The following is a 57671-nucleotide window of genomic DNA, read 5'->3' on the forward strand; positions in this document are numbered from 1 at the left end:
TTAAAGGGAAAATTGAAAATGAGTCCGGTACAATACCGAACTCATTTTGAACAAGTTGCCTCATGAAATAACTGTGTCTAACTTTTAGGGGTCACTACAAAGTGAGATGGGGTTCTACTTTTCTTAGGGAAAAGCGTTTAGTTTTTAAAGTTTTTAATAAAAAGAAAGGTTAACTAATTAGAATGAGAAATATGAGCTGACGTGCGTGTTGTTGATTAATAAGAAGGGTTTTAGTGGGTAGGTGTAATTGACTTGTATAACTCCTTGATTCAATCATTGTATGTGTTCAATTAAACCTGTTTATCTATTCAAATTTACTAGATGCCCCCAACTATGGACTAATTCTATAACTCATTTATGTAGAAGGAAATTTCATTTAGCTAACCCAAATCCAAATACTAAATACACCTATTGGGAATAGAAGAAAGACAGGGATAAGCCATTTTCGATATTTATAACTAAAAGTATAATCTCCTTTTTTACGGTCAAAGGTGTTTTTAGAGAAGAGTATCCTGTAGGTGAAAAAGACGTAACTGACAACGAAAAGCAGTAGAAATGTAATGAGAAAGAGCCATTTCATATCAACGAAGCCCAAGTTTGTGACACGAAGTATTTCTGCTATAACAAAAAGCCCCGAAAGGCATACAGCACCAACAATTTTAATGACGAAGTCTTTTTCATATGCTTTTTCCTCGTCATTACTGTTTATATAATCTTTAATGGTTTTTAGGGCATAAATAAAAACGGCTAGCCACGCAAATGCAAAAATAAAACCAAACAAAAAATCACCTCGTCTATTTCGCCATATAACAAAAGACGATTTTATATAGAATAAAGTTTCAAAATAAATGAAAAGTTAATTTGTACCTTCATACCCGTTTATTTTAATCCTAACCTTCTTTTCATCTCTTTGTCGAATGGATATCGAATATTTGTTCGCTTTTTTGTGGTTTAGATAAGAGGATTTGTGGTAGAATGAGGATATAGAAAATCGGAATGTAATAATGATTAGACACGCTTTACTTTTTACATAGAGGAGGTTTTTGATTTGGATCAAACATTTGAGTTAGTTTCAAAATATTCCCCACAAGGTGATCAACCTGCAGCTATTAAAGAGCTTGTAAATGGGATTCAAGAGGGGAAAAAGCATCAGACATTACTAGGTGCAACTGGAACCGGGAAAACGTTCACTGTTTCTAACGTCATTAAAGAAGTGAATAAACCAACGTTAGTAATTGCTCATAATAAGACGTTAGCAGGTCAATTATATAGTGAATTTAAAGAGTTCTTTCCCAATAATGCGGTAGAGTATTTTGTTAGTTACTATGACTACTATCAACCAGAAGCATATGTACCATCCACTGACACATTTATTGAGAAAGATGCGAGTATTAATGATGAAATAGATAAGCTCCGCCATTCAGCTACCTCCTCATTATTTGAAAGAAATGATGTTATCATCATCGCCAGTGTTTCTTGCATCTATGGTTTGGGATCTCCTGAGGAATATAGAGAGCTTGTCTTAAGTTTAAGGACGGGAATGGAAATAGAGCGAAATCAATTATTAAGGAAGCTAGTCGACATACAATATGAGCGCAATGATATGAACTTTATACGTGGGACATTTCGTGTACGCGGTGATGTCGTAGAGATATTCCCTGCTTCGAGAGACGAGCATTGTTTACGTGTGGAGTTTTTTGGAGATGAAATAGATCGGATTCGTGAAGTCGATGCTTTGACCGGTGAAATTTTAGGTGATCGTGATCATGTAGCCATTTTCCCGGCATCTCACTTCGTTACCAGAGAAGAGAAAATGCGTGTAGCCATCGAAAATATTGAAAAAGAATTAGAAGAAAGGCTGGCTACCTTACATGAAGAAGGCCATTTATTACAGGCACAACGCCTAGAACAAAGAACGCGATATGATCTAGAAATGATGAGAGAGATGGGTTTTTGTTCAGGGATTGAAAACTACTCCCGTCATTTAACTCTTCGTCCAGCTGGTTCGACTCCTTATACTTTACTTGATTACTTCCCAAAGGACTTCTTACTTGTTATTGATGAATCTCATGTGACATTGCCGCAAATAAGAGGGATGTATAATGGTGACCAAGCCCGTAAGAATGTATTAGTAGAACATGGTTTTCGTCTTCCTTCTGCAATGGATAACCGTCCTCTTACTTTTTCTGAGTTTGAAGATCATATTAGCCAGATTGTTTATGTTTCTGCGACTCCAGGTCCGTATGAATTAGAACAAACACCTGAAATGATTGAACAAATCATTAGACCTACTGGATTGTTAGATCCTATTATTGATGTCCGACCGATAGAGGGACAGATTGATGATTTAATTGGTGAAATTAATGATAGAATTGAGAAAAATGAACGTGTACTCATTACCACTTTAACGAAAAAAATGTCTGAGGATTTAACGGATTATTTAAAGGAAATTGGTATGAAGGTTCAATACCTACATTCCGAAGTGAAAACCCTTGAGAGAATCGAGATTATTAGGGAGCTTCGTATGGGTACCTATGATGTGTTAATAGGTATTAATTTGTTGCGAGAAGGGCTTGATATTCCAGAAGTTTCACTCGTAGCGATTCTTGATGCCGACAAAGAAGGATTTTTACGTTCAGAACGTTCACTTATCCAAACGATTGGGCGTGCTGCTCGTAATGCAAATGGTCAAGTTATAATGTATGCTGACCGAATGACAGACTCCATGACAAAAGCTATAAGTGAAACAAAACGCCGCCGTAGCATTCAAGAAGATTACAACACAGAACACGGTATCACGCCACAGACGATACAAAAAGAAATTCGTGATGTGATTAGAGCGACACAAGCAGCGGAAACGCCAGAGGAGTATAATAGTGCTGATAAATTAAGTCAATTAAATAAAAAAGAACGTCAAAAATTAATAGCAGATATGGAGAAAGAGATGAAGACTGCAGCAAAGGATTTAAATTTCGAACGAGCGGCAGAGCTTCGTGATCTTATTCTTGAACTGAAGGCGGAAGGATGATGAACGGAAATGGCAATGGAGAAATTGATTGTTAAAGGTGCAAGGGCACATAATTTAAAAAATGTCGATGTAACAATCCCAAGGGATAAGCTTGTTGTCTTAACGGGATTATCAGGATCGGGAAAATCGTCCTTAGCGTTTGATACGATTTATGCAGAAGGACAGCGCCGTTATGTTGAATCCCTCTCTGCCTATGCAAGACAGTTCTTAGGACAAATGGATAAGCCGGATGTGGATACGATTGAAGGTTTATCTCCTGCGATTTCTATAGACCAGAAAACAACTAGTAAAAACCCTCGTTCAACGGTAGGAACTGTAACAGAAATCTATGATTATTTGCGTCTATTATTTGCGAGAGTAGGACACCCAACCTGCCCTAATCATAATATAGAAATTTCTTCTCAAACTGTTGAACAAATGGTAGATCGTATTATGGAATATCCGGAAAGAACAAGATTGCAAGTACTGGGACCTGTTGTTTCTGGTAGAAAAGGAACACATGTAAAGGTATTAGAAGAGGTAAAGAAACAAGGGTTTGTTCGTGTTCGGGTTGATGGTGATATGCTCGATTTAGGAGAAGAAATCGAGCTTGAGAAAAATAAAAAACATTCTATTGAAGTGGTTATTGACAGAATTGTTGTGAAGGAAGGCGTGGAGGCCAGATTAGCTGACTCGCTCGAAACAGCACTGAAAATGGGAGAAGGAAAAGTCATAGTTGATGTGATTGGAGAAGAGGAATTATTATTCAGTGAAAATCATGCATGTCCTATTTGTGGTTTTTCAATTGGAGAACTTGAACCGAGAATGTTCTCTTTTAATAGTCCTTTCGGTGCCTGTCCCGATTGTGATGGCTTAGGTGTAAAGTTAGAAGTAGATCCGGATTTAGTCATCCCTAATAAAGATCTCACATTGAAGCAGCATGCGATTGCACCTTGGGAACCGAATAGCTCACAATACTACCCGCAGCTTTTGGAAGCAGTATGTACGCACTATGGCATTGATATGGATATCCCCGTATCAGCTATTCCAGATGAACAAATAGATAAAATCCTTTATGGTTCTGGTAAGGAAAAAATATATTTTAAATATGAAAATGATTATGGCCAAGTGCGTGAATCACATATTGTCTTTGAAGGTGTGATGAATAATATCAAGAGAAGATATAAGGAGACAAGCTCTGATTATATTCGTGAACAGATGGAGAAGTACATGGGGGAACATAAATGTCCTACGTGTAAAGGCTACCGTCTTAAGAAAGAAAGCTTAGCAGTCTTGATTGATGGTCATCATGTTGGGAAGCTTACAGATTTATCTGTTGAAGAAGCTTATGACTTTTTTGGGCAATTACACTTAACAGAAAAAGAAATGAAAATTGCTAATTTGATCATGAGAGAAATTAAAGAACGTCTTGGATTTCTTATTAATGTTGGCTTGGATTATTTAACGCTGAGCCGGGCTGCTGGAACTCTCTCAGGTGGGGAAGCCCAACGAATTCGTTTAGCCACCCAAATTGGTTCACGGTTGACTGGAGTGTTGTATATTCTTGATGAACCTTCTATTGGATTGCATCAAAGGGATAATGACCGATTAATCGAAACGTTAAAGAACATGCGTGATATCGGTAATACGTTAATTGTGGTAGAGCATGATGAAGATACGATGCTTGCAGCGGATTATTTAATTGATGTGGGTCCAGGTGCAGGGGTGCATGGTGGTGAAATTGTTTCCAAAGGTACACCAGAAGAAGTAATGAAAGATGATTACTCTTTAACCGGTCAATATTTATCAGGGAAAAGATTTATCCCACTGCCGATAGAAAGAAGAAAAGGTGACGGTCGTTTTATTGAGATTAAAGGGGCTAAAGAGAATAACTTGAAGAATGTGAACGTCAAGTTCCCTCTTGGTACTTTCACGGCTGTGACTGGTGTCTCAGGCTCAGGGAAGAGTACGTTAATCAATGAGATTCTCCATAAAAGCTTAGCGCAAAAACTACATCGAGCGAAAAGTAAGCCGGGTGCACATAAGGAAGTGAAAGGAATTGATCAATTAGACAAAGTCATAGATATTGATCAATCGCCTATCGGAAGAACGCCACGTTCTAATCCGGCTACCTATACAGGAGTATTCGATGACATTCGTGATGTGTATGCTTCTACAAATGAAGCAAAAGTTAGGGGCTATAAGAAGGGGCGCTTTAGTTTTAACGTCAAAGGTGGCCGTTGTGAGGCCTGTCGTGGAGATGGGATTATTAAAATCGAAATGCATTTTCTTCCTGATGTATATGTGCCATGTGAAGTCTGCCATGGAAAACGTTATAATCGCGAGACGTTAGAAGTAAAATATAAAGGGAAGAGTATTGCTGAAATCTTAGAAATGACAGTGGAAGATGCACTTACCTTCTTTGAAAATATTCCTAAAATTCGTCGTAAGTTGCAAACCATCTATGATGTTGGATTGAGTTATGTCAAATTGGGCCAACCAGCGACAACCTTATCAGGTGGAGAAGCACAAAGGGTAAAACTGGCTTCTGAACTACATCGTCGTTCTAATGGTAAATCATTTTATATATTAGATGAACCAACAACGGGCTTGCATGTGGATGATATCGCTCGTTTACTTAATGTCTTGCAGCGTCTTGTTGAAAATGGGGATACTGTGCTCGTGATAGAACATAATCTAGATGTAATTAAAGCTGCTGACCATTTAATTGATTTAGGTCCTGAAGGTGGACTTAAGGGGGGTACAATCCTAGCTACAGGTACCCCTGAAGTGATTGCAGAAACAGCCGAGTCTTATACAGGAAAATATTTAAAACCGATTCTTGAACGTGATCGCAAAAGAATGAAAGAGCAAATTGAGCATAAAGAAGCAAGTGTAACGAATGCTTAATGGTTTTAATAGAAAATACCACGGGTCTATCGGCTCGTGGTATTTCCTATTAAAAAAGATAAAGATTTGTAACTCTATAGCAAAAGGGATGTAACTATCCTTCGTTATAATCATAGTATTATAAGGGGAGAGGGTGACTATACGATTATGGAAGATTATTTAGCTAAATCATTAGAGGAATGGAAAGAAGATATCTCTGAAGTGCTTAGTCAAATTAATGAGGAATATGATCAAATTAAGCTTGAGCTAAAACTTTACTCCTATAAATATGGAATAACTAAACAAGTCATTCAATCTACTGTCAACGATGAGATTATTGAAAGTATAAGAGAACGTTATCACAGACCGTTTGAAGAGAAGTATAATGATTTGAAAGAGCATGCAAAAGATTTGGAAGAAAAAAGAAAAGTATTTCAAATGTTCGTTAACAAGATTGATGAGGTTAAGCGTAAGGAATCTCCTCGCACAACTGACTTGGCGGCCTATCAATAAATTTTTCAAGGTACATAGCTTAAGCAGGTCCTAGGTCATAAATATCCAGGACCTGTTTGGGTTTTACTAAAATTTAATTAGCAACGATTTACCTTCTTTACTCTTCATTTTCCCCTATACCACAGAAAACGAACCTTCAAATCTAGACCTCATGACATAAATCCCAGTCAGACTTGAGACTGTTTTTTTTATTTAAGTGAAACTTTTGCCCCTGACTATCGTACAATTGAGTAAAGAAAAATTGAAGTATAAGCCTAATTTTCGCTGATTAAGGGTAAAAATGAAATATAACCAACTTTCATTTTTCAATACTAATCATGCTGGAGATTGTCCTAAGCATACTTATTAGATATTGATACTTATTTAGCCTAAGATAAAAAGGATAATAGGGCATAGACAAAATGAACCTTATGGAGGGAATAGAATGAAGGAAGAAAGAAAACGCATTTTAAAAATGGTGGAGGATGGAAAACTATCTGTTGAAGAAGCTTTAACTTTATTAGAGAAATTAGAAAAAGCCGAAGATACGGCTGAGCAAAAGCAAGAAGAAATTATTAAAGAATTATCTACAGCAGTAAAATTTGAAGAAGAGAAAAAAGAAGAGCCTTTTAATTATAAATTTAATTCAGCAAAAGATAAGATCATTGATTTTGTCGACTCTGCATTTAAAAAGATTAAAGATGTCGATTTAGACTTTAACTTCGGACAGTCACATAGTATATCCCATATCTTCCATCAATCTGACGGTACCTTTAATGAAATTGAAGTAGATGTCGCAAACGGAGCTATCAAAGTTGTACCTTGGTCACAGACTGATGTAAGAGCAGAGTGTGAAGTAAAAGTGTATCGTGCGGAGTCTCAAGATGAGGCTCGGAAAAAATTCTTGGAGGATGCTGTATTTACCGTTGTAGATGATAAACTGAAGTTCTCTACTCAACAAAAATGGATAAAGTTAGATGCGGTACTATATGTACCTGAGAAGGAATATAATAAATTAAAACTTCGTACCTTTAATGGACCGATTGAAAGTGAAAAGCTAAAAGCGAAAACCTTTAAGGCAAAAACGGCAAACGGTAAAATTACAGCAAAGCAATTACAAAGTAAACATGCAGAGTTAGAAACCGTTCATGGAAAAATTCATGTTGAAAACGGTACGGTTGATATACTTGAAGCAGAGACGATAAACGGTGCTGTACATGTAGATGGAGATTATGAGAGAGTGAATGCACATTCTTTTAATGGGAATGTAGCTTGTGCTGTTGGGGGTTCCCGTTGTGAATCGATTGAAGCAAAAGCAACAACTGGCAATGTAGAAGTAACGCTTCCCCCATTTGCAGAAGTAAGTGGTGAACTAAAAACGAATTTAGGAAGTTTTGATATTCATATTGAGGGAATTGAGATATTAGAGGAAAAGAGTGATGTTATTCAGAAGGTGCTTCGTTTCCGCTCTATTAAAGATCCTCAAGGTGGTTTAAGGTTAAATGCAGATACAAAAACAGGGTCTGTCACAGTAAAAAAATCTAGCTCAGTTTTCTAATGGAAAGGTGTCATATGTATGAAATGGTTAATTGGTATTGTCATTAATGCCATATTATTTATTGCTTTATCTGGCTTTATAGGAGATTCTTTTTATTTATCAGGCTTCGGGTCTGCCTTGTTAGCTAGTTTTATCCTATCCATTCTTAATATAATTGTTAGACCGATATTGATTTTATTGACATTACCAATTACGGTCATTTCGTTAGGGTTATTTTTATTCGTTATCAATGCAGTAACCTTAATGATTACGAGTGGATTAATGGGAGATACTTTTGAGATTGCCGGTTTTGGCACAGCTATTCTGGTGGCAATTATTATGTCTGTAGCAAATTTAATTATACAAAAGGTTCTCTGGGATTAAGTAAAAACACACCGCCTTTTTTAAATGGGTGGTGTGTTTTTGCTTTTAGTTGCAATTGAAAACTCCTTAGCAAATGAATGTAATATTTGAATTAAGCGGAGACTCATGTCATCAGGGCTGACATCATAACCATTTTCAATCCAGTTGACGAGTAGTCCTGCTGTCCCATGGGCCATATAGAGTTTATGGACCGAGTAGTTAATATCTAGTTGATTAATCGCTGATAAGATAAAGCTCTCTTCCAATACTTCATAAATCGCTTTAGGTAGATCTCGATGCAATCCTGGGATGGTATCGTTTTTTAATAAAAGATTGAAATAAGCTTGCTCAGAGTATATGAAGTGTGTTAGTTCGAATGATTTTGGATCCATCTCGGTAATACTGATGGCTTTGCCTTTTTCATATTTATTCATGCTTTTTTCTTTTACTTGTTCGAACATTTCTCTTTGCAATTCATCCGTTAGACCTTGCTTATCTTGAAAATGAAGATAAAAAGTCGTGCGATTATAATCGGCTCGTTTAATAATATCCGTCACTGTTACATGGCTATAGCCTTTTTCATGAATAAGGTCAATGAAAGCTTTTTTGAAAGAGGATTTCGTCCGCTCACTTTGCTTAGAGATACTACTTTTATACTCAACCAATGTATTTTTCCTCCTAAAATAAACACATTATAGTAATGTGTAGATTCTATCGACAAATTCAAAAGAATTACTGATTGTTGCTAATTATGAATCCGTTTACACTAAAAGAGAAGTTGTGAAAATAGTACCACAACGCATATGAAAGGGGTAGTTTTATATGAATCGTTTTGAAGATAAAGTCGTTATCATTACAGGTGGGGGATCTGGACTTGGTAGAGCGGCAGCAAAACAAGTAGCAGTAGAAGGCGGTAAACTTGTATTAGTAGATTTAAATGCAAAAGGCTTAGAGGAAAGTAAACAAGAAATACTTACAGCAGCACCTCAAGCAGAGATAGAAACAATCGAAGCGAACGTAGCAAATGAAGAAGATGTAAAAAAATACGTGGCTTTTGCTGTTGAGAAATTTGGTAAAATCGATGGCTTCTTTAATAATGCAGGCATCGAAGGGAAACAAAACTTAACAGAAGACTTCGGTATCGAAGAATTCCAACGTGTAGTTGATATTAACTTAAACGGTGTATTTTACGGTATGAAGCATGTATTAAAAGTGATGAAAGAACAAGGTCAAGGTTCAATTGTTAATACCGCTTCCGTTGGTGGAATCCGTGGAGTTGGTAATCAATCAGGATATGCTGCAAGTAAACATGGTGTAGTAGGATTAACAAGAAACTCTGGAATAGAATATGGCCAATTTGGTGTAAGTATTAAAGCAATCGCTCCTGGTGCGATTATGACGCCAATGGTTGAAGGATCATTGAAACAAATGGGCGGAGACAATTGGGAAGAAGCAGGAAAAGAGTTTGTTAGCGTCAATCCAATGAAACGCTTTGGTAAACCAGAAGAAGTCGGCTACCTAGTAGCATTCTTATTATCAAACCAAGCAGACTTCATTAATGCAACGGTTGTACCGATCGATGGTGGACAATCTTATAAATATTAATAATGGTGAATGAAGCAGGGAGACGAGACATCTTCCTGCTTTTTTGAGTTTAAAATGTAATAACACCTTCGATTCAAGTAAAAGCCACGTCGATTACCAAAGAGCCTATAAATCACCGTACAATATAGAATAGTCTTTGAATCCCCGGGCAGAATACCTTAATTACATCCTTTCACCTTTACAAAAGGTATCTATTACATTTAATTCCCTATTTAAAATCACTAAATCAGCTTCCTTGCCACGATCGATACTACCGATGCAATGAAACTGTCCGATTTTCTTTGCTGGGTTGACGGTAGCCATATGGACGGCTTTATGCAAAGCGATACCAGTAAAATGTATCATATTTTTAATCGCATCATTCATCTTTAGTATACTTCCGGCAAGCGTTCCATCGACTAATGTCACTACACCTGATTGCAGATGAACTGTTTGTCCACCTAATTCATATTCTCCATCTTGCATATGCTTTGCCCTTATACTGTCAGTAATTAATATCAGGCTTTGATATCCTTTAACCTTCAACAGCAGTTGAATCATTTCTGGGCTAATATGTAGACCATCAGCGATGATTTCGGCAGTAAAGGAATTAAGCAAAAGTGCGGCACCTGCTGTCCCAATTTCGCGATGATGTATGCCGAGCATACCATTGAATAGGTGAGTCATATGGGATACGCCGTAAGAATGAACGGTTTCGACTTGTTCGTAAGTAGCTTCTGAATGACCAATTGATGGGATGGCTCCGTCTGCAATTATTTGTTGTAATAGCCTTTGGCGTGGGTCCATTTCAGGTGCATATGTAACCAGTTTTATTTGACCTTGAGCGAGTGATTGCCAGTAGGAAAATAAATGGGGATTGGACTCTTGTATATCTGCTTTTGGCTGTGCACCTGCCTGATGTAGATTGATAAAAGGGCCCTCTAGATGTATGCCAAGAACTTTTGCCCCTTTATAAGAATGAAAATGGGCGATGCTTTCAATGGCTTGACTTATTTTTTTTATTGGAGAAGTAATGGTTGTTGCTAAGAAACTTGTTGTTCCTTCTTTAGGTAATATTTGTGAAATGGTCTTTAAGGCAGTGGCTGTCCCATCCATTGCATCGGCACCAGCCACACCATGTATATGGAGATCAATAAAGCCAGGACTTATATAGCTATTGTTTTTTAAATCATAAATGTAATCGTAGCGAGTAGTCTGTGGACATGAAGCCATTTCACCGAAATCTTCAATCAGATGGCCATTTATTATCAGATAACTGTTTGATGAAACATAATGTTGAAAAATAATATCGGCATTAATAAAAAGGGTCTTCTTATTCATTAACTAAATTCCCTCCCTTTTGTTCAATGTGTTGATTAGTCATTCTCTCCATTTATTTCGTTTCAGTGTATAATAAACAACGAGAGTCGACAATGATATGGAACGGGTTTTTTCGTATACAATGACAGTTTCAATTTTAAGCGTTTGGTTCTCGCGTAAAAAGTGCTAAAATAAAAAACGTATCAGATGAGAATGGATGAAAGAAGAATAGATAACTACAGGATAAGGAGGGGTAAGAGTGGCAAAGGTTCGCACAAAGGATGTTATCGAAAAATTCGGGTTAGAATTACTAAGCGGTGAAGAAGGTATCAACCGGCCGATTGTTACGAGTGATATTTCTCGACCAGGTCTTGAATTGGCTGGCTATTTTGATTATTTTCCGGCAGAACGCATACAATTATTAGGGAAAACAGAACTGTCATTTGCTGAAAAATTAAATGATGAAGAGAGAGAAGCAAGACTGGAGATGCTATGCTCTGACATCACTCCAGCAATCATTATTACGAGAGAGCTAGAAGTACCAGAAGAATTACTTGAAGCGGCTGAAAGAGAAGCCGTACCGATTTTAAGAACAAAGCAAAAAACGACGCGTTTTTCTAGCCTTTTGACGAATTTCCTAGAAAGTAAGTTAGCCCCTACGACTGCCATTCATGGGGTGTTAGTCGATATATATGGCGTGGGAGTCCTAATTACAGGAAAGAGTGGTGTCGGTAAGAGTGAGACAGCATTAGAACTTGTCAAAAGAGGACATCGCTTAGTAGCGGACGATTGTGTAGAAATTAGACAAGAAGATGAGGACACATTAGTCGGTAGTGCACCAGAACTCATTGAGCATTTATTAGAAATTCGGGGACTCGGTATTATTAATGTCATGACTTTATTTGGTGCAGGTGCCATTCGCCGATTTAAAAAGATTTCTCTTGTGATGGACTTAGAAATATGGGATGCTCAAAAACAGTATGACCGTTTAGGTTTAGAAGAAGAAAAGATGAAAATTATTGATACGGAGTTAATTAAAATGACCATTCCTGTCCGCCCAGGTCGAAACTTAGCGGTCATTATCGAGGTAGCGGCAATGAATTTTAGATTAAAGCGTATGGGTGTAAATGCAGCAGAGCAATTTACAAATCGTTTAACGGATGTAATTGAAGATGGCGATCATGAAGATCGTTGAGATTTATTAATACATAATTAAAGGAGATATGACTATGTTATTAACAGTGGCGCCAATTGATCCGGTTGCCTTTAGTTTAGGGCCATTGTCTGTTAGATGGTATGGCTTAATCATCGGTATCGGCATTGCACTCGGTCTTATTTTGGCGATGAGAGAGTCAGAGAAAAGGGGACTAGGTAAGGATTTATTTGCTGATTTATTGTTATGGGCTATTCCGATTTCGATTATTTGTGCAAGGATTTATTATGTAATCTTTGAATGGGACTACTATTCTCAGTATCCAGGTGAAATCATTAAAATTTGGAACGGAGGCATCGCCATTCACGGTGCATTAATCGGAGCAGTTGTCACTGCGATTATTTTTGCAAAGAAGCGTGGTGTATCCTTTTGGCAATTAGCGGATATTGCTGCACCTAGTATCATTCTCGGTCAAGCCATTGGACGTTGGGGGAATTTCGTCAACCAAGAGGCGCATGGTAGTGAAGTAAGTCGACAATTCTTAGAAAACATGCATCTACCAGAATTCATTATTAACGGGATGTATATTAATGGGGCTTATTATCATCCGACATTTTTATATGAGTCAGTTTGGAATTTCGCTGGATTTGCACTGCTACTACTACTAAGACGTGCTAATTTAAAAAGAGGGGAATTATTCCTTAGCTACGTGATTTGGTACTCTATCGGTAGATACTTTATCGAGGGAATGAGAACCGATAGCTTAATGGTGACTGAAATGTTAAGAGCAGCGCAAATGCTATCGATCATATTAATAGTTGGAGCTATCGTAATTATTATATATAGAAGAGTAAGTGGGAATGCAAAAGAGAGGTATTTAGATCCTCCACAGAAACAAGCAAAAGCAAAGTAAGGGTCAGCAGAGGGGGAGTACCAGGTGATACATTCTGTTAAAGCAGGATTAAAGGTTGGTTTTAAGACGACTTGGACATTGGGGAAAATTATCTTTCCTGTTACGTTAATTGTGGCGTTATTGCAACATACGCCAGTTTTACCATGGGTGATTGAATTAATCGCACCGATTATGGGAATATTTGGTCTATCGGGGGATGCGGCCATTCCTTTAGTTTTAGGAAACTTCTTGAATGTTTATGCTGGTATTGGTGCGATTCTCACGTTGGATTTAACCGTTAAAGAAGTATTCATATTAGCAGTCATGCTGTCGTTTTCTCATAACTTACTGATTGAAACAAGTGTAGCCATGAAAGTAGGCGTTAAACTATGGATTGTGCTCGCTGTTCGGCTCGGTTTAGCCTTTCTATCGGGGATTATTATTAATCTCGTTTGGAATGGCGGTTCAGAGATGGCAGAGTATGGTTTTGTTGGAGCAAGCGAAGAAACGATTGAAGGCATATGGCCAATTGTATGGAATGCAGTAGAAAAAGCAGGTCTTGGTATTTTTCAATTAGCGATCATTGTAATTCCATTAATGGTAATCGTACAGATTATGAAAGACCGTAAATGGCTTGCAGTATTTTCTAAATGGATGGCTCCATTAACAAGAAAGCTAGGGATGAGAGAAAATACATCGACAACTTTAGCATCAGGATTATTGTTTGGCTTAGCATTTGGAGCCGGTGTGATGATTCAAGCAGTAGAAGAGGATGGCGTTAGTCAAAAAGATGTCACTTTAGCGTTTATTTTCTTAGTAGCTTGTCATGCGGTTGTTGAGGATACTCTTATCTTTATACCTTTAGGAATACCTGTGTTACCCCTTCTTCTTATTCGCGTCGTAGTCGCTGTGATTTTAACAATGATTGTCGGGATGATTTGGAGGAAGCTTGAAGCAACACCGAGAAAGGAAGCGTATTATGGCTAAAATTGATACAATATTATTCGATTTAGATGGAACGTTAATAGATACGAATGAACTAATTATCTCTTCATTTTTGCATACATTAAATCATTATTATCCAGATAGCTATCAGCGTCAGGATGTACTACCTTTTATGGGTCCAACATTAGTCGAGACATTTACATCAATTGATAGTGACCGTGTGGATGAGATGGTTCATATGTATCGTACATTTAATAAAGAAAACCATGATGTATTAGTGAAAGAGTTTTCAGGTGTGTATGAGACGGTCCGCACACTAAAGGAATCGGGTTATAAATTGGGCATCGTAACAACAAAGATGCTAGACGTTGTTGAAAAGGGTTTACGCTTAACAAAGCTGGATGAATTTTTTGAAGTGATTGTTGCCCTTGATCATGTAGAAAAGCCGAAACCGGATGCTGAGCCTGTTTTAAAAGCATTATCACTATTGGACTCAGAACCACATGAAGCCATCATGATTGGTGATAATCATCATGATATTATAGGTGGCAGAAATGCAGGGACGGTGACAGCAGGTGTTGCTTGGTCAAGTAAAGGAAGGGATCATCTTCTTCAATTCGATCCTGACTATATGTTAGAGACAATGCCGGATTTATTAACAATCTTAGAGGAATTGAACAGATGAGGAGAACCGAACGCTATCCTGTTGAAGGAGCGAACTCCCTTTGGCATGTGTATAAAACGGTCCCTTTTTTGAAAGTAGTAAAGAACTTTGTTGTGATTCAGCTGGCACGCTATACCCCGTTCTTAGGGATGAAAAGCTGGCTTTATCGTACCTTTTTACGGATGAAAATCGGTGAACAGACGTCATTTGCGCTTATGGTAATGCTCGATGTCATGTTCCCAGAGAAAATCAGTGTGGGGCGCAATAGTGTGATTGGATACAATACTACTATTTTAGCCCATGAATATTTAATTAAAGAATATCGCCTGGGAACTGTAGAAATCGGTAACGAAGTCATGATTGGTGCCAACTGCACGATACTTCCAGGAATAGTAATCGGAGATGGTGCGATTGTTTCCGCTGGTACACTTGTACATAAAGACGTACCCGCTGGTGCTTTCGTCGGTGGTAACCCAATGCAAATCATATTTACAAAAGAAGAAATGGAACAACGGTCATAAGCATCTGCTAACTTCGCTTTCGAAAAGAAAGTGGGATAGCGGATGTTTTTTTGTTACGGATGATGGTAACAAGAAAAAAAGACTACAGTACGTAAAAAGATTTTTACGGAGAGATTCAGCACCAAGGTGCCATGCTATCACATGACATGAAGATTCACCAGTTTCGTGAGGTCGCTCGAAGCTGAGAGCAACGCAAAAGAGAAATTCCTACTGACCGTTTAGATTATCGTAAATAAGGACCTGATTCTCTCGTCCCCCTTTTTAGCAATGAAACGAGCTTTTGCACTCCTCCTGTTTTATTTTCTCACACCTGCCCCTCTAAAGATAAGGACGTCGAACAAAAGTAGAACCAGAACCCTCCATTATCGTAAACGCCCTGAAGTTGTGATATGCCAACAGGCGGAATCATTACATCCCCCATTAGAATATTTTAGATTACATCCCTTTGTTGTGGATTTCTTTCATTTTTCTCAAAATTAAGTGTTTAGGGTTGACGTTTAAAGGTGAGAAGCGTACACTACTAAGTAACTTCAATTTATTAGCATGGTAGCGAACTAAAGTAAAAATGAGGTGAACGGGTTGAGTCGGTTATTTATGTTTGAAAAGCCTTTAGGCATGAGGGATACATTGCCTAATCTATATATGATGAAAGAAGAAGTACGGGTGACAATGGCCAATGAAATGAAACGCTGGGGCTATCAATTTATTGAAACTCCTACGTTGGAATATTACGAGACAGTTGGTACAGCTTCAGCTATTCTCGATACACAATTGTTTAAACTGCTGGATCATGAGGGACATACACTTGTACTAAGACCAGATATGACAGCCCCTATTGCTCGTGTGGCTGCGTCTAAGTTATTAAAGGAAAAGTTGCCACAGCGTTTAGCTTATTCAGCTAATGTGTTTCGGGCACAACAGCGAGAAGGTGGAAGGCCGGCAGAATTTGAGCAAATCGGTGTCGAATGTATTGGTGATCCAACAGTTAGTGCGGATGGAGAGTGCTTAGGATTAATATCCTCCGCTCTAATGAAAACAGGATTGGAGCAGTTCCAGATTTCCGTTGGTCATATTGCCTTTGTAAGGAGTTTTTTCCAAGAGATACTCGGTACAGATGAAAGAGTGGAGCAATTGATGCGATTCCTCTATGAGAAAAATTATGTTGGTTATCGTGTACATGTAGATCAGCTATCATTGTCATCTATTGATAAACAAAGGTTAAAACAGTTTCTAAAATTAAGAGGCGGACCAGAAGTCATTAAGGAAGCAGAAGACTTATTAGAGTGCAACGCAGGCGTTGAAGCGTTAAATGAATTGAAAACCTTATGGGGAATTATAGCTGACTATCAACAGGATGCCCTCATAAAATTGGACCTAACATTAGTCAGTCATATGAGTTATTACACAGGTATTGTTTATGAAGTGTATGCAGGTAATGTTGGTTTTCCAATTGGCAGCGGTGGGCGGTATGATTTATTACTAGAAAAGTTTGGAAAATCCAAAAGTGCAACTGGCTTTGCCATTCGATTAGATCATTTACTTGAATCGTTAGACAAACCATTTGAACAACCACCTCTTTCCTGTATTGTGTTTAGTTTAGAAAGAAGAAAAGAAGCTTTTATGTTAGCTGAACAGCAACGACTTGAAGGGAAGAAAGTCGTTTTGCAAGATATTAATGGCGTAGAAGATATTGATGCTTGTTCAGCACTTTATGAAGATATCACTTATTTAGTTGGTAAACAGAAGGAGGGATCGCGATGAAGGATTGGTTAACAGTTGCGATGCCAAAAGGAAGAATTTTTACTGAGGCAGTGGAGATGTTGAGAATGGCTGGCTTCGAGTTGCCTCCTGAATTCGATGATTCGCGGAAATTAATTATCGATGTACCTGAAGAGTGTTTCCGCTTTATTTTAGCTAAACCGATGGATGTGCCCACATATGTGGAATATGGTGTTGCCGATCTTGGAATAGCCGGGAAAGATGTCATGCTTGAAGAAGAACGTGATGTATATGAATTGCTTGATCTACAGATTAGTGCTTGCTATTTAGCAGTTGCTGGCTTGCCTCATACGCAAATGAATGATGTCGCACCGAAAATCGCTACGAAATACCCGAATGTAGCAGCAGCGTATTTCCGTGAACAAGGCGAGCAAGTCGAGATTATTAAATTGAACGGTTCGATTGAATTGGCACCGCTTATTGGTTTAGCTGATCGGATTGTTGACATTGTTTCTACAGGAAGAACCTTAAAAGAAAATGGATTAATAGAATATGAAGACATCGTCAATATTACATCAAGGCTCATCGTCAATCCGGTTAGTTACCGCATGAAAGACGCACGTATAAGTGATGTGGTTGAGAGACTGACAGAAGTGATCGAGCAGGAAAAGGTGGTTAAGTAAAGGTGGACATATTAAAAGTAACAAACGACCTTTCTATTAAGCGTTCCATAGACGGTGGTACAGAAGAACAAAGGCAAACAGTAAAGGAAATCATAGCAGCTGTACGTCAAGAAGGTGATCAAGCGGTCATTCGTTATACACAAAAATTTGATGGGATTCTATTAGATGATTATCAAGTGAAAGCAGCAGAAATAGACCAAGCTTATAAAGAATTATCTAAAGAAACCATTTCAATTATAAAAGAAGCAGCAGAAAATATAAGAAACTATCATATGAAGCAATTGCAAAATTCATGGATGACGACTGAAGTCGATGGCACCTTGCTCGGACAAAAAATAACGCCGCTTGATTCTGTTGGTGTATACGTGCCTGGTGGGAAAGCTGCTTATCCATCTTCTGTGTTAATGAATGTTTTGCCGGCAAAAGTAGCAGGAGTAGAAAGAATTGTGATGGTTTCTCCTGTAGAGCGCAAAACAGGAAAAATACCAGCTGCTGTCCTTGTTGCAGCGAATATTGCCGGGGTAACAGATATATATAAAGTAGGTGGAGCTCAAGCGGTAGCTGCACTTGCCTATGGTACAGAGACAATCGCACCAGTGGATAAAATAACAGGCCCAGGTAATATTTACGTCGCATTGGCGAAGAGAGAAGTGTATGGTGAGGTCGATATCGATATGATTGCTGGACCAAGTGAAATTGCTATTCTTGCTGATGACTCAGCAATTCCAACTGAAGTAGCAGCAGACTTATTATCACAAGCAGAACATGATGAAATGGCTTGTAGCATCCTTGTTACGAATAGCGAACAACTCGCTAACGAAGTTGCCATCGAGGTGGAAGAACAGTTAGCTACTCTACCAAAATACGATATTGCCAGCCAATCGATTCAACAATTTGGTCGTATTTATGTGACAGAGACGATAGAAGAATCGATAGCAGTGATTAATACAATTGCTCCTGAACATTTGGAGGTTTTAACAGTCAATCCATTATCACTTTTAGGAGCTATCCGCCATGCGGGTGCAATATTCTTAGGTAGATATAGCCCTGAGCCTGTTGGTGATTATTTTGCTGGTCCTAATCATGTCTTACCAACTAACGGCACAGCAAGATTTTCAAGCCCGTTGAATGTGGATGATTTTCGAAAAAAATCGAGCATTATTTACTACAGTGAAAGTAGATTTACAGCAAATGCGGAAAAAATCGCTTCATTTGCAAGACTAGAAGGTTTAGAAGCTCATGCAAGATCGATTGAAAAAAGACTCCAAAGTGAAAGGAAAGAAGGGAAATGACAAGAACGGCTGAGTTGAAAAGAAAGACTAATGAAACAGAAATTCAACTATCACTCAATATTGATGGAGAAGGAACAAGTGATTTGGAGACAGGTGTTCCTTTTATGACACATATGCTTGATTTATTTGCTAAGCATGGGCAATTCGATTTAACGATTGATGCAAAAGGCGATGTCGAAATTGATGATCACCACACGACAGAGGATATAGGGATTTGTCTCGGGCAGGCATTGCGAGAGAGTCTTGGTGAAAAAAGAGGAATTAAAAGGTACGGCAATGCCTTTGTTCCGATGGATGAAGCGCTAGCACAAGTGGTTGTCGACTTAAGTAATCGACCACATTTGGAAATGCGTGCTATCTTTCCTAATCAAAAGGTAGGTACATTTGATACCGAACTAGTGCATGAATTCTTATGGAAATTCGCACTTGAGGCGAGAATGAATCTTCATGTGATCGTTCACTATGGTCAGAATACCCATCATATGATTGAAGCAGTCTTTAAGGCACTAGGTCGAGCCTTAGATGAAGCAACAACGATTGATCCAAGAATAAAAGGCATTCCTTCCACGAAAGGGATGTTATAAATGATTGCGATCATTGATTATGGAATGGGAAATTTATTCAGTGTCAGTAAAGCACTGGAAAGGTTAGGCGAACCTTATCTTATTACAAATAAAAAGGATGAGATTCTTTTAGCCGATGGTGTGATTGTCCCTGGAGTTGGAGCAATTAGTGATGCCATGCGACTTTTAAATGAGACGGGTATAGCAGATGTTCTCAGAGACTATGCAGCTAGTGGTAAACCAATATTAGGCATTTGCCTAGGGATGCAATTACTGTTTGAAGCAAGTGAAGAAAACGGTGGATGCCGTGGATTGGGATTGCTTCCTGGAACGGTTGTGAAAATACCTGGTGTAACAAATCAAGGTGAAATGTATAAAGTCCCGCATATGGGCTGGAACTTATTACAGTTACGACGACAATCACCGATTTTAAAGGATGTCGAAGAGGGGTTTGCATATTTTGTTCATTCTTATTATGTAACAACAAAGACAGATGAAATTATTTTGGCCGATAGCTTATATGATGTTTGTGTCCCAGCAGTTGTTGGAAAAAATAATGTCTTTGGTACTCAATTTCATCCGGAAAAAAGCAGTATGACTGGCATGAAAATCTTAGAAAACTTTACAGTGCTTGTATCAGAAGGGGTGAGTTTAAAATGAGTCTGACCATCTATCCTGCGATTGATATGCGGGGCGGGAAATGTGTTCGTTTATTACAAGGCGACTACGATAAGGAAACGGTATACGGGGACTCTCCTTTTGATATGGCAAAAACCTTTGTAGAAGATGGGGCTAGCTGGGTGCATATGGTGGACCTCGACGGAGCAAAAGCCGGTAAACCGGAGAACGATCGTTATGTCATTCAAGCAGCAAAGCAGTTAAATGCAAATATCCAAATTGGTGGCGGTATTCGGACCGAGGAAGATATACATTTTTATCTAGATGCTGGGGTCTCAAGAGTAATTATCGGCAGTGTAGCCATTTCAAACCCTAAATTTGCTATTGAAATGATTAAGAAGTATAAAGAGCGTATTGTTATTGGTTTAGATGCTAAAGACGGTTTTGTTGCAACAAATGGCTGGTTGAATACATCACAAGCAACCGCAGTTGAGGTAGGCAAACAATTCGCTGACGTCGGTTGCGAAACGTTTATTTTTACAGATATTGCTACAGATGGTACGTTATCTGGGCCGAATATTATAGCAACTGTCCAATTAGCACAAGCGACAGGAAAAGAGGTCATCGCTTCTGGTGGAGTCAGTTCTCTTGCTGATCTAAAATTAATTAACCAAGCAGGTATTCCTGGAGCTATTGTAGGTAAAGCCATCTATGAGGGGCGTTTTACTGTGAAGGAAGCATTGGAAGGGGGGACTTTTCGTGCTTACTAAACGAATTATTCCTTGTCTCGATGTAAAAGAAGGAAGGGTCGTAAAGGGTATCCAATTTGTTCAATTAAGAGATGCAGGTGACCCGGTGGAATTAGCACGTTTTTATGACGAGCAAGGAGCAGATGAACTTGTATTTCTTGATATCTCTGCTTCACATGAGGGAAGAAAAACAATGGTTGATGTTGTTCAAGCAGTAGCGGCAGAACTAGCCATCCCTTTTACAGTTGGTGGTGGTATTCATACACTTGATGATATGAAGAAGATTCTTCGAGCGGGTGCAGATAAAGTCTCATTAAATACGGCAGCTGTCAATCGGCCAGAGTTAATTACAGAAGGTGCTGATTTTTTTGGGGCACAATGTATGGTTGTCGCTGTCGATGCTAAGTACGATCAAGATTGCGGTACATGGGTTGTTTATACACATGGTGGAAGAGTAAAAACAGAGTGGAAAGTGCTTGATTGGGTTAAGGAAGCTGTGCGAAGAGGTGCTGGTGAAATTCTTCTCACAAGCATGGACTGTGATGGTGAAAAGAAAGGCTTTGATATTGCCTTAACAAAAGCTGTAAGTACGGCAGTAACTGTTCCTGTCATTGCTTCAGGAGGTGCAGGGGGAGCTAGTCATTTTTCTGATATATTCCTTGAAGGTAAGGCAGATGCAGCCCTCGCTGCTTCTATTTTTCATTATAAAGAAACTTCCGTCGCAGAAGTGAAGGCATATATAAAAGATAAGGGAGTGTATGTAAGATGATTGATCAAGTGCAATTTAATGATCAAGGCCTTGTGCCAGCAATTATCCAAGATAGTGAAACGAAAGAAGTCTTAACGCTTGCGTACATGAATAAAGAATCTTTAGCAAAGACGATTGAAACAGGGGAAACTTGGTTTTTCAGCCGTTCACGCAAAGAACTTTGGCATAAAGGTGAAACCAGTGGTCACACGCAAAAGGTCGTAGAAATGAAGTGGGATTGTGATCAGGATGCCATTTTAGTACAGGTCTTACCAAATGGTGTTGCCTGCCATAAAGGAGAAGTTAGCTGCTTTCATGAAACGATTTATACGGGGGAAGAGCAAGCTGAAATTGCAGATTATCAAATTCTAAAACGGTTGGAAGAAGTTATCGCTGAGCGCGAGCATGCACGTCCTGAAGGAGCTTATACGACCTATTTATTCGAGAGTGGTGTCGACAAAATATTGAAGAAAGTCGGTGAAGAATCTGCAGAAGTAATCATTGCAGCTAAAAATCGTGATCGTGAAGAACTTAAATGGGAATCTGCGGATTTACTTTACCATTTAATGGTGCTTTTACGTGAACAAGAACTGCCTTTTGCCGAAGTATTAAACGTCTTGAATAAAAGGCATGAAGAGAAGAAGCCAGTTACATAATTGGTAGAATGGGACGATTTCTGTGAATAGAAATCGTCTTTTTTGAGTGCGCCTGGTGTTGGGGGTTTTTTAAGATGAGCTTAATCGGGCAAGAAGGACGGTCAAATAGTATTTCTCCACTTTTAAATTAGCAAAATATACCTCAATTATATGCACATACAAAACTTATTCTGTCTCGTATTATCTTCTCGTTCAATTTATATGAATGCTAATTAAAGAGTGATGTTCGAGAAATCCGTGCGCTTTATTAGCATGTTACACTTTCTTAATAAAAAAATCATAAAATAGTCACATTTTTGAAAGTGTTGATTTTTTAAGCTGAGTTAGATAATCATGCTATCATTAGTTTTTTCCTTATCTTGTCACCCCCTTCTCGAGCGATTAGTCGTATGTTATACTCAATTAGTTAATATATTTTATGGAGGATTCCATGCGTAAAGACTCTAAAGCAAGAGACAATAAAGGAAAAATTTTATCATTTATCCCTACGGGTGAGTATTATTTTTCAAAAGGCATTAAAGCTTACCACCGCAGGGATTTTCATAGAGCGAAGAAGTACCTCCAACGTGCGATGCATTTAGAGCCAGGCGAACCGATGATTGTTTGTCAGTTGGCAGTGGTGCATGCCGAAATGGGAGAATATCAAGATTCTAATCAGCTACTCCGATTAATATTAGAGGAATTAGATGAAGAAATGATTGAATGCCACTATTTTTTAGCTAATAACTATGCACATTTAGGCTTTTTCAAAGACGCATACCATCATGCTACATTATATATAGAACTAGATCCAGAAGGCGAGTTTGTTGAAGATACAGAAGAGTTGTTGGAGCTCCTTACGTTAGAGGATGACGATCTAAACGAACATCTATATGAGCAGGACGACTTAATGGTCAAACAAGAACAAGCAAGGGAGTTACTTGAGACCGGTTATTTTCCAAAAGCTGTGGAACTGCTCAATGGTGTCATTGAAGAGTACCCAGAATATTGGTCGGCTTATAATAATCTAGCCCTAGCTTATTTTTATCTAGGCGAAACAGATAAAGCCTCGGATGTGTTGAAACAAGTATTTAAAGACAATCCGGGGAATTTGCATGCCCTTTGTAATAAGCTTGTTTTTGCTTTTTACGAAAACGACTTTAAAGAGGTGCGAGCGCTAAAGGATGCTTTATTAAAAGTACATCCAATCTCTGTTGAGCATCAATTTAAATTAGGGGCAACGTTAGCACTTATAGGGGAATATGATAAAGCATATGCATGGCTCGGTCGTCTCTATAAACTAGGGTTTAATGGGGACGCGTCTTTTTACTACTGGCTCGCATACGCTGCCTATCATACTGGTAAAGAGTCAGTGGCTCAAGTGGCGTGGAGAAGGGCTGTTGAATTAAATCCGGAAAAAGAAGGATTGGAGCCTTGGAGCGATACCTCAAAAAGTGCTCAAGGATTCGAGGATCATGTTTCTTCTATTCAACAAAGGCTAGAAAGTGACTATCCAGAAGAACGACTGTTTGCCTTGTTTTTAACAGCAGTTTCAGGTAAAAAAGAACAATTACTAGAATCTGACCGTTTAAAAGGAAATAGGAAGTTCTCTGCGTTAGAGAGGGATTATTTAGCTTATCTAAAATTTGGTGAGGCATCTCAAGATACCTCTACAGCGCATGATATAGCTGGATTGCTTTATGAAAATTACTCACCTGTTGGGGCAAAAGAAGCAAGTTTGTATTTAATGTGGTTTTCTGCGTATTTACAGTTAACCCAAGCTGGCGTGACGATTAAAAATCCTCATGCATATGCCGGTGCAATCACTTACTCTTGGCATAAGCTAAGAAATGAGACTGTATCACAAGCAACAATCGCAAAAAATTTCGGAATCTCTACATCAACTTTAAGAAAATATTTGCGATTATTGAATGAATACCTTCGTTGAGCAAAAACTTGGACGTTTTCCTATAAATTTTATAGGATAAAACCAAGAAGGTCATAATAGAACAGAAGGCTTCAAGACAAAGGAGTGGGAATGATGGCTGAAGAAAAAATTTACGATGTCATTATTGCAGGAGCAGGTCCAGCAGGAATGACCGCGGCAGTATATACATCTCGTGCAAATTTATCAACATTAATGCTTGAACGCGGGGTACCAGGCGGACAAATGGCGAATACAGAAGAAGTGGAAAACTATCCAGGGTTTGATCATATTCTTGGACCTGAACTTTCTACAAAAATGTTCGATCATGCGAAAAAATTTGGTGCAGAATATGCATATGGAGATATTAAAGAAATCATCGATGGCAAGGAATATAAAACAATCATTGCTGGATCTAAAGAATACAAAGCACGTGCGGTTATTATTACAACAGGTGCAGAATATAAAAAACTAGGTATTCCTGGTGAAAAAGAGCTAGGCGGCCGCGGTGTTTCTTATTGTGCGGTTTGTGATGGTGCGTTCTTTAAAGAAAGAGAACTAGTAGTTATTGGTGGAGGCGACTCTGCTGTTGAAGAAGGTGTTTACTTAACACGATTTGCAAGTAAAGTAACCATCATTCACCGTCGTGATAAATTACGTGCACAACAAATCTTACAACAACGTGCCTTTGATAATGATAAAATTGATTTCATTTGGAACCATACAGTGAAAGAAGTCAACGATAAGGACGGAAAAGTAGGCAGTGTCACGATTGTATCTACAGAAACAGGTGAAGAAAAAGAATTCAAAGCGGATGGCGTGTTCGTTTACATTGGAATGAATCCACTATCGAAACCATTTGCAAGCCTTGGTATTACGAATGAAGAAGGCTATATCGTAACCAATGACCAAATGGAAACGAATGTCCCTGGTATCTTCGCTGCTGGAGATATTCGTGAAAAAACATTGCGTCAAATCGTTACCGCAACAGGCGATGGTAGCATTGCCGCTCAAGCTGCTCAGCATTATATTGAAGAGCTTGAAGAAAGTCTAAAAACAGCTACAAATTAATGAACAAGGGCATCATAATCCAACTTTATTCATCATTTACAAAAAGTCATTTCGTTTTAACTCTACTGTAACCTGGGTGAAACAAATTTCGGTTATGATAATAATAGAAATTGACCCCCTTTTAAAGATATATTCCTTTTACAGCACAGGTAGCTCCTGTGCTCTTTTTTTTGGTTTTTGAGCAAATGAGGAAAAGGTTCATTCAGAATGAGAAAAAGAAGTGAGAGGGGAGCAAAGTGGGTTAGCGCATCACTCAGAATGAAAATCACGAATGAGAGCGAAGCAAAAGTGAATTGCGCATCACTCAGAATGAGAAATAGAAGTGAGAGCGAAGCAAAAGAGATTTGCACGCCACTCAGAATGAAAATCACGAGTGAGAGTGAAGCAAAAGAGATTTGTGCGTCACTCAGAATGAAAATCACGAATGAGAGCGAAGCAAAAGAGAATTGCGAGTCACTCAGAATGAAAATCACGAGTGAGAGCGAAGCAAAAGAGATTTGCACGCCACTCAGAATGAAAATCACGAATGAGAGCGAAGCAAAAGAGATTTGCACATCACTCAGAATGAAAATTACGAATGAGAGCGAAGCAAAAGTGAATTGCTCATCACTCAGAATGAAAATCACGAATGAGAGCGAAGCAAAAGAGAATTGCGCATCACTCAGAATGAAAATCACGAGTGAGAGCGAAGCAAAAGAGATTTGTGCGTCACTCAGAATGAAAATCACGAATGAGAGCGAAGCAAAAGAGATTTGCACATCACTCAGAATGAGAAAAAGAAGTGAGAGCGAAGCAAAAGATATGCGCGTCACTCAAAATGAAAATCACGAATGAGAGCGGAGTAAAAGTGAATTGCGCATTACTCAGAATGAAATCCCGAATGAGAGCGAAGCAAAAGAGAATTGCGCGTCACTCAGAATGAGAAAAAGAAGTGAGAGGGAAGCAAATTGGGTTAGCGCATCACTCAGAATGAAAATCACGAATGAGGGCGAAGCAAAAGAGATTTGTGCGTCACTCAGAATGAAAAAAAGAAGTGAGAGCGAAGCAAAGTGGGTTAGCGAGTCACTCAGAATGAAAATCACGAATGAGAGCGAAGCAAAAGAGATTTGCACGTCACTCAGAATGAGAAAAAGAAATGAGAGCGAAGCAAAATTCTTTTTTCCACAGATCGAATGTAGCACACCGGTTGGATATTATAATAATGGATATACACTTACTATAAAGAAGTCTAGGCAATTTGCTTAGGGCGAAGAATCATGTTCAACCTGTATCGTTGTAGCGCTATGACAAAAATAGTATAATATAATGATAAATACTATGCTTTCATTCATTAGAGTATTTAGGTTAATCTGTTCTCTAATAATGAGTGGCACGAAGTAAGAGGTGAATAGGATGCAGCGGGTCACAAACTGCGTATTATTAAAAGATGATCAAGTATTGTTGCTACAAAAGCCACGCCGTGGATGGTGGGTTGCACCGGGCGGAAAGATGGAGCCAGGTGAATCGGTGCGTGACTCTTGTATCAGAGAATATAGAGAAGAAACGGGGATTTACTTAAGGAATCCAAACATAAAAGGGATTTTTACTTTCATTATGAAGGATGGAGATCAAGTACTTTCTGAATGGATGATGTTTACCTTTTTTGCTACAGATGCGGACGGATTAAATGTAGATGAGTCAGAAGAAGGAAAATTGCGATGGGTCGAAGTGGACAAAGTGAAGGATTTACCAATGGCTGCAGGAGATCATCATATTCTTGAATATATGATTAATGGCAATCGCATGATCTACGGTACATTTACTTATACACCTGACTTTGAATTAATTAGTTACCGCTTAGATCCAAGCTAAAAATGAATACAGGGGGAAGCGAGAAATGAGTTCGGTAGCAGCAAAAGAAACACAAATGGTCATTATTACAGGGATGTCTGGCGCAGGTAAAACAGTGGCGATTCAAAGCTTCGAAGATTTAGGCTTTTTTTGTGTAGATAATTTACCACCGACCTTATTACCGAAATTTCTTGAACTGATGAAGGATTCAGGGAATAAGATGAATAAGGTTGCGCTTGTGATGGATTTACGTGGCCGTGAGTTTTTTGAGCATCTTTTCAAGGCGTTAGATGATTTAGCAGATACGTCATGGGTCACACCAGAAATTCTTTTTCTTGATGCGGATGATGCAACCCTTGTAAGTAGATATAAAGAAACGCGTCGCTCTCATCCATTAGCGCCATCAGGTTTGCCAATGGAAGGCATCAAGTTGGAAAGAGAATTATTAGATGATCTAAAGGGTAGAGCGCAGATTATCTATAAGACATCTAATATGAAGCCGCGTGAATTAAGAGAAAAGATACTCCACGAGTTTTCTGTTAATAAACAATCCATTTTCACTGTAAATGTGATGTCATTTGGTTTTAAACATGGATTACCAATTGATGCCGATCTTGTATTTGATGTTCGCTTCTTGCCAAATCCGCATTATATTGAGCATATGCGTCCGAAGACAGGCTTGGATGAAGAAGTGTCTAACTATGTTTTGAAATGGAACGAAACAAATAAATTTTTAGAAAAGGTCACGGATTTACTAGCATTTATGCTCCCGCATTATAAGCGTGAAGGAAAATCACAACTTGTTATCGCGATTGGATGTACGGGTGGACAGCATCGATCAGTAGCACTAACCGAGTATATCGCTAACCATTTTAAGGAAGACTACAACACTCGCATCACTCACCGTGACATTGAGAGGAGAAGGCAAACAACATGAATAGAAAGCCGAGGGTCGTCATCATTGGCGGTGGAACAGGGTTGCCAGTTTTATTAAGAGGATTAAAAAAATATCCCCTTGATTTAACAGCCATTGTCACAGTTGCTGATGATGGTGGTAGCTCTGGTAGGTTGAGAGAAGAATTAAATATCCCACCTCCAGGAGATATTCGTAATGTTTTGGCAGCGTTATCAGATGTGGAACCCCTTGTAGAAGAAATGTTCCAGCATCGTTTTAAAACGTCCAATGAATTATCGGGTCATTCTTTAGGTAATCTGATTCTAGCAGCGATGACTTCTATTACTGGTGACTTTGTTCATGCGATTCAAGAGATGAGTAAAGTATTAAATGTTAATGGGAGAGTCTTACCTGCAGCTGAAAAGAGTGTTGTATTACATGCAGAAATGGAAGATGGCAGTATTGTATCAGGAGAATCCAAAATCCCTTACTCTGGCAAGAAGATTAAGAAAGTATTTTTGACTCCTGAGAAGGTAAGTCCGCTTTCGGAAACGATTGAAGCTATTCGAGAGGCTGATCTCATTATCATTGGTCCTGGTAGCCTGTACACAAGCATACTTCCTAATCTACTTGTACCGTCTGTAGGTAAGGAAGTGTGCCGTTCTCATGCAAAAAAACTGTATATCTGTAATTTAATGACGCAGGCAGGGGAAACTTTGGACTATCGTGCGAGTGACCACGTACAGGCAATATTTGATCATATGGCTGAGCCATGTTTAGATTTAATTCTTGTCAATCATGAAGAAATTCCAGAAGATATTCAAGAGCGTTATGAAGAGGAACGAGCGAAGCCTGTCTATTATGACCGTGATCGATTAGTCGAACAAGGCTTGGAAGTGCTACAGGGTGAGATTGTTAGCCTTGAAAAAGGGGCAATTCGTCATAACACGAATGAAGTCGCTAAAAAGATTTATCAATTAATTGTAAATGATATAATGAAAAACTAGTATTTGTCTGGTTAGGGGGGAGAAGGTATGTCTTTTGCTTCGGAAACAAAAAAAGAATTAACGAACTTGGAGACAAAGGATTGTTGCGGTAAGGCAGAATTATCCGCTTTGATTCGTATGAACGGATCTCTCTCTTTTTCAAATAAAATGTTAATTGTAGATATTCAAACGGAGAATGCAGCGATTGCCAGAAGAATCTATACGCTGATCAAAAGGAATTATGATGTGCAAGTTGAGCTGCTTGTTCGAAAGAAAATGAGACTTAAGAAAAATAACGTGTATATTGTTAGACTAATGGAGCAAGCACAAAAGATTCTTGATGATCTGCATATTATTAGTGCTGGCTTTCAATTTATCCATGATATCTCAATGGATTTAATTAAAAAGAAATGCTGCAAACGTGCATATCTAAGAGGGGCTTTTTTAGCAGGGGGATCTGTCAATAACCCTGAAACCTCTTCCTATCATTTAGAAATTGCTTCAATGTATAAGGAGCATAATGACGCCTTGTCGAAATTAATGAATACTTTTGGGTTGAATAGTAAAACATTGGAAAGAAAGAAAGGTTTTATTACCTACTTAAAAGAGGCGGAAAAAATTACAGAATTCCTTAATATTATTGGGGCTCATAGCGCGCTTTTGCGATTTGAAGATATCCGCATTGTTAGAGATATGCGAAATTCAGTTAATCGCTTGGTCAATTGTGAAACAGCCAATTTAAATAAAACAATTGGTGCTGCCTTAAGACAAGTTGAAAACATAAGATATATTGAGAGTACTGTTGGACTAAAGGTGTTACCAGAGAAATTACGCGAAATTGCTGAATTGCGTGTTACGTATCAAGATGTGACTTTAAAGGAACTTGGAGAAATGGTCTCTGGTGGCACGATAAGCAAATCGGGTATCAATCATCGCCTAAGAAAAATTGATGAAATTGCAGAAAAAATTAAAACAGGGCAATGGAAGGAATCTTAAAGTTTTTTGGAGGTTAGGACATGGTAGAAAGACAAGTGGAAGTCAAAATTAAATCAGGCTTACAGGCGCGCCCTGCTGCAAAGTTAGTGCAGGAAGCCAATCGCTTCACAGCAGATCTCTTTATCGAAAAAGGCGGAAAAAAAGTAAATGCCAAAAGTATCATGGGATTAATGAGCCTATCTCTAAGTGCTGGTTCCACCGTAACCCTCCTCGCTGAAGGCAGCGATGAAACCGAAGCCTTAAATAAACTGACTGCACTCCTACAAGAGGACATTGTTTCATAATCTGTATAATACACGAATAACCTGCGCACCCCCATTGCTAGATGCTTCTACCAATGGGGGTGCGTTTCATTGTCCTCAACCAACTTGCATCGATATGATAGGGGCAAGTGGTTTGGTTGAGATGGAAAAACACAAAGAAGCCGGAGCAAAGAGGAATTGTGCAGCTAACTAGATAGAAAATCACAAAAGAAGACCGAACAGATCAATTTTTCCTCATATATCGGTTACGATTGCCACTCAAAACTAATGCGAAATTGCCACTCTACAAATCACCCTATTTCTACTTTTTTTATCTCACCGTTTTTCGTTCACCTCCCAGTCAATCTAACAACTATTAATTCATAGCAAACAAAAAGCCATCAGCAAATGAAATGCTGATGGCTTTTGTTATTTGTGATGCTTATTTTTTCTCTTCTGGTGTATTGTTTGTAATGATTTTGTCGATAAGACCATATTCTAGTGCTCTTTCTGCAGTCATGAAGTTATCACGATCTGTGTCTTTAGAAATAACATCTAAAGGTTGACCAGTGCGTTCAGCTAGAATTTGGTTCAATTTTTCACGTAAGAATAGGATGCGTTTAGCAGCAATCTCGATTTCAGTTGCTTGCCCTTGAGCGCCACCTAGTGGTTGGTGAATCATGACTTCACTGTTTGGAAGCGCAAAACGTTTCCCTTTTTCACCAGCTGCTAGTAAGAATGCACCCATTGATGCAGCCATACCAGTACAGATTGTTGAAACATTTGGTTTGATGTATTGCATCGTATCATAGATAGCCATACCAGCAGTGATACTTCCACCTGGGCTATTAATATAAAGCGTGATGTCCTTTTCAGGATTATCTGCTTCTAAGAATAATAGCTGAGCCACGATTGAGTTTGCCACATTATCGTCAATCGCACTGCCTAACATGATAATGCGATCTTTTAATAGGCGAGAGTAAATGTCATAAGCGCGTTCCCCTCGGTTTGTTTGTTCGATTACTGTAGGGATTAAGTTCATTTCCAATTCCTCCTTTAAAGGTCAAAAAAGTTTTGGAAAGGTATTTTATACCTCGCCATTGGTAAATGTATGTAGTTTCATCATACATGGTTGGTCAATTAAGGTCAAACGAATCGCTTGATTATTTCAAGAGAATTATTCGACATTTTTTTCTAAGTTGATTTCCTCGTATCCATGATACCCACATATTTTTGCTTTTAAACAACGAATGCTTGCATATAAAGGGTTTTTCCCATATAATTAATATTCGTAACACCAAGAAAAACGTGTTCCTACATAATAAAAAATGCCCTCGTGGTGCAACGGATAGCACGTAAGATTCCGGTTCTTAAAATGGGGGTTCGATTCCCTCCGAGGGCGCTACATGTTTAAAATATAAGAAATGATGGGAGATTTTTAATTTTAGTTCGACTTTTGTCCGACGAAGTTAAAAATTTCCTATTTTATTTACCCTAATCGGAAGTTCATAAATCGATTATCCTTTAATTATTCTTAATATTCATACTATAGATTATCGCTAATGCTTAAAAGAAGGTTGTTTTAATATTTGAGGTGAAAAAAAGATAATTGAAGGAAAGGGAAGTTTAAGAGTTATTACAATATGTTTTCTAGAAGTCACCAATCTCAGGAGCAATTCACAAAGTTAAAGAATGAAGTTATACATAAGCTAACTACCAGAAAAAAGATGGTCAAAAGGGAAAGAGCCCCATGGCATGTTTATCTAAATAAAATACAATCATGTAATAACTAATTATTTAAGCTACGATGAAAAAGTGTGCAATAGCCTTATGCTAAATCCTTAATTTTCCATTGGTTCTACCTCAATGTATTTTTGGAAGCCATAATTCAAAAGAGCAAGGAAATAGTAAAGGATAAGTATTCCAGTTCGTGTGAATTTTTTGAGTTTAAAGTGCCCAATCTTTTCGAAAAGAGGAGTTAAGAGATAGGCAAAAATAACATCCATAATTAAATTAGTAGTAGCATATAAGGGGAATTTGCCATAAGTAAAGTGAAACACCCATAAATTTATCGTGAATAATGGTCCTAAAATAAATGCTAATGCATCAAATAACATAAATTTATAACCACCTTTTACTTTCCACCAATTAAATATTGGACTTAACATTTCGACAATGAGTAAAAGAAGTGAGCAAAATAATGTCACTGGTAAAAATCTTTTAAACGAATTTTTAGGTAGAAAAATAATAACGATTGCCCATAATACAATTGCATTAAATATTCTAAGGAAATTAGCAAGCATTCACTTCACCTCTATTTTCCTTTAGATTATGTGGGTGTTAACTAATTTATACAGGTTAGTTAATAGAAGTTTTGAACGAAATTATCGAAAACAAATAAATAGAGCCTAAAAGGCCCTAATTATCTAAATCATATAAACCTGGTGCATGTTCATTTGGCATATCCGGCATTGTTGGCACGGGAAACCCTTTAGGTGGTTCAGTCACTGAAAGGTCCCCACCATTTCTACTAGGTGTTGTTCCAGTGAATACTTCCCCAATAAGTGTATCATCTAAACGGAAATTAAATTGAGCGTTGTGAAAGCCCATATCAACATATTTCTTACATTCAGGATATTTATTCAAGTCGTAGTTAGGAACAGGGAAGACTTTTCCCCAATCAACTCCTAATGTTTCTAATGCCTTTGCAAAAGCATTTTGATGCGCATTATCTCTAACCATAAGAAAAGCTACTGTTTCTCTTAGAGTTTTATTACTGCTCATCTCATAAATTCTTGATTTTTGAAGTACACCAGTTGATTCTAAAGAAACATTATTGATTAAATTTGCTACTAAGTTACCGTGGTCATAAACCCAGGAACCATTCCAAGGGTTACCTCCTGCATCAACTGGTAAGGATGCTTTAGCACCTATAATGAAATGATGGGGATTTGCGCCATCTTGAATAACATCATCTAACGGAGCATTATCAAATGCTTGGTTACCTGGGCTAGAACCACCAGCACCATTTAAAAGTTGATTTATTGTCGATTGTACTAATTCTATATGACTAAGCTCTTCTATAAATACCCCTCTTAATAGGTCTCGATATTTTTTTGCTTTTCCTCTGAAGTTGGCACTTTGAAATGAATATTGCATCATTGTACGTATTTCTCCAAATTGTCCACCTAGCGCTTCTTGAAGCACCTTGGCTGCATGTGGATCTGGTTTATCAGGAACAATCATATTAATTAAATCTTCTTTGTAAAAATACATTAATGTATTCCTCCGTTTTTGAGTTGTAAATTCTAATAATAAATCTATTTTGTGTTAAAAAAATCGTTTTATCCATTTATCCATTTAAAAAGCGCATCTGGGGAGAAATCTTTCTTTGTGAAATTAAGGCTTTAGCCCACATTTTTTAAAAAACTAACCAAAAAAACACAAAATGTGAACAAAAAAGAAGAGTCATGCATTGACTCTTCTTTAAATGAAATTCCGATGAAACTACTCTTATTATGCGATTTTATCATGCAGAAAGGATGAGTAAAGAAAAGAACAGCGAGCGTGAGGGATGCACTCTTTGAAGAGATCATTGGTTGGCAAACCAATGTAACCATTATATTTTATGTTCAATCATTTTAATGCTGGATTAAATAATGATGTTTCATCAAAAAGGTTAAAAAATTCATTTATAAATCTATAAGAACGCTGAAGAGAAACATTACAACAAAGATATTTATGTACATGGCTGCTATAACTATGCCATAATGAATTTTTTTAAAAAGGAATAATGAAGTTGGGGCTAGTAATCCCCCGAAAATGAGCATGCCGAATATTTCATTTGAATAGAAGAAAATAATCACCTACAGACAATTTTCTACTTAGTGTATTTAATTGATAAATTTTTATACGAAGGTTAACGAAATATGTTTAATTCAGTAAGCTTGGACAGTCTATAGGCTAGCTCGTATGAATTGCCTTCATAAAGGTGAAATGAGAGTGAATCATTGAGGTATTCCACTTTTTGTTGGAATTCCTCTAAACAGCCTATTTGTGCTGACCAATGGAGATCAGGAATAGAGACAATATATTTTTCTTCTGGAGTTTTAATAATGTATACATTTGAGTGTCTTTCTCCTAATAAATGCATTTTTTCTTGAAGATATTTCATCTATTCTACACCTCAACTTCTCCATTTATTAAAAGTATTATATAAATGAAATGGAGACAAAGAAAGCAATATCTATTAGAAACACTGAAAAGGAGACTAAAGGCTCTAGGGAAAAAGTCTACAATAATGGAAATCGTTAACTTCTTCAAATGAATAATTAAAAGAAGAGCCGATGGGCTCTATAAACCTTGATTAACTTCTCATTTGTATGGATCAATATACTGCCACTTTTGAAATAAGTAAATGAGTGAAGCACAAATAATACAAGTGATAAAAATGATGATATGGATAGAATCATCCATTTTATAAATCCCGAAATATTCATAAAGGTTCATGATACCAAAAGAAAAGACTGCATCGCTAATTGTATTAATTGTTATATAAATCCAAAAGTTACCAAATGTAAAGTATAGAAATATAGTAGGTAAGACTATGTATAAGCCGTAGACAAAAGGAGTTGTATTAGTTAATGGGAAAATGGTTTGCACAACTTCAACTAGATGATATCTTTGATATAGTTGAAATACTATTGTTAAAAGCAGGGCACTTACTAATCCACCGGGAATGAAGGACTTTACCCTTTTAGTATCTAAAAAAAGGAGAAAGAACCAAGGTAGAATCAACATAGTCCACAAGAAAATATGGGTAAACATTCAACTATACCTCCAATAAGTAGATAATTATACTCTTACCGATAACACCTTAGTCTATGCATAAAAAGTCGGGAATCGCCGGAACCCTTAAATGAGTTGAGATGAGAAAAATTCTCGAATAATTTGTTCTGCAAACAATAAAAATAGGTTTCTAAATTTTATAATAAAAAATTTAAAAAGAGGTGATTGTATGAGAGAAAAATTATTAAGTATTCAACTTCCTGATAGATATGAAGAAAATTTGTTTGAATATATTCCTACACTAGATGGTGTTCCAGAGTTAATTGATTACTTAAACCTCGGATACTCCAAAAACCAATACAAAAAAATGACATCATTAGTCGCAATTGAAAGTATGAAATTCAATTTAATTGAAGCAAAAAAAGACAATGCTCTTTCAAAGGAGGAAGTGGAAAAAGGAAATAAATTGATTCTAGAAGCGATTGAAAGATATAACTCAATATAAAGCACAAAATAATCTTAATAAGATAAGTACTAGAAAACAAAAAACAATCATACAGCCATTTAGCGCCGGAAAGTTATAGTAAAGCTGAAACTGTTCCTTTTCAGCTGTCTTTAGCAATTCTCATGTATACATCTTCATAAAAACTACAACTAGCATATCTCAAGTTAGATGTGTTTTTTTGTGTTGGGGTAATTCCGTCAAACATCTCACTAAAAAACGCAAGGAGCCGCAAAAAAATAACCGAAAATGGTCCGTTTGTTTTCTTTTTTCGACAAATTCTTCGCTTTTTTGTACCGAAGTACCTAAAAATATTACCCCAATTTACAAGTAATAACTTCACAACCTATCATTAAATTATAAAAATAATAAATTTTCAAAAAATAGGGGTGGAGTTATGAAGTTTAAAAAGCTAAAGCCGTTACTTACGTTGACGATGGCTGCTGGTATGATATTTTCGTTCAGTGTACCTAGTCATTCAATGGCAGCTGAGAATGATAAGTTCAATATGAAACAGATTGAATCTATGCTCAGTGGTTTATCCAAAGAAGAAAGAGCGACTTTGAATGAATTAAATGCGTCACCAACATTTACAATTTCTCCAGATATTAAGCAGGATAGTGCAGAATTAGTTTCTGTTATTGTTGAATTTAAAACACTTCCAGCAAAAGTGGCTGTTAAACAGCAACTTTTATTAGGTAAGCAAAAAGCGGTTAATAATGCAGAACAGCAAGTTGAGGCTTCTCATAAATCCTTTTCAACATTTATATCCTCAATGAAAAAGAAAAAATCTATTGATAAGTTTGATGCCAATAAGCTTGAGATCATTCATGAATACAAACACGCTTTTAATGGGGTATCAATGACTTTACCTGGTACGGCTGTTCAATCATTACTTGCCTCTGATGAAGTAAAAAGAATATGGAGTAACAAAGAAATCAAATTAGATTTACCTAGTGAAGATGAGAAGGTTAGTCCGAAAATGGCTGATAGTGTACCTCAAATTGGGGTTGATCAATTGCATGATGAAAAGATTAAGGGAGAAGGCATTAAAGTCGGTGTAATCGATACAGGAATTGATTATAACCATCCTGATTTAATGGATGCTTATAAAGGATATCGCTATACCGATGGCGAGAATCCTGCTGAGGTAGAGCCATCTTCAGTTAAAGGCTGGGATTTTGTTGATAATGATGCTGACCCAATGGAAACAACCTATGAAGATTGGGTTGGAAATGATGAAGGGTATCCTGAAGAATACGGTGGAGCGACTTATTATACATCTCATGGCACTCACGTATCAGGAACGATAGCAGCAAACCCTGATAACACTGTAGATTATGCTGTAACTGGGGTAGCACCAGAAGTTGACTTATATAATTATAGAGTGCTAGGTCCATACGGATCTGGAAGTAACGAAGATGTTATGGCTGGTATTGATAAAGCAGTTGCAGATGAAATGGATGTAATGAATTTATCACTCGGAACTTCTGTCAATGACCCACTAGACCCGACCTCTATTGCGATAAACCAAGCGATGCTTTCTGGGGTTGTTGCGGTAGTGGCTGCAGGAAATGCAGGTCCAGATGAAAAAACACTCGGTTCACCTGGTACAGCTGCTTTAGGTATTACTGTAGGGGCAAGTGACTCCGATATGAGTATCCCGACTTTAGATGTAACCGTTAAAGGCCAAAAACTATCCTTAATGTTACTAGCGAAGAATTTTTCTGATAAGTTGGCATTATTAGAAGGTAAAGAGTTACCGATTGTTGAAGCTGGGATTGGCCAAGAGACGGATTACCAAGGGTTAGATGTGAAAGGGAAAATCGCATTAATTGAAAGAGGCACTTTGACCTTTGATGAGAAAATTAAACATGCGAAAGATGCAGGAGCAATAGCTGTTATTATCTATAACAATGAAGAAGGGCAAATCCCATCCTACTTGGGAGAAGGAAGTGAATATCTCCCATCTTTCCGCCTGTCAAAAGAAGATGGAGAGAAATTGAAAGCGAGTGGAGTCAATAAAATCACTTTAACAAATCTTGATGAAACGACAACAGAGGGAGATCATTTAGCTGACTTTAGTTCAAGAGGTCCGGTGAATGGAAACTATGATATTAAACCAGACGTTGTGGCGCCAGGGGTAGCGATATTTTCGACGATTCCAGAGTATATCAATAGTCCTGAAGAAGGAGTCGCATATGACAATGCCTATGCTAGAATGCAAGGAACGTCGATGGCAACACCTCATGTAGCAGGTGTAGCAGCATTGATTCTTCAAGAAAATGAAGCTTATGACCCTTTCGAAGTGAAGGAAGTATTGATGAATAACTCAGTCGACCTGAATGGCGATTATTCAGTGAATGAAGTTGGAGCAGGAAGAATCAATGCCTATGCATCTGTACATGCTGAAACGACAATTAAAGTACTTGATGAAACGGAAATGATGGAGGGAGAAGGTACCGTTGTTATAGATGAAGAGACAGCTTCTATAGCATTTGGTAGGGATTATTTACGTGATGATGGTGAAGCGATTAACCACTCTAAAGATATAGTAATCAAAAATAGCGGTAAGAAAAAATCTTATGACCTTACAGTAGAGTTTAATCAATCGATTGATGGGGTTGAAAATGCAAAAGAAAATAAGGTCACTTTAAAAACGAAGAAGTCTGTTACAGTCGGTAAAGGGAAAGAAAAAACGCTAAACGCCACCATCAATGTACCAGCGAATGCGAAGCCGGGTGCATATGAAGGCTATATTCGTATAAATAATCAAGCGGATGCCCAAGAGAAATATCAAATTCCTTTTTCCATCTTTGTTACAGATAAAGGAATTGATTCTTTTGAAACGGACCGACCAACACTAGCGAATGATGTTGGGTTTTGGCAAAACTACTATCCAATTATTAACGGATTATTTACTTTGAAAAGTCCAATGGAAAGCATCGACGTGATCGTGAAAGATAGTCAGTCAGGTGAGGCACTCGGATATATTGGTTCGTTAAATGCTGAGAATATGATGCCAGATCGAGAATATTTCTTGCTGTATATGTTTACAGGAGCAATGTTGCCATTTACGAAGGACCCTAATCAGCCAATTGCTGAAGAATACGTAAAATTACCAGAGGGAGACTATGAAATAGTCATTTTAGCGAAGGATGATAGTGGAAAAACGTATACAGTTGACGCACCAGCAATCATTGACAATACCGCACCTGAGATTGAGTGGGATCACGAGCCCGGTGTGTATGAACTGAATGACTCGATGTTTACAGTCGAGGATGGGGAAGAGGCATTTTATGTTCATGGTAAAGTAGAAGATGAAACAATCGGACTATTAAATGAAAAAGGTTTACCGTATGATCAATCATCTAATACGATGTATTTTGACACTTCTAAATACGCTTATTTTGCAAGGACATTCCCGATTGATGCAGAAGGAAATGTGAAATTTGGCATTGAAAAAAGTGATATTGAAAATCAAGAGTTATATTTACGGTTAGCCACTTCCGATTTAGCGACAGCTGTTAAGATGGAGAACTATATTTTTGTGAAGGAAGGAACTCCATATGTTTCCGCTAGTTATGATAAGGAAGCGATAAAGAAAAAAGACAATATTACAATGACTCTTTCGCTAAACAATGTTCAAGATATGATGTCAGGGGAATGGCAAGTGAGTTTCCAACATGACTTATATGATTTCAAAAAGGCAAATTTGACGAAAGAGATAGAGCAATACACAAAACAAAAGGGCATTAAAGTGGATTTAGCTAAACCGGTAGTAGAAAAAAGTGATATTTGGAATAGTACGGTTACATTAAGTAGTGCTCTATCTGGAAAAGCTTTTGATGGGCTAGATGGGGATATGCCATTAATTGATGTGACATTTAAGTTGAAAGATGATGCTTATTATGGTAAAACAAGTAGCTTTGAAGTAGTAAATGGAAAGTATACACCAAAAGACGAGCAACAAGTTGATATTCCTTATTATAGTGTCGATTCATTTGATGTGATTTCTAAACATACGACTGTTGCAGGCTCAGTGAACTTAGAAGCTTTTAATAGTGAGGAAGGATATTTTAACCGCGTTGGAGAAGCAAACGATTTAGGTATTAAAGTGTATGCTCAAACACGTTCAGGTAAGAATTATAAAGGTACGCTGGATGATCATGGACAATTCACTGTAAAAGGAATTCCAGCGAGCAGTCAGGATTATACGTTAGTTATTGAAGCACCAGGCCACCTAAAGAGCGCCACAACTTTTGTGCCTGGTAAGAAAATCGATGGCGAACTCTTTGGTCAACATCAAACCATCCGTCCAAAACTAGGATTAGCCGGTGATGTGAATGGCGATAAGGTCATTGATATAAAAGACATTCGAAAAATTGTTGATGCATATGAAGATGAAGATACCTCGAAGAGGAAAGAAGATATTAATCAAGACGGAATTGTCGATGAATTAGACATAAGAATAACAGAAAAGAATTTCTTAACGAAAGGTCCTGATGCTGAATCGAAACAACCAAAAGAAAAAATCGGTAACAAAGACCTTGAATATTTCCTTCGATTAATTGGTTTAACACCAATTGAATAGTTATAGCTTACGACAGATAGATACGAATCCTATCGATACGAACTAATTGAACTGCCCCCTGTTAAATAGTCAGTGGAAATAATAAAAACAGTCTAAGCGGCTTTAGCTCTATATTCTTTAGGGCTAAGGCCGCTTAATCGTTTCTGTTTTGCCCCTTATTAGGTTATTTTTTTCGAAAAAAGTTTCATGGTTTACTCTACCGTATAAAACATGGTCCTCCTAGTTTGTCTATTACTTTTCCGTCATGTGTAAGACGGTTAAATAGGATTTCCTTGCCTTTCTCCATCATTTTTCTCTGCTATAATAGCCAAAAAGAGACATGATTAACTTTTCACTTATTGGGAGGTTCAAGGATGGAAGGAAAAATCATCAAATACTATCGAGAAGCAAAGAAGCTTACACAGAAGGAGATTGTACAAGGCATTTGCTCTATCACCCATTTAAGTAAAATTGAAAGAGAGTCTACTCAATACTCCAGTGAAATTATTTATATGCTTTGTGAACGGTTGGAAATTAACATGGAAGATGAAATTGAACGATTTCAGCAATTTAAGCGAAAGATGACTGACCTCCAAAAGCAAATTATTATTCAAGATGATGAGAGAATTGAGCAATTAAAGAAAGAGTTAACAGCAAACTCGTTAAGAAAAGTACCAGATTTTCAAGCGAGTTACTTTCTAACAATGGCGAGGTACTTCTTATATAAGATGAAAGTGACAGAAGCTTATTACTTTATCAACCAACTTCAAAAGGAAGTGATAGAGCTAACCTCTTTTGAAGAGAATTCATTAAAGCATCAATTAGGGATATATTATTTTTTAACGGGGAGAAATAAAGACTGTATTCGAGAATTAAGTTCTATTGACCATGATAGCTATCATCAAAATGAATATTATTACCATCTAGCACTCGCTTATTATGCTGCTAATCAGAACGTACAAGCCTATTATTATGGTAAAAAAGCTGCTGATTATTTTCATTCAACGATGAATGTTAATCGCATGATAGATTCGGAAACATTATTACTTGTGCAGTTAAATGCGAAAGGTGCTCATGATTTTAAAGAGACGAAAGATAGGTATGAGGCTCTTTTTCGTTTATGTGAAGAGTGTGGCGAAGTAGAGAGAAAAGCAAAGGTATATAACAACTTCGCTTATGACCTTCATAAAAGGAAAAAATACACTGAAGCACACTATTACTATTTGAAAGCATTAGAAATTGCCTGCGAAAACTCTCCATTATACGCCATGTTTTTAGAAAATTATATTCATAATGGTTTTATTAGTGGGTTAGTACATAAAAAGGAATTGTTACAAGAAGTAAGAAAAGGGATTGAATTAGCAAAGACTTACCAATGGAGTGGGCTTTTTACATTTGAGTTTTACTCCTTCTTAATTGAGGGCAGAGAAGAGGAAGCATACGCCATAATAGAAAATAAATTATTACCTTATTATCGTCAGTCGGGTGATACGCTTATGATAGAAAAATACGAACAACGTTTATTTGCTTATTATAGGAAGATTGGTGACGTTGAAAGCGCGTTTAAATTGGCAAAAAGTTTAATTGCTTCACCGACATTAGTTTAATTGTATATGGATGTAAAAAAACTGGGAATGTTTCCTTAAGGTTAAGGACACGCTATAGATAATCTTTCAATGGGAGGGTTAATATGGCGGAGAAAGATCAAAGGTTAACGGCATCTGAGTTAGCACAGCTATGGAATGCCTATATGAATAATAAAATGTATAAATGCGTCCTGCAATATTTTTATGAAAAAGCTGATAAAGGAGAGATTAAGGAATTTATTGAGACGGCTATCGAGATGTGTGATGAAATTATTTTTGATATTACGACGATCTATAATAAGAACAACCATCCATTGCCGAAAGCCTTTAGTGAAGAAGAAGATGTCAATATAACTGCTCCAAAGCTTTACTCAGATGTGTTTATTCTTGCGTATATGCATGATATGACTCGTTATGGCATTATTGGTTATGGAACTGCATTAGCTATTGCAATTCATGAAGATGTGGATCAAGTTTTCACAAAAGCATTGGAAAAAGGTTCACAATTATATAGAAGGGCAATTAAATTGCAGCAAGAAAAGGGTGTTTTTCACCCCTCACCGTCTATTCCAATCCCAGAAAAAATTGAAATCGCTGAAAAAAATAGTTATTTAAACGGCTTTATAAGTGAACAGCGAGCATTATCAGTCGTTGAGATTATGAATGTGTACAACGATATGCAAAGAAATGCTTTAGGAAAGGCCCTGTTTTTAGGTCTTTGTCAAACTGTTACTTCCAATGATATCAAGAAATTTTTGCGGAAAGGTCTTGATTTGTTCGATGAAAATGTCCAAGAATTTGCTAATACTTTAATTAAGGATAGCATTTCTGTTTCACCGACTTGGGACTCAGAAGTGCTTAATTCTACCACACCACCTTTTTCAGAAAAGCTAATGCTATACCAAGTAGTAATATTTATTGCTACGTTATCCGGCTATTATGGGACAGCATTAGGTACGACTACAAGACGGGATTTAACGGTAATGTATGCAAAGATAATGACCGAAACATTAGACTTAGGCAATCAATCGGCAAGTTTATTAATTAAATACGGTTGGCTTGAACAAGCCCCTCAATCAGTAGACCATAGAAATATTTCTAAAAAGAAAAGGAAATAGGGATGTTCTGTGAGAAAAAATAACCCGATTGAGAAATTGTTTTGGTCGATTGCTTTTCCCGGTTTTGGTCAATATTTAAATGGTAAATTGTTTAAAGGTACTGTATTTTTAGTTTTAGAAATTTTATTTAATGTCATGGGTAATTTTAACGAAATTATTATGTTAAGCTTTCAAGGGAAAGTTCATCAAGCTGCTGAAGCAGCTAATTATGGATGGTTAATGTTCTATCCGTGTTTATACTTCTTCGCTATTTGGGATGCTTATAAGGATGCTGGGGGTGAAGGGAGTAAATATTCATTCTTACCATTTGTATTTTGTGCTTATTTTGTAACGGTTGGTCTTATGTATTCAACAGAGGTATCAATATTTGGCGTGTTTTTTGGGCCTGTATGGTTACCAATGATAGCTGTCATTCCTGGTGTCATAATTGGTTGGCTCATTCGATTTGTCATCATTAAATTTTCAACTTCATCATAAAAGCCAACCCTTCGCATGATTATATGGTTGGCTTTTAAATTTGGTATGTATACAATTAATCCTCATTTACTGTTGCTTTGCATACGGGACAAGTAATTTTTTCATTCGATCTAAATTGGATTTTCTTCAAATCTTTCCTCGTAAATGTAGCAAAAACATTATAGCGGAAACCGCATATACAAGAGTGTTTGTCTTTTACAATGTGGGTTAAATGGGTTTCATCGCTTTGAACGGTTGGATAGATCATAAGACACACCTTTCTTTTTTGTGGGAAATTTAGGCAAAATTAGAAAGGTTTTTATATAGGAGACCTTTAGAAAGTCCATAAGAGGTAAGGGTGATTCAAGCGGAAATAATCACCTCACACATCTGCAACCCGGCTGCCATGACAATATATGCTTTAGGCCCGTGGCTTTGCGTCTTTTACTTTCGTAAAATTTGCCCAATATGATAGATTCTATCACATATTCATAGAGTATGGTCGACAAACGTCCTTTTTGTAACTAAAGGGAAAAATAACTGAAAAATCTAATAATTGTTTAGTTTCCACAAATCTTCCTTTTTCTTTTTTGATAATATTTACTCTACAATCTGAATAGTTATGTAGTGAGCTACCAATTTATTTCTATACACTATTTCAGGTGATTATTGTAGAATGAGAATAAGGGGGGTTTTTAGAATGAACTTGAAAGCAGGGTTGTGGCAACAGCAAACATTAAAATTGACCATGACACAAGAGCTTACACAAGCGATTGCGCTGTTACAATATAATACACAAGAATTGTCTGCCTTTTTGGAAAGTAAGGCGTTAGAGAATCCCCTTATGCAAATTGAAGCGAGTCCTGCACAAGCAGCCGATTCGAGATTTGACCGAATGAAACCATCAAAACAAAAAGTAGATGACAATAAACAGGACTGGATTGAACAAATCGGTTCAAAAAACCATACAACATTACAAGAATACTTACATTCGCAGTTAGCGATCGCAGAATTAAATCATATGGAATATAAACTCATTTCCTATCTCATTGGATGTTTAGATGAAAACGGTTACTTACAGACAGACATACAAACTGTTGCGGAAAAATTCAACGTAAGTGAAGAGGATATGAATGAAGCGTTGATAGAGATTCAAAGTTTAGAACCTGCAGGAGTAGCGGCGAGAGACTTACAGGAGTGTCTATGGTTACAATTAGAGAGACTTCACCCTTATAATGAAATCGCTGAGAAAGTCATTAGTGATTATTTTCTTCTTTTTGCTGATAAGAAATGGAAAGAAATAGCGAAAAACCTGAAAGTAGAACTAAAAGAAATCCAAGAAGTTTTTGATCTTGTGCAAACACTAAATCCAAGACCAGCTGCATCCTTCCAAAATGAGTTAGCACCATATATTACACCAGAAGTCGTTATTCAGTGGGAAGATGGGACTTTTTCTGTAAGTATATATGATGATGTGCTACCAAAGATTCGCTTTAATGAGAGCTATTTTCGTAAGTTTCAAGCAGATGGAGATCAAGAAGTGAATCGTTTTTTGCAAGAGAAAAAAACGGACTTTCATTGGATTGCTAGAAGTATAGAACAAAGAAAAGAAACATTATTAAAAGTAGCATTAAAAATTGTTGAAAAACAGCCTGAATACTTCTGGAAGGGCCCAAATTATTTGCAACCGATGACAATGAAAGAGATAGCCGATGAATTAGAGATACATGAATCAACTGTCAGTCGTGCGGTCCGTGAAAAATATGCGCAAACGCCATTTGGAACGATTGAATTGCGATCCTTTTTTTCTAGTACGATTAAGACGACGTCGTTTGAGAATGCATCATCTGAGCAGGCGAAAAACGCAATAAGTGACATGGTCAAAAGTGAAGATAAGAAAAAACCTCTTTCAGATCAAGTGATAGTCAAGCGATTAGAAGAGGAAAAAGGTATTGTGATATCAAGAAGAACAGTTGCAAAATATCGTGATCAATTAAAAATTCCATCTTCTTCAAAAAGAAAAAGATACGAATAAAAGAGTGGGGTGGATGATTATTGCAGATTGTTAAACTGTATACAAGAAAAAGATGCCCTTTATGTGAGCAAGCTGAGCTTGTCATTGAGATGGTCCAAGAAGAAAGTCTATTTCAATATGAAGCCATTGATATTGAAACAAGTGATGATCTAACAGAACGCTTTGGTTTAATGATTCCAGTTATTGAGGTAGACGGTGAGATCCTTCAATATGGACAAGTAGATTATGTCACTCTTTCTGAGAAGTTAAGTTGGGAAAGTGATAAATGATTGAAAAATAAAAATAACCCTGCTAATATAAAGTTGTAGGGTTATTTTTAAAGATTGATGATTAAATTATTGTAAAAAGGGTATAAGAATAAAGAAGAAAAAAATGAAGTTTTGACTTCATTATATATTTTTATTCTCGTGGGACACAAAATGTCTTGCGTGGACATATAATGTCCATATAAAGGAGTAAAAAATTGAATAAGTGGATGAATGTTACTCAAAAAGTAATTCCAGACTTGATGGAAATAATGAAAAGACGATATGAAATTTTGCAACAAACCTCTTTAATGGAGCCTGTAGGAAGAAGGAGTTTAGCGACAAAAGTAGGGATGACCGAAAGAGTATTACGCGGAGAACTCGATTTTTTAAGAGAACAAGGCTTAATTATTGTAGATGCACAAGGAACGAAACTATCGGAGGCTGGAAAGCATCTCCTTGTAGATCTCCACGAGGTAATTAAAGAATGGTCGGGATTAAATGATAAAGAAATAAACTTGACAAATATGCTTCAAATAGAAAAGGTGCTACTTACTTATGGGGATACTGATAAGGATGAAACAGTAAAGTCAGAGTTAGGAAAAGAAGTAGCCCGCCTTGTTCAGGCGATAGCTAATGGAGGGATGACCATTGCAGTGACGGGTGGATCCACAATTTCAACTGTAGCTGAAGCGCTAAGGAAACAGCAACATATGGTGGATGTCTTATTTGTTCCAGCCCGTGGAGGCGTCGGCACAGATATGAGATTCCAAGCCAATACATTAGCGGCGCGAATGGCAGAAGAATCGGGCGGCACATACCAAACATTGTATGTCCCAGATGTCGTCGGTGAAGAAATGTATCAATCCATCATCAAGGAACCAGAAATAAAGCAAGTGCTGAAAGTGATAAAAAAGGCGAATATCGTTATTCACGGTATTGGCAATGCACTTGAGATGGCAGAAAGACGTGGTACCCATAAGGGAAATATAAAGGAATTAACAGAATCAGGTGCGATTGCTGAAGCATTCGGGTATTACTTTAATGAAGAGGGTAAAGTGGTCCATCGTTTGCAAACAGTAGGACTACAACTAGAAGATTTGCAACATGCAGAATATGTGATTGCCGTTGCAGGTGGATCAACAAAGGCTAAAGCGATTGCTGCCTACATGAAACAAGCACCGAAACAAACAATACTTGTCACAGATGAGATTGTGGCAGAGGAATTACTAAAAACAATTAATTAACGGAGGTTTCATAATATGACAATTAAAGTGGGAATAAACGGATTTGGAAGAATTGGCAGAAACGTATTTCGTGCGAGCTTTGAAAAGGAAAATGTAGAAATCGTTGCGATAAATGACTTAACAGATGCGAATATGCTAGCTCATTTATTAAAATACGACTCCATTCATGGAGCATTTCCGCACGAGGTAAAGGTAGACGGCGATAACTTAATCGTAGGTGGCAAAAAGGTTAAAGTGTTAGCAGAAAGAAATCCAGCTGATATTGGTTGGGGTGATTTAGGTGTTGAGTTAGTTGTTGAATCTACAGGCCGCTTTACAAAACGAGCAGATGCAGCGAAGCACTTAGAAGCAGGTGCGAAGAAAGTGGTTATATCTGCTCCGGCAACCGATGAAGATTTAACGATTGTAATGGGTGTGAATCATGAGTCATATGATCCTGACAACCATCATATCGTATCAAATGCTTCTTGTACGACGAATTGCTTAGCACCGTTGGCGAAAGTTTTACATGATTCATTTACAATTAAACGAGGAATGATGACAACTGTCCACTCCTATACAAATGACCAGCAAATTCTTGATTTGCCTCATAAAGATTATCGTCGAGCAAGAGCAGCTGCAGAAAATATTATTCCAACAACAACTGGAGCAGCAAAAGCCGTTTCTCTTGTTCTACCAGAATTAAAAGGGAAATTAAATGGTGGTGCCATTCGTGTTCCAACACCGAATGTTTCTCTAGTTGATTTAGTTGCCGAGCTTGATAAAGATGTCACAGTCGATGAAGTGAATGAAGCATTGAAATCTGCCGCAAATGGAGAGTTAAAGGATATTCTTAGCTTTAGTGAGGAACCATTAGTTTCAGGTGATTACAATGGAAATCCTGCATCATCAACCGTTGATGGATTATCTACAATGGTTATGGAAGGCAATATGGTCAAAGTCATATCATGGTATGACAATGAAAGTGGTTATTCTCACAGAGTGATTGATTTAATGGAATATATGGCTGAAAAAGGATTATAAATGTAGGTTTGGTAAACATTAAAAATAAAATTTTGCTTACAAACTCACATCTTTATGGATATTAGATGAATGAACGTCTATAATGATAAATGGTGAAGGGAGAAAGGGACCATACCTCTCCCTTTTATTTTGACTTTTTCTATACGTTTTCGCGCTTTTCTTGCGCGAGTAAGAAAGAAAACGGTGATTTTTATACATATAAATGAATGAACATTCGCCTTTCTTGTAGTACAAGCAGCTAACTAGAAAATAGTCTATTATTATGTTTAGGAGGGCCTTTTACTATGAACAAAAAGAGCGTAAAAGATGTAGAACTAAAAGGAAAACGCGTATTTTGTCGTGTAGACTTTAATGTGCCAATGAAAGAGGGACAAATCACGGATGAAACACGTATCCGCGCAGCAATTCCGACAATTAACTATCTAATTGACCAAGGAGCGAAAGTGATTTTAGCTTCTCATTTAGGGCGTCCAAAAGGACAAGTAGTAGAAGAGTTAAGGTTAACTCCTGTTGCAGAAAGATTATCTGCCTTGCTAGGAAAAAATGTTGCCTATGCAGATGAGGCGTACGGAGAAAAAGTAGAACAGGCAGTAGATGGTTTAGAAGAGGGCGATGTTCTATTACTAGAGAATGTTCGCTTTTACCCAGGTGAAGAGAAGAATGATCCTGAACTTGCTAAAGCTTTTGCCCAATTAGCAGATGTTTATGTAAATGATGCTTTTGGTGCAGCACATCGTGCACATGCATCGACAGAAGGAATTGCCCACCATATCCCAGCGGTTTCTGGTTTGCTAATGGAAAAAGAATTAGAAGTGTTAGGCAAGGCATTGTCAAACCCTGACAGACCATTTACAGCTATCATTGGTGGTGCAAAGGTAAAAGATAAAATCGATGTAATTGATAATCTATTAGATAAAGTAGATAATTTAATTATCGGTGGCGGTCTAGCCTTTACGTTTGTAAAAGCACAAGGCCATGATATTGGCAATTCTCTATTAGAAGAAGATAAATTAGAATTAGCGAAAACGTTTATGAAAAAAGCGGAAGAAAAAGGCGTGAAATTTCTAATGCCAATTGATGCTGTCGTTGCCGATCGTTTTGCTGAAGACGCAGATAGTAAAATAGTGGCTATTAACGAGATTCCAGGAGATTGGATGGCATTAGATATTGGTCCTGAAACGGCTAATTTATATAGTGAAGTAATTGCAGATAGTAAGCTAGTCATTTGGAATGGACCGATGGGTGTATTTGAAATGGATCAGTTTGCTGGTGGAACAAAAGCAGTAGCAGAAGCATTAGCGGAAGCAAATGACACATACTCTGTTATCGGTGGTGGTGATTCTGCAGCAGCAGTCGAGAAATTCCATTTTGCTGATCGTATGAGTCATATTTCAACAGGTGGCGGTGCATCATTAGAATTTATGGAAGGAAAAGCCCTTCCAGGTGTTGTCGCTTTAAATGATAAATAAGTAATAAAAAGGAAAGGACGAGATAGTATGCGTAAGCCGATTATTGCAGGTAACTGGAAAATGCATAAAACAATGAATGAGGCGAAGTCCTTTATTGAAGAGATTAATGGTCTTGTTCCAGATGAAATGGATATGGATACAATCGTGTGTGCTCCAGCCCTATTTTTAGAGCGTCTTGTAGATGGTGTGGAAGGTTCACCTGTTGCCATTGGTGCACAAAACATGCATTTTGAAGATAATGGCGCATTTACTGGCGAAATCAGCCCTGTTGCACTTCAAGACTTAGGTGTATCATATGTCATCATTGGTCATTCAGAACGTCGCGAAATGTTCAATGAAACTGATGAGACTGTGAATAAAAAAGCGAAGTCAGCATTTGCACATAACCTCACTCCCATCATTTGCGTAGGTGAAACACTTGAACAAAGAGAAAACAATGAAACAATGAGTTTTGTTGGACATCAAGTTGAAGCAGCGTTGTCGGGATTATCTGATGAGCAATTAAAACAGGCTGTCATCGCTTATGAACCGATATGGGCTATTGGTACAGGAAAGTCATCTTCAGCAGAAGATGCAAACGAAGTATGTGCCCATATTCGTTCTGTCGTTAGTAAACAGTTTTCTGAGGAAATCGCCGAAGCTCTTCGCATTCAATATGGTGGTAGTGTGAAACCGGCAAACATTAAAGAATATATGAGTCAAGCGGATATTGACGGTGCACTTGTCGGTGGCGCAAGTCTTGAGCCCTCTTCCTTCCTGCAATTATTGGAGGCGGGTAAGTATGAGTAAATCACCTGTTGCTTTGATTATTCTTGATGGCTTTGCCCATAGAGAAGAAGTCAAAGGCAATGCTGTTGCTCAAGCGAAAAAACCGAATTTTGATCGGTTATGGAATGAGTATCCACACGCTTATTTAACAGCAAGTGGAGAAGCGGTTGGTTTACCACAAGGACAAATGGGGAACTCCGAAGTCGGTCATATGAATATCGGGGCCGGACGCATTGTTTATCAAAGCTTAACAAGAGTAAATGTGGCTATTCGTGAGGGGCACTTTGAGCAGAATGAAACATTCCTTGCAGCGATTAATCATGCGAAGAAAAACAATACAAGCCTTCATCTGATGGGATTATTGTCAGACGGTGGTGTGCATAGTCACATTAACCACTTGTATGCCCTCCTTCAGCTAGCTAGTGACGAAGGATTAAAAAAGGTCTATGTCCATGGTTTTCTTGATGGCCGCGATGTTGGTCCGCAGACAGCTAGAGGATATATTCAAGCGGCAGAAGCGAAAATGAAAGAAATTGGTGTAGGTGAATTCGCCTCTATTTCAGGTCGTTATTACTCAATGGATCGTGATAATCGTTGGGAACGTGTGGAGAAATCTTATCGTTCGATGGTGTATGGCGAAGGTCCTGCTTATCATAGTGCCCATGAATTAGTCGAAGATAGTTATGCGAACGGTATTTATGACGAATTTGTTATTCCTTCTGTTATTGTGAAGGAAGATGGATCACCTGTTGGAAAAGTTAGTAATAATGATGCTATGATTTTTTACAACTTTAGACCTGACCGCGCGATTCAGATTTCAAATACGTTTACAAACAAAGACTTCCGTTCATTTGATCGTGGTATAGGCCATCCAAAGACTTTATTCTTTGTTTGTTTAACCCATTTTAGTGAAACAGTTGACGGGTATGTTGCATTTAAACCGACAAACCTAGATAATACTCTTGGAGAAGTACTTTCACAAAATCACTTAACGCAACTGAGAATTGCAGAAACAGAGAAGTATCCTCATGTTACATTCTTTATGAGTGGAGGAAGAGAAGCAAAATTTCCTGGTGAAGAACGGATTTTGATTAACTCACCTAAAGTTGCTACTTATGATTTAAAGCCTGAAATGAGCGCCTACGAAGTAACAGATGCTTTGCTTGATGAAATTAGTCAAGATAAGCATGATGCCATTATATTAAATTTTGCTAACCCTGATATGGTGGGGCACTCAGGAATGCTAGAACCAACAATTAAAGCTGTTGAAACGGTTGATGAATGTCTTGGAAAAGTGATTGACGCCATTATTGCTAAAGGTGGAAAAGCGATTATCACCGCTGACCACGGCAATGCGGATGAGGTCATTACTCTTGATGATCATCCAATGACAGCTCATACAACTAATCCAGTACCTGTTATTGTAACGGAAAAAGGTCTAATATTACGTGAAGATGGTATATTAGGAGATTTAGCTCCAACTATACTTGATTTATTAAAAGTGTCTCAACCTGAAGAAATGACTGGTTCTACATTAATTAAATAAGTGCCGGTGTTCACTTTTTTGTGAACATCCGTGCCTTACATATAAATGAAGTTTGACAAGATGACAGCCAATGAAAAAGGAGAGATTATCATGCCATTTATCCAACATGTATATGCTCGTGAAGTATTAGATTCACGTGGAAATCCAACAGTAGAAGTAGAAGTATTAACCGAGTCTGGCTTCTTCGGCCGTGCGATTGTACCATCTGGTGCATCAACTGGTGAATATGAAGCCGTTGAACTTCGCGACGGAGACAAGGATCGTTACTTAGGTAAAGGTGTTCAAAAAGCAGTAGATAATGTGAATAACTTAATTTCTGAAGCAATTATTGGTTTTGACGTAACTGATCAAGTAGGTATTGACCGTACAATGATCGCACTAGATGGCACAGAAAATAAAGGTAAATTAGGTGCAAATGCGATTCTTGGTGTTTCTATGGCTTGTGCGCATGCAGCAGCAGAGTCTGTTGGTTTACCACTATACCGCTATCTTGGTGGTTTCAATGCGAAACAATTACCAACACCAATGATGAATATCATTAATGGTGGTTCTCATGCGGATAACAATGTTGATTTCCAAGAATTCATGATTATGCCTGTTGGCGCTCCTACATTCAAAGAAGCGATCCGTATGGGTGCTGAAGTTTTCCATTCATTGAAAAAAGTTCTTTCATCTAAAAGCTTAAACACGGCAGTAGGTGACGAGGGTGGCTTCGCCCCAAACCTTGGGTCAAACCGTGAAGCGCTAGAAGTCATCATTGAAGCGATTAGCAATGCAGGTTACGAAGCAGGTAAAGATATTTACCTTGCAATGGACGTTGCTTCATCTGAATTCTTTAACAAAGAAACCGGCAAATATGATTTAACTGGAGAAGGTCGTCTTGGATTATCTTCAGAAGAAATGGTTTCTTTCTACGAGGAGCTTGTTTCTGAATTCCCAATCATCTCGATTGAAGATGGATTAGATGAAAACGACTGGGAAGGCCACAAATTATTAACTGAACGCATCGGTGGTAAAGTTCAATTAGTAGGGGACGACCTATTCGTTACAAACACGAAAAAGCTAGCACAAGGAATTGAACAAGGTGTAGGAAACTCAATCCTTATTAAAGTAAACCAAATCGGTACATTAACTGAAACATTTGAAGCGATCGAAATGGCGAAACGTGCTGGTTACACAGCAGTCGTTTCTCACCGTTCTGGCGAATCAGAAGACGCAACAATCGCTGATATCGCTGTAGCTACGAATGCTGGTCAAATCAAAACAGGTTCAATGAGCCGTACAGATCGTATTGCAAAATACAACCAACTACTTCGCATCGAAGACGAGCTTGGTGATTTAGCTGTGTATGACGGATTGAAATCTTTTTATAACTTGAGTAAATAATGTCTTAAAAAAACAAACATCATTTTGTAAATGGTGTTTGTTTTTTTTTGGCTATTTTAGGTTTTAAGGGATGCCGATCTCCGTAGTGGAAAATACGCGTAAATACATGGCGAGATAAATAAAGAAATGTCAAAACCAAAAGCCCTGACTCGTTTATCATAGAAACGCGTCAAATTTTTGGATTCACTACGGATTTTGACTCATTAATCAAGGAACCGCGTCAAATTTTTGAATCCACTACGGAATCTGACTCGTTAATCATGGAACTGCGTCAAATTTTTGGATTCACTACGGATTTTGACTCATTAATCAAGGAACCGCGTCAAATTTTCGGAATCACTAAGGATTCTGACTCGTTTATCATGGAATCACGTCAAATTTTCGGATTCACTACGAATGTTGACTCATTTATCAAGGAATGGCGTCAAATTTCTAAAACCACTTCTTTGTATACTACTTTGAAAAGAAAAATCAAAAATACAGAAATATATATAATAGAGTCTTTCCTGAAAAGTGGCTAATCACATCGTACAATAATGAGATTACCATTTTTGTTAATAATTTGTAGATGCGCAAATAGGCATGCGGGCATGAACTTGACATTTCATGATAGATTAACTTGTCTGTACATAGTAAATATGCTAAAATTTGAGTATTATTATTGTACGTAAATGGTTGATATGGAGGTGCCCACATGCATACACTTTTAATTACATTGCTAGTCATTGTGTCTATCGGTTTAATTGCCGTTGTTTTACTTCAATCAGGAAAAAGTGCAGGTCTTTCAGGTGCGATTTCTGGTGGAGCGGAGCAGCTTTTTGGTAAACAAAAAGCACGCGGCTTAGATTTGATTTTACATCGTTTGACGATTGTTTTAGCTGTTTTATTCTTTATTTTAACAATCGCAGTTTCTTATTTTGCTCTATAAATAGAGACGAACAATGCAATGCCTGGCCTCAACGAAAGGTCGGGTTTTTATTTTGCCTATTACAGGGAAAACTAATCATGTTAAACAAACGTTTGATTGAAAGGAAGTTTACATAATGAAAGTAGTTCAACCAAAACCATTCACATTTGGAGATGGTAAACGAGCAGTATTATTATTACATGGGTTTACTGGTAATACAGCAGATGTTCGCATGATGGCAAGATTCCTAGAAGGGAAAGGTTATACTTGTCATGCGCCATTATATAAAGGCCATGGCGTCCCGCCGGAAGAACTTGTCCATACGGGACCAGAAGATTGGTGGCAAGACGTCATGAATGGTTATCAACACCTAAAGGAAATGGGGCATGAAGAAATCGCGATTGCCGGCTTATCTCTTGGTGGGGTATTTTCCTTGAAATTAGGTTACACTGTACCTGTAAAGGGTATTATAACCATGTGTGCACCTATGCATATTAAATCTGAAGAAGTGATGTACGATAATGTCGTTGATTATGCCCGACAATATAAGAAGCTAGAAGGAAAATCACCCGAACAAATCGAAGAAGAAGTAGCTAAGTTTAAAGAAACACCAATGAACACATTAAAGGCATTACAAGCATTAATTGCAGATGTTCGTCATAATGTGGATATGATTTATTCTCCGACTTTTGTTGTGCAATCAAGAGAAGATCATATGATTAATACTGAAAGCGCGAATATTATATACAATGAAGTAGAAAATGATCAAAAACAGATTAAATGGTATGAAGAATCCGGTCATGTCATTACACTTGATAAGGAAAGAGATCAGCTGCATGAAGATGTGTATCAATTCTTAGAGCAGCTTGATTGGCAAGTGTAAGTTGGATCGAAGTTTGAGGAGTGTTGTCAATCGTGGATAACCACAAAAAAGAGCTGGTCGATAAACTATTAAATTATATGAAGGACGAGGCGTACAAGCCTCTAACAGTACAAGAAATGGAGGAGGCCTTTGGGATAGAAGACTCCACCCAATTTAAGGATTTTGTAAAGACTTTAGTCATTATGGAGGAACAAGGCTTAGTTGTGCGTACAAGGAGTAATCGCTATGGATTACCTGAAAAAATGAATCTTGTGCGCGGGAAATTATCTGGTCATGCCAAAGGATTTGCCTTTGTTATTCCAGATGAACCAGGACTCGATGATTTATTTATCCCACCAAATGAAACAAATAATGCCATGCACGGTGATATTGTCTTAGCCCGTGTAGCAGCAGAAAGCGCTGGTCAAAGAAAAGAAGGAACCATCGTCCGCATTTTGGAACGTGGTGTGCAACAAATCGTTGGTACATACACTGAGAGTAAGCATTTTGGCTTTGTTATTCCAGATGATAAAAAGTTTGCCAGTGATATCTTTATCCCAAAAGCTGCTTCTAAAGGGGCAGTAGAAGGACATAAAGTTGTTGTTAAGCTCACAACTTATCCTGAAGGAAGAAAGAGTGCGGAAGGTGAAGTAATGGAAATTCTGGGTCATAAAAACGATCCAGGCGTTGATATTCTTTCCATTATTCATAAACATGGGTTACCGATGGAATTCCCTGATGATGTGTTAAAGCAGGCAGAAGAAACGCCTGATGAGATTGATGAAAAAGAAATTGAAAATCGTCGAGATTTAAGAGGCGAAACGATTGTGACGATTGATGGTGCAGATGCGAAAGATTTAGATGATGCTGTTACTGTGACGCAACTTGATAATGGTCATTATAAATTAGGTGTGCATATTGCTGATGTATCTTATTACGTAACTGAAGGATCACCAATTGATGTAGAAGCAGAGGAACGAGCAACTAGTGTGTACTTAGTCGATCGTGTAATACCTATGATTCCCCATCGCCTATCGAATGGAATTTGTTCTTTAAATCCAAAAGTAGATCGTCTCACACTTTCATGTGAGATGGAAATTACGCCTGATGGTGAAGTGGTCAATCATGAGATTTTCCAAAGCGTCATTAAAACAACCGAAAGAATGACTTATTCGGATGTGAATAAAATTTTGGAAGATAACGATGAACAATTAATTGAACGCTATGAGCCACTCGTACCAATGTTTAAGCGAATGGAAGAATTAGCTGCGATTCTTCGTAAAAAGCGTATGCATCGTGGCGCCATTGATTTTGACTTTAAAGAAGCGAAAGTGTTAGTGAATGAAGAGGGTGACCCAAAAGATGTCGTCATTCGCGAACGTTCAGTAGCAGAAAGACTCATTGAGGAATTTATGCTAGCAGCGAATGAAACGGTTGCAGAGCATTTTCATTGGATGGAAGTACCGTTTATTTACCGTATTCATGAAGACCCGAAAGAAGATAAGCTCAGAAGATTCTTTGAGTTTATTACAAACTTTGGTTATATTGTGAAAGGAACAGCCAACGCTGTTCATCCGCGGGCATTGCAGGATATTATAGAAGAAGTACAGGGGACACCAGAGGAAATGGTGATTTCAACAATGATGCTTCGATCCATGCAACAAGCGAAGTACGATCCAGAAAGCTTGGGTCACTTCGGACTATCAACAGAGTTTTATACACACTTCACCTCGCCAATTCGTCGATATCCAGATACAATTGTTCACCGTCTCATTCGTACGTATTTGATCGAAGGTAAGATAGACGATCGCACCCAAGAAAAATGGAATGCGATGTTACCTGAAATCGCGGATCATGCTTCTGAAATGGAGCGAAGAGCAGTCGATGCCGAACGTGAAACCGATGAATTGAAAAAAGCAGAATACATGCTTGATAAAATTGGTGAAGAATATGATGGTATGATTAGCTCTGTTACGAACTTTGGGATGTTTGTCGAACTACCAAACACGATAGAAGGTTTAATCCATGTCAGCTATATGACCGATGATTATTATCGCTATGAAGAACGACAAATGGCAATGATCGGCGAACGTACAGGGAATGTATTCCGCATTGGTGATGAAATTACCGTTCGTGTCATCAATGTCAATAAAGATGAACGTGCGATCGACTTTGAGATTGTTGGAATGAAAGGCACGCCTAGAAGAGAACGCCGACAAGAAACAAAAGTGTTTAAAACAGGTAGTTCAGAAAGAAAGCCAAGGAAATCTGCTGCGCCAGAACGAGGTGAAAAATCTGGTAAGCCAGAGGGTAAGAAAAAGAAAAAACGCAAATTCTATGAAAATGCGCCGAAAGCAAAACGAAAAAAGAAACGTTAATAGACTAATGGAGGAAGCCTTTTTTGTAAGGCTTTCTTCCTTCTTTCCTTTGTTTTTGCTAAAATAAATAAAACTGCTGTGATTTAAGGGAGATGAGAAAGAGATGCCAAAAGGTGCAGGGAAAACAATCGCCCAAAATAAAAAAGCCTATCATGATTATACTGTCGAAGAAACATATGAAGCGGGTATTGTTTTACAAGGAACAGAGATTAAATCTATTCGTAACGGACGTGTGAACCTAAAAGATGCCTATGCACGAATTGTTAATAATGAATTATTCATTATTGGTATGCATATTAGTCCTTACGAGCAAGGGAATATTCATAACCACGACCCATTAAGAACGAGAAAGCTTTTACTACACCGGAAAGAAATTAACAAACTAATAGGTGAGTCAAAAGAAAGCGGCTATGCCCTTGTTCCATTAAAACTATATTTAAAAAATGGTTTCGCAAAGGTTTTAG

At 37.7% G+C, this 57671-nt stretch carries 53 protein-coding genes, 1 tRNA gene and 1 riboswitch (1 of these 55 running past the window's edge); of the genes, 46 read left to right on the forward strand and 8 right to left on the reverse strand.

Annotation, left to right across the window (positions count from 1 at the left end):
* Nucleotides 1-376 precede the first annotated feature (376 nt).
* Nucleotides 377-781 carry a hypothetical protein gene (locus U9M49_RS20165; protein ID WP_095371865.1) on the reverse strand — a complete coding sequence of 135 codons (405 nt, stop codon included), beginning with the start codon at nt 779-781 and terminating at the stop codon, nt 377-379.
* Between the two features lie 267 nt (nt 782-1048).
* Between U9M49_RS20165 and uvrB the strand changes: the two genes are divergently transcribed.
* The 5 genes from uvrB to U9M49_RS20190 all read left to right on the forward strand — a co-directional run bounded on the left by uvrB (nt 1049) and on the right by U9M49_RS20190 (nt 8309).
* On the forward strand, nt 1049-3028 hold the full coding sequence (gene uvrB / locus U9M49_RS20170) for an excinuclease ABC subunit UvrB (RefSeq protein ID WP_095371866.1): 1980 nt from the start codon (nt 1049-1051) through the stop codon (nt 3026-3028).
* A gap of 9 nt (nt 3029-3037) precedes the next feature.
* Nucleotides 3038-5917, forward strand: coding sequence for an excinuclease ABC subunit UvrA (uvrA, locus tag U9M49_RS20175; protein WP_095371867.1), 2880 nt, complete (start codon nt 3038-3040; stop codon nt 5915-5917).
* Nucleotides 5918-6064: 147 nt separating this feature from the next.
* Nucleotides 6065-6409, forward strand: coding sequence for a hypothetical protein (locus tag U9M49_RS20180; protein WP_095371868.1), 345 nt, complete (start codon nt 6065-6067; stop codon nt 6407-6409).
* A 424-nt stretch (nt 6410-6833) separates the two neighbouring features.
* Complete coding sequence (locus U9M49_RS20185; RefSeq protein ID WP_307318869.1) at nt 6834-7946, forward strand: DUF4097 family beta strand repeat-containing protein; 1113 nt, start codon at nt 6834-6836, stop codon at nt 7944-7946.
* 18 nt (nt 7947-7964) lie between these two features.
* Complete coding sequence (locus U9M49_RS20190) at nt 7965-8309, forward strand: phage holin family protein (RefSeq protein ID WP_095371870.1); 345 nt, start codon at nt 7965-7967, stop codon at nt 8307-8309.
* 20 nt (nt 8310-8329) lie between these two features.
* Here U9M49_RS20190 and U9M49_RS20195 read toward each other — a convergent pair whose 3' ends face one another.
* Nucleotides 8330-8953 (reverse strand): TetR/AcrR family transcriptional regulator, encoded by a 624-nt coding sequence (locus U9M49_RS20195; protein ID WP_322910441.1) that lies wholly within the window; start codon nt 8951-8953, stop codon nt 8330-8332.
* A 157-nt stretch (nt 8954-9110) separates the two neighbouring features.
* Here U9M49_RS20195 and U9M49_RS20200 point away from each other — a divergent pair, with 157 nt between their 5' ends.
* Nucleotides 9111-9893 carry an SDR family oxidoreductase gene (locus U9M49_RS20200; protein WP_095371872.1) on the forward strand — a complete coding sequence of 261 codons (783 nt, stop codon included), beginning with the start codon at nt 9111-9113 and terminating at the stop codon, nt 9891-9893.
* A 162-nt stretch (nt 9894-10055) separates the two neighbouring features.
* On the opposite strand, the gene nagA is transcribed toward U9M49_RS20200, so the two are convergent.
* Nucleotides 10056-11213: an N-acetylglucosamine-6-phosphate deacetylase gene (gene nagA, locus U9M49_RS20205; RefSeq protein WP_322910442.1), complete on the reverse strand. Its 1158-nt coding sequence runs from the start codon at nt 11211-11213 to the stop codon at nt 10056-10058.
* A gap of 238 nt (nt 11214-11451) precedes the next feature.
* Here nagA and hprK point away from each other — a divergent pair, with 238 nt between their 5' ends.
* The 22 genes from hprK (at nt 11452) to U9M49_RS20315 (ending at nt 30360) form a co-directional block, all read left to right on the forward strand.
* Complete coding sequence (hprK, locus tag U9M49_RS20210) at nt 11452-12387, forward strand: HPr(Ser) kinase/phosphatase (protein ID WP_095371874.1); 936 nt, start codon at nt 11452-11454, stop codon at nt 12385-12387.
* A gap of 34 nt (nt 12388-12421) precedes the next feature.
* Entirely contained in the window at nt 12422-13258 is an 837-nt protein-coding gene (gene lgt / locus U9M49_RS20215) for a prolipoprotein diacylglyceryl transferase (RefSeq protein ID WP_095371875.1), read from the forward strand.
* A 27-nt stretch (nt 13259-13285) separates the two neighbouring features.
* Entirely contained in the window at nt 13286-14224 is a 939-nt protein-coding gene (locus tag U9M49_RS20220; RefSeq protein ID WP_095373601.1) for a nucleoside recognition domain-containing protein, read from the forward strand.
* Nucleotides 14217-14867, forward strand: a complete 651-nt coding sequence (ppaX, locus tag U9M49_RS20225; protein ID WP_322910443.1) for a pyrophosphatase PpaX — start codon at nt 14217-14219, stop codon at nt 14865-14867. The genes U9M49_RS20220 and ppaX overlap by 8 nt, the downstream gene beginning before the upstream one ends.
* The gene (locus U9M49_RS20230) at nt 14864-15367 is read left to right on the forward strand and encodes an acyltransferase (protein ID WP_095371877.1); all 504 of its coding nucleotides are present in this window, start codon (nt 14864-14866) and stop codon (nt 15365-15367) included. The genes ppaX and U9M49_RS20230 overlap by 4 nt, the downstream gene beginning before the upstream one ends.
* 579 nt (nt 15368-15946) lie before the next feature.
* Nucleotides 15947-17128, forward strand: coding sequence for an ATP phosphoribosyltransferase regulatory subunit (locus tag U9M49_RS20235; RefSeq protein ID WP_322910444.1), 1182 nt, complete (start codon nt 15947-15949; stop codon nt 17126-17128).
* A complete protein-coding gene (gene hisG, locus U9M49_RS20240; RefSeq protein WP_095371879.1) occupies nt 17125-17769 on the forward strand; it encodes an ATP phosphoribosyltransferase in 645 nt (214 codons plus the stop codon). Before U9M49_RS20235 ends, hisG begins: the two co-directional genes overlap by 4 nt.
* A gap of 2 nt (nt 17770-17771) precedes the next feature.
* On the forward strand, nt 17772-19061 hold the full coding sequence (hisD, locus tag U9M49_RS20245) for a histidinol dehydrogenase (protein ID WP_307318851.1): 1290 nt from the start codon (nt 17772-17774) through the stop codon (nt 19059-19061).
* Entirely contained in the window at nt 19058-19645 is a 588-nt protein-coding gene (gene hisB, locus U9M49_RS20250; protein ID WP_307318848.1) for an imidazoleglycerol-phosphate dehydratase HisB, read from the forward strand. Before hisD ends, hisB begins: the two co-directional genes overlap by 4 nt.
* The gene (hisH, locus tag U9M49_RS20255) at nt 19646-20284 is read left to right on the forward strand and encodes an imidazole glycerol phosphate synthase subunit HisH (RefSeq protein WP_095371882.1); all 639 of its coding nucleotides are present in this window, start codon (nt 19646-19648) and stop codon (nt 20282-20284) included. It begins immediately after the preceding gene.
* Nucleotides 20281-21012 carry a 1-(5-phosphoribosyl)-5-[(5-phosphoribosylamino)methylideneamino]imidazole-4-carboxamide isomerase gene (hisA, locus tag U9M49_RS20260; RefSeq protein ID WP_307318843.1) on the forward strand — a complete coding sequence of 244 codons (732 nt, stop codon included), beginning with the start codon at nt 20281-20283 and terminating at the stop codon, nt 21010-21012. Before hisH ends, hisA begins: the two co-directional genes overlap by 4 nt.
* Nucleotides 21002-21760 (forward strand): imidazole glycerol phosphate synthase subunit HisF, encoded by a 759-nt coding sequence (hisF, locus tag U9M49_RS20265; RefSeq protein ID WP_095371884.1) that lies wholly within the window; start codon nt 21002-21004, stop codon nt 21758-21760. The genes hisA and hisF overlap by 11 nt, the downstream gene beginning before the upstream one ends.
* Nucleotides 21757-22395 carry a bifunctional phosphoribosyl-AMP cyclohydrolase/phosphoribosyl-ATP diphosphatase HisIE gene (gene hisIE / locus U9M49_RS20270; RefSeq protein WP_322910445.1) on the forward strand — a complete coding sequence of 213 codons (639 nt, stop codon included), beginning with the start codon at nt 21757-21759 and terminating at the stop codon, nt 22393-22395. The genes hisF and hisIE overlap by 4 nt, the downstream gene beginning before the upstream one ends.
* A gap of 430 nt (nt 22396-22825) precedes the next feature.
* Entirely contained in the window at nt 22826-24322 is a 1497-nt protein-coding gene (locus U9M49_RS20275) for a tetratricopeptide repeat protein (protein ID WP_095371886.1), read from the forward strand.
* Between the two features lie 93 nt (nt 24323-24415).
* Complete coding sequence (gene trxB, locus U9M49_RS20280; protein WP_095371887.1) at nt 24416-25369, forward strand: thioredoxin-disulfide reductase; 954 nt, start codon at nt 24416-24418, stop codon at nt 25367-25369.
* Between the two features lie 207 nt (nt 25370-25576).
* Nucleotides 25577-26203 (forward strand): hypothetical protein, encoded by a 627-nt coding sequence (locus U9M49_RS20285; RefSeq protein ID WP_322910446.1) that lies wholly within the window; start codon nt 25577-25579, stop codon nt 26201-26203.
* An 18-nt stretch (nt 26204-26221) separates the two neighbouring features.
* Nucleotides 26222-26614, forward strand: a complete 393-nt coding sequence (locus tag U9M49_RS20290; RefSeq protein WP_322910447.1) for a hypothetical protein — start codon at nt 26222-26224, stop codon at nt 26612-26614.
* Nucleotides 26615-26761: 147 nt separating this feature from the next.
* Nucleotides 26762-27220, forward strand: coding sequence for an NUDIX hydrolase (locus tag U9M49_RS20295; RefSeq protein WP_095371889.1), 459 nt, complete (start codon nt 26762-26764; stop codon nt 27218-27220).
* Between the two features lie 25 nt (nt 27221-27245).
* Nucleotides 27246-28136: an RNase adapter RapZ gene (gene rapZ / locus U9M49_RS20300; protein ID WP_095371890.1), complete on the forward strand. Its 891-nt coding sequence runs from the start codon at nt 27246-27248 to the stop codon at nt 28134-28136.
* On the forward strand, nt 28133-29101 hold the full coding sequence (locus tag U9M49_RS20305; RefSeq protein ID WP_095371891.1) for a gluconeogenesis factor YvcK family protein: 969 nt from the start codon (nt 28133-28135) through the stop codon (nt 29099-29101). The genes rapZ and U9M49_RS20305 overlap by 4 nt, the downstream gene beginning before the upstream one ends.
* Before the next feature lie 27 nt (nt 29102-29128).
* Nucleotides 29129-30076 (forward strand): DNA-binding protein WhiA, encoded by a 948-nt coding sequence (gene whiA, locus U9M49_RS20310; RefSeq protein WP_095371892.1) that lies wholly within the window; start codon nt 29129-29131, stop codon nt 30074-30076.
* 20 nt (nt 30077-30096) lie between these two features.
* Nucleotides 30097-30360 (forward strand): HPr family phosphocarrier protein, encoded by a 264-nt coding sequence (locus U9M49_RS20315; protein WP_095371893.1) that lies wholly within the window; start codon nt 30097-30099, stop codon nt 30358-30360.
* Nucleotides 30361-30760: 400 nt separating this feature from the next.
* Here the strand turns inward: U9M49_RS20315 and clpP are convergent, their stop codons facing one another.
* Nucleotides 30761-31360, reverse strand: a complete 600-nt coding sequence (gene clpP, locus U9M49_RS20320; RefSeq protein ID WP_095371895.1) for an ATP-dependent Clp endopeptidase proteolytic subunit ClpP — start codon at nt 31358-31360, stop codon at nt 30761-30763.
* A 288-nt stretch (nt 31361-31648) separates the two neighbouring features.
* Between clpP and U9M49_RS20325 the strand changes: the two genes are divergently transcribed.
* Nucleotides 31649-31720: transfer RNA gene (locus U9M49_RS20325), tRNA-Arg, on the forward strand.
* A gap of 439 nt (nt 31721-32159) precedes the next feature.
* On the opposite strand, the gene U9M49_RS20330 is transcribed toward U9M49_RS20325, so the two are convergent.
* From U9M49_RS20330 to U9M49_RS20345, 4 genes are all read right to left on the reverse strand, one after another.
* Nucleotides 32160-32621, reverse strand: a complete 462-nt coding sequence (locus U9M49_RS20330) for a hypothetical protein (RefSeq protein ID WP_322910448.1) — start codon at nt 32619-32621, stop codon at nt 32160-32162.
* Between the two features lie 115 nt (nt 32622-32736).
* Nucleotides 32737-33594, reverse strand: a complete 858-nt coding sequence (locus U9M49_RS20335) for a manganese catalase family protein (RefSeq protein WP_307317816.1) — start codon at nt 33592-33594, stop codon at nt 32737-32739.
* Between the two features lie 643 nt (nt 33595-34237).
* On the reverse strand, nt 34238-34492 hold the full coding sequence (locus U9M49_RS20340; RefSeq protein ID WP_095371897.1) for a YueH family protein: 255 nt from the start codon (nt 34490-34492) through the stop codon (nt 34238-34240).
* A 200-nt stretch (nt 34493-34692) separates the two neighbouring features.
* Nucleotides 34693-35145, reverse strand: coding sequence for a hypothetical protein (locus tag U9M49_RS20345; RefSeq protein WP_095371898.1), 453 nt, complete (start codon nt 35143-35145; stop codon nt 34693-34695).
* A 190-nt stretch (nt 35146-35335) separates the two neighbouring features.
* On the opposite strand from U9M49_RS20345, the gene U9M49_RS20350 reads away from it, so the two are divergent.
* The 17 genes from U9M49_RS20350 to smpB form a co-directional block, all read left to right on the forward strand.
* Nucleotides 35336-35611 carry a hypothetical protein gene (locus U9M49_RS20350; RefSeq protein WP_307317813.1) on the forward strand — a complete coding sequence of 92 codons (276 nt, stop codon included), beginning with the start codon at nt 35336-35338 and terminating at the stop codon, nt 35609-35611.
* A gap of 394 nt (nt 35612-36005) precedes the next feature.
* On the forward strand, nt 36006-40202 hold the full coding sequence (locus U9M49_RS20355; protein WP_322910449.1) for a S8 family serine peptidase: 4197 nt from the start codon (nt 36006-36008) through the stop codon (nt 40200-40202).
* Between the two features lie 353 nt (nt 40203-40555).
* Nucleotides 40556-41788, forward strand: a complete 1233-nt coding sequence (locus tag U9M49_RS20360) for a helix-turn-helix transcriptional regulator (protein ID WP_322910450.1) — start codon at nt 40556-40558, stop codon at nt 41786-41788.
* A gap of 83 nt (nt 41789-41871) precedes the next feature.
* Nucleotides 41872-42885: a DUF3231 family protein gene (locus U9M49_RS20365; protein ID WP_322910451.1), complete on the forward strand. Its 1014-nt coding sequence runs from the start codon at nt 41872-41874 to the stop codon at nt 42883-42885.
* A 9-nt stretch (nt 42886-42894) separates the two neighbouring features.
* The gene (locus tag U9M49_RS20370) at nt 42895-43362 is read left to right on the forward strand and encodes a hypothetical protein (RefSeq protein WP_095371903.1); all 468 of its coding nucleotides are present in this window, start codon (nt 42895-42897) and stop codon (nt 43360-43362) included.
* 367 nt (nt 43363-43729) lie between these two features.
* A riboswitch (cyclic di-GMP riboswitch) is annotated at nt 43730-43815 on the reverse strand.
* Nucleotides 43816-44041: 226 nt separating this feature from the next.
* A complete protein-coding gene (rpoN, locus tag U9M49_RS20375; protein WP_307317805.1) occupies nt 44042-45376 on the forward strand; it encodes an RNA polymerase factor sigma-54 in 1335 nt (444 codons plus the stop codon).
* Between the two features lie 20 nt (nt 45377-45396).
* Nucleotides 45397-45645: a glutaredoxin family protein gene (locus U9M49_RS20380; protein WP_322910452.1), complete on the forward strand. Its 249-nt coding sequence runs from the start codon at nt 45397-45399 to the stop codon at nt 45643-45645.
* 194 nt (nt 45646-45839) lie between these two features.
* Complete coding sequence (locus U9M49_RS20385) at nt 45840-46868, forward strand: sugar-binding transcriptional regulator (protein WP_322910453.1); 1029 nt, start codon at nt 45840-45842, stop codon at nt 46866-46868.
* A 15-nt stretch (nt 46869-46883) separates the two neighbouring features.
* Nucleotides 46884-47891 carry a type I glyceraldehyde-3-phosphate dehydrogenase gene (gap, locus tag U9M49_RS20390; RefSeq protein WP_224937085.1) on the forward strand — a complete coding sequence of 336 codons (1008 nt, stop codon included), beginning with the start codon at nt 46884-46886 and terminating at the stop codon, nt 47889-47891.
* 284 nt (nt 47892-48175) lie between these two features.
* On the forward strand, nt 48176-49360 hold the full coding sequence (locus U9M49_RS20395; RefSeq protein WP_307317798.1) for a phosphoglycerate kinase: 1185 nt from the start codon (nt 48176-48178) through the stop codon (nt 49358-49360).
* Nucleotides 49361-49387: 27 nt separating this feature from the next.
* On the forward strand, nt 49388-50149 hold the full coding sequence (tpiA, locus tag U9M49_RS20400; protein ID WP_307317797.1) for a triose-phosphate isomerase: 762 nt from the start codon (nt 49388-49390) through the stop codon (nt 50147-50149).
* On the forward strand, nt 50142-51674 hold the full coding sequence (gene gpmI / locus U9M49_RS20405; RefSeq protein ID WP_322910454.1) for a 2,3-bisphosphoglycerate-independent phosphoglycerate mutase: 1533 nt from the start codon (nt 50142-50144) through the stop codon (nt 51672-51674). Before tpiA ends, gpmI begins: the two co-directional genes overlap by 8 nt.
* Before the next feature lie 90 nt (nt 51675-51764).
* Complete coding sequence (gene eno, locus U9M49_RS20410; RefSeq protein WP_095371910.1) at nt 51765-53060, forward strand: phosphopyruvate hydratase; 1296 nt, start codon at nt 51765-51767, stop codon at nt 53058-53060.
* 694 nt (nt 53061-53754) lie between these two features.
* The gene (gene secG / locus U9M49_RS20415; protein ID WP_095371911.1) at nt 53755-53988 is read left to right on the forward strand and encodes a preprotein translocase subunit SecG; all 234 of its coding nucleotides are present in this window, start codon (nt 53755-53757) and stop codon (nt 53986-53988) included.
* Nucleotides 53989-54103: 115 nt separating this feature from the next.
* Nucleotides 54104-54850, forward strand: a complete 747-nt coding sequence (locus U9M49_RS20420; RefSeq protein WP_095371912.1) for an alpha/beta hydrolase — start codon at nt 54104-54106, stop codon at nt 54848-54850.
* A gap of 77 nt (nt 54851-54927) precedes the next feature.
* Nucleotides 54928-57207: a ribonuclease R gene (gene rnr / locus U9M49_RS20425; RefSeq protein WP_412728606.1), complete on the forward strand. Its 2280-nt coding sequence runs from the start codon at nt 54928-54930 to the stop codon at nt 57205-57207.
* 103 nt (nt 57208-57310) lie between these two features.
* Nucleotides 57311-57671: the 5' portion of an SsrA-binding protein SmpB gene (smpB, locus tag U9M49_RS20430; RefSeq protein ID WP_095371914.1), read on the forward strand. Its footprint extends 107 nt past the window's final position; 361 of the gene's 468 nt are visible here — the first part of the coding sequence; the start codon lies at nt 57311-57313; the stop codon falls past the right edge of the window.

The sequence above is a fragment of the Cytobacillus sp. OWB-43 genome, from assembly GCF_034651445.1.
GTDB lineage: Bacteria > Bacillota > Bacilli > Bacillales > Cytobacillaceae > Cytobacillus > Cytobacillus kochii.

Bases quoted from the DNA above. Each gene is read 5' to 3' on its own strand.
- U9M49_RS20360 (WP_322910450.1), top strand. From the start codon at position 40,556: ATGGAAGGAAAAATCATCAAATACTATCGAGAAGCAAAGAAGCTTACA.
- U9M49_RS20200 (WP_095371872.1), top strand. From the start codon at position 9,111: ATGAATCGTTTTGAAGATAAAGTCGTTATCATTACAGGTGGGGGATCT.
- U9M49_RS20340 (WP_095371897.1), bottom strand. From the start codon at position 34,492: ATGAAATATCTTCAAGAAAAAATGCATTTATTAGGAGAAAGACACTCA.
- U9M49_RS20305 (WP_095371891.1), top strand. From the start codon at position 28,133: ATGAATAGAAAGCCGAGGGTCGTCATCATTGGCGGTGGAACAGGGTTG.
- tpiA (WP_307317797.1), top strand. From the start codon at position 49,388: ATGCGTAAGCCGATTATTGCAGGTAACTGGAAAATGCATAAAACAATG.
- U9M49_RS20345 (WP_095371898.1), bottom strand. From the start codon at position 35,145: ATGTTTACCCATATTTTCTTGTGGACTATGTTGATTCTACCTTGGTTC.
- uvrA (WP_095371867.1), top strand. From the start codon at position 3,038: ATGGCAATGGAGAAATTGATTGTTAAAGGTGCAAGGGCACATAATTTA.
- hisH (WP_095371882.1), top strand. From the start codon at position 19,646: ATGATTGCGATCATTGATTATGGAATGGGAAATTTATTCAGTGTCAGT.
- nagA (WP_322910442.1), bottom strand. From the start codon at position 11,213: ATGAATAAGAAGACCCTTTTTATTAATGCCGATATTATTTTTCAACAT.
- ppaX (WP_322910443.1), top strand. From the start codon at position 14,217: ATGGCTAAAATTGATACAATATTATTCGATTTAGATGGAACGTTAATA.
- U9M49_RS20355 (WP_322910449.1), top strand. From the start codon at position 36,006: ATGAAGTTTAAAAAGCTAAAGCCGTTACTTACGTTGACGATGGCTGCT.
- secG (WP_095371911.1), top strand. From the start codon at position 53,755: ATGCATACACTTTTAATTACATTGCTAGTCATTGTGTCTATCGGTTTA.
- gpmI (WP_322910454.1), top strand. From the start codon at position 50,142: ATGAGTAAATCACCTGTTGCTTTGATTATTCTTGATGGCTTTGCCCAT.
- U9M49_RS20315 (WP_095371893.1), top strand. From the start codon at position 30,097: ATGGTAGAAAGACAAGTGGAAGTCAAAATTAAATCAGGCTTACAGGCG.
- U9M49_RS20365 (WP_322910451.1), top strand. From the start codon at position 41,872: ATGGCGGAGAAAGATCAAAGGTTAACGGCATCTGAGTTAGCACAGCTA.
- rapZ (WP_095371890.1), top strand. From the start codon at position 27,246: ATGAGTTCGGTAGCAGCAAAAGAAACACAAATGGTCATTATTACAGGG.
- clpP (WP_095371895.1), bottom strand. From the start codon at position 31,360: ATGAACTTAATCCCTACAGTAATCGAACAAACAAACCGAGGGGAACGC.
- U9M49_RS20180 (WP_095371868.1), top strand. From the start codon at position 6,065: ATGGAAGATTATTTAGCTAAATCATTAGAGGAATGGAAAGAAGATATC.
- U9M49_RS20190 (WP_095371870.1), top strand. From the start codon at position 7,965: ATGAAATGGTTAATTGGTATTGTCATTAATGCCATATTATTTATTGCT.
- eno (WP_095371910.1), top strand. From the start codon at position 51,765: ATGCCATTTATCCAACATGTATATGCTCGTGAAGTATTAGATTCACGT.
- trxB (WP_095371887.1), top strand. From the start codon at position 24,416: ATGGCTGAAGAAAAAATTTACGATGTCATTATTGCAGGAGCAGGTCCA.
- U9M49_RS20330 (WP_322910448.1), bottom strand. From the start codon at position 32,621: ATGCTTGCTAATTTCCTTAGAATATTTAATGCAATTGTATTATGGGCA.
- hisG (WP_095371879.1), top strand. From the start codon at position 17,125: ATGAAGGATTGGTTAACAGTTGCGATGCCAAAAGGAAGAATTTTTACT.
- rpoN (WP_307317805.1), top strand. From the start codon at position 44,042: ATGAACTTGAAAGCAGGGTTGTGGCAACAGCAAACATTAAAATTGACC.
- hisA (WP_307318843.1), top strand. From the start codon at position 20,281: ATGAGTCTGACCATCTATCCTGCGATTGATATGCGGGGCGGGAAATGT.
- hisB (WP_307318848.1), top strand. From the start codon at position 19,058: ATGACAAGAACGGCTGAGTTGAAAAGAAAGACTAATGAAACAGAAATT.
- rnr (WP_412728606.1), top strand. From the start codon at position 54,928: ATGAAGGACGAGGCGTACAAGCCTCTAACAGTACAAGAAATGGAGGAG.
- U9M49_RS20420 (WP_095371912.1), top strand. From the start codon at position 54,104: ATGAAAGTAGTTCAACCAAAACCATTCACATTTGGAGATGGTAAACGA.
- U9M49_RS20395 (WP_307317798.1), top strand. From the start codon at position 48,176: ATGAACAAAAAGAGCGTAAAAGATGTAGAACTAAAAGGAAAACGCGTA.
- hisIE (WP_322910445.1), top strand. From the start codon at position 21,757: ATGATTGATCAAGTGCAATTTAATGATCAAGGCCTTGTGCCAGCAATT.
- U9M49_RS20350 (WP_307317813.1), top strand. From the start codon at position 35,336: ATGAGAGAAAAATTATTAAGTATTCAACTTCCTGATAGATATGAAGAA.
- whiA (WP_095371892.1), top strand. From the start codon at position 29,129: ATGTCTTTTGCTTCGGAAACAAAAAAAGAATTAACGAACTTGGAGACA.
- gap (WP_224937085.1), top strand. From the start codon at position 46,884: ATGACAATTAAAGTGGGAATAAACGGATTTGGAAGAATTGGCAGAAAC.
- U9M49_RS20275 (WP_095371886.1), top strand. From the start codon at position 22,826: ATGCGTAAAGACTCTAAAGCAAGAGACAATAAAGGAAAAATTTTATCA.
- U9M49_RS20230 (WP_095371877.1), top strand. From the start codon at position 14,864: ATGAGGAGAACCGAACGCTATCCTGTTGAAGGAGCGAACTCCCTTTGG.
- U9M49_RS20285 (WP_322910446.1), top strand. From the start codon at position 25,577: ATGAGAAAAAGAAGTGAGAGGGGAGCAAAGTGGGTTAGCGCATCACTC.
- U9M49_RS20185 (WP_307318869.1), top strand. From the start codon at position 6,834: ATGAAGGAAGAAAGAAAACGCATTTTAAAAATGGTGGAGGATGGAAAA.
- U9M49_RS20335 (WP_307317816.1), bottom strand. From the start codon at position 33,594: ATGTATTTTTACAAAGAAGATTTAATTAATATGATTGTTCCTGATAAA.
- lgt (WP_095371875.1), top strand. From the start codon at position 12,422: ATGTTATTAACAGTGGCGCCAATTGATCCGGTTGCCTTTAGTTTAGGG.
- U9M49_RS20295 (WP_095371889.1), top strand. From the start codon at position 26,762: ATGCAGCGGGTCACAAACTGCGTATTATTAAAAGATGATCAAGTATTG.